Genomic DNA, 57,671 nt, shown 5'->3' with positions numbered 1-57,671 from the left:
AGTTTTAACGAGAGACCGATTGACTGTCCGTCTCGATCGACCTGCATCGGAACGACCGCCCCCTCGGGATCGACTTGATCAAGCACCCATTGGATGTCGGCGATCGAAAGCAACGGCTGACCTTGCAAGCGTTTGATTTGGTCGCCTGCTTTTAGTCCCGAAGCAGCCGCTACGGAATTCGGTTCAACCTCTTTGACGGTAGCCATCTCACTGGGATCCATGATCAAACCGAGCGACTTTGGATGTGGATACGGCCAAAGGATCTTTTCGGGGATCGGCTTCCCGGCGTTCCAGTAGTATTCGCGACGAGCGTCACCGATCTGGTGGCAATGGATGCAGCTCTTGACCACGTCGCCTTGATAATCAAGTGCGTCGGTGAAGCGATCACGTAGCGACGGATACTTTTCAGGCGATCCGAATTCGAGTGGCTTGCCACGTTTCGCCACTAAAACATCTTCGTAGCGATCCAGGTTTTTGTGGAGATCGAGCGCCCCCTGCAATGCCTTGGCGAGCCCAACCAACGACACGTCACCGTACCATTCGGTGCGATGCGATCGTGTTCCGAATCGGCCGTAGATCGTTTTGTCAGCGTTCAAGAAGAACAACGCCCACGACTGATCGGTGTCATACTGAAACGTATCCAAGTCCAAGCCGTTGGTTCCGACTTGGCGAACACAGACAAACTGTTCCAACAGGGGTCGGATGACGGGGTCGTTATCAACCAATTCGTCATCCAACTTCACACATTCCTCGCAAGGCAAGCAACGCAGTACAACCACGATGGGCTTTCCCGTTTGCCTTGCCTTTTCGATCGCTACCGGAATATCGTTGTACATCCAAAACCCTTCGGCTTCGACTCGCTGCTTGTCACTACGAACCGCTTGCTCGCGATCGTTGGCCAACGTTGTCGAGGGCACGGCAAGTCCTACGGCGATACCCAAAAGCCAAAACAGGTCTACCCAAACCCTATCGATTCCTTTTTTCATCAGATCGCCTCGGTGTATGCAGGTCGCTCGTTCTCTACCACCGCGTTAATTTATCAGGTTCGCCAATGCCGAACGCAAAATATCACGCCATAGACCGAGACATTCTTTCAGACAGATTGTCTATCTGGGGTTTCATTTTCTTTGCATCTGTCTCGACAAGCGGTTATCAATAAGGCTTGTCTTGGTTTGACATTTTTGGCGCACGTTTGCCACAGACAGCACACGTGAGCCTGATTCAGTGCCGTAAACATCCGCCAACTTCGCCACAGCGTTCCACGGCGTCCAAACTGGGCGACGAAGATCAACAACAGGTACATCGCGCATGGAACTTTCCGAAGACGAATTCCGCAACGAACTCAGCAACTTTCGCGACGAATTCGAAAAGCTGCGAAACGAAGTGGCCAAACGAATTGTCGGCCAAACCCCAATCGTCGATGGTGTGCTGATCTCGATGATTGCCGGTGGGCATGTGTTGCTCGAAGGCGTTCCGGGGCTTGGCAAAACGCTGCTAGTGCGGACGCTCAGTGATGTGTTGGAAGCGCCCTTCAGCCGAATTCAGTTCACTCCCGACTTGATGCCGGCCGACTTGATCGGGACAAATATCTTGATCGAAGGCAACGACGGTCAAAAGGAATTTCAATTCCAGCGCGGGCCGTTATTCGCCAACGTCGTACTGGCGGACGAGATCAACCGGGCGACACCGAAAACTCAATCGGCGTTACTCGAAGCGATGCAAGAACACAGCGTCACGGTTGCCGGGACGTCACACCAACTGGACGGCTTGTTCTTTGTCTTGGCGACACAGAACCCGCTGGAAATGGAAGGCACGTACCCGCTTCCCGAAGCACAACTGGACCGATTCTTGATGAAACTGATGGTACCGTTTCCGACGACCGAGGAAATGGAGACCATCATGGATCGCACCACCGCGGGCGCGATCGCACCTCCGGAAAAAGTGATTTCGGCCGAACGCATCGTCCGCATGGGACAATTGTCGCGATTGATTCCCATCGCCGATGACGTGCGGCGTTACGCGATTCTGTTGATCATGGCCACCCACCCTGAGCACGAAACGGCGACTTCGATGGTCCGCCAATTCGTCCGTTATGGCAGCAGCCCTCGGGGCGCGCAAGCGTTGATTTTGTGCGCAAAAATCAAAGCGGTACTCGACGGGCGCTTCCATGTCTGTCGCGACGATCTGAAATCCGTCGTCCACTCGGTGCTCCGCCACCGCGTGATGCTGAATTTTGAAGGCCAAGCGGAAGGAATCAAAATCGATACGATCTTGAACGACTTGGTCGAAAAGGTCGGTCACGAAGTCGCCGTTTAATGCCGTCACCCGTCTCATTCGATATGAACTGATGGCAAACGATACATCAACGCCAATCTTTGATTCCGAGTTCCTAAAACGACTTGAGTACCTGTCGCTGCTCAGCAAGCGGATGTTCCAAGGGCAATTACTTGCTCAGCGGCGCACGATGCAAACCGGCGGCGGGATCGAGTTTTCCGATCACCGTGAATACATCCACGGTGATGACCTTCGTTATTTGGACTGGAACGTTTACGCGCGCCACGGCGACTTGCTGTTGAAAAGGTTCCAAGAAGAAGAGGACCTGCACGTTTACGTTTTACTGGACGTTTCCCAAAGCATGGCGGTCGAAGACCCGGCAAACGATCGCCAATCCTCTTTGTCAAAATTCACACTCGGACGCCAAATTGCAGCCGCACTGTCGTACATCGCGTTAGCTGACTTGGATCGCGTTTCGATCTTTGCCTACGCCGATGGCATGAAGGTTTCGATGCCTTTGGTGCGTGGCAAAGATCGCATTCTGAGTGTGCTGCGTTTTCTGGAAAGCTTGAAATGCCAAAGCGAACGAACGGATCTGAAACGGACCGTTGGCGAGTTTGTTTCGCGTGCCCCGCGCACCGGCTTGGCAATCGTTGTGAGTGACCTATTCGATCAGGCGGGTTTTCGTGATGGCATCGACCGCTTGCGGTACGCCCAGTTTGAACCGCATGTAATTCAAATCCATACGCCACAAGAGGCCTCGCCGGCGCTGCTCGGTGACGTACAACTGGTCGATTGCGAAACGGGAATCGAAAAGAAAGTCACGGTGACCGAACGCAAGCTCAAGCAATACAAGAAGCTGTTCGACGCTTTCACGGCGGATATCGAACGCTATTGCCGAACCCAAGGTCTGGCACACACTCGCACGACGACGGACGTTCCGTTCGATGCGGTTTTGTTAAAAATGATGCGTGCAGCCGCGGTGGGGTAAACCATGTCACTTGCTTCACCTGACAAACTACTTTGGCTGCTGATCGCGCTGCCGATCATCGTGTTTTACATTTTGAAAACACGGCTGCGGCGGCGACAGGTCTCGACGCTGCTGTTTTGGGAACAGATATTCGAACAAAAGCGTCAACGATCACTTTGGCAAAACCTCCGCCACTGGGTGTCGCTGTTGCTGCAGCTCGCTTTTGTGGCGTTCGTCGGATTCGCTCTCGCCGATCCCTTGTGGAACTCACAAGACGACCGCGGTCAGGACTTGATCCTGGTGATCGACAATTCGGCAAGCATGGGCGCCGTCGATCCCGACACCGGCGAGACGCGGCTCTCTCAAGCATTGTCGCAAGCATCGGACGTCGCGTCGACGCTACGCAACGGTGATAACATTGCCTTGATTACCGCCGGCACCAGTGTTCGCGTCGTGGTCGGCATGTCTGATTTCGCCCCCACGGTAGTCGAAGCGATCGAAGCCGTCGCATTGACCGACGGCCCCACCAAAATCCATGAAGCGGTCGGTGCCGCACGACGGTTGGCGAGCGATCCGGAGCGACGTCGGATCGTGGTGTTTACCGATGGAGGAGTGCGCGGTCGCGATCAGCTATCCGAAAAGCCGGACCGAGACGAGGACACGAGTTCGATTGGCCGCGAGAACTTGATCGCCGAAGACGTGCGGCTAATCCCGATCGGGACCACCGCAGACAATGCAGCCATCACGACATTCCAAGTCCGACGCTCGACAGTTGATCCGATCGGATATTCGCTGCTCGTCGAAGTCGTGAACTTTTCTGAAGAGCCGCTCGAAACGCGATTGACGCTGAATCTGGATGAAGTGCTTGTCGATGTGATTCCACTGAAGCTTGAACCGGGCGAGCGATTCCGCAAACAAGTCGATTCCACCTCGCAATCCGGTGGCGTGCTGTCGGGAGTGCTAAAGGTTGACGATGCGTTGGTTGTCGACAACACAGCCCGCGCGATCCTTCCCGATCGACCAGAAATACCCGTCCACCTGGTCATCGGCGGCGAGAACGAATCGTTTTACTTGAACCGAATTCTCGAATCGATTCCTTTGGTTCGCATCGTAACCGACCCCGCCGAAGCAAGCTTGCACATCTTTGCCAATGCGATCCCGGACAGCCTTCCCGACGGACCGGTACTGTTTGTGGACATCCCCGCCGATGGCCCCGCAATCTCGGTCAACGGTTCGGACGATGCCAAGCAACCCGCTTGGCAAATCGGCCCGGCAATGGAGAACCCGATCATCGCCAAACAAGAGACCAGTTCACCGCTGCTTCGACACGTGCAAATGCAAAACGTGATCCTGGCAGGCGGACGTGACATCACGGTCAATGAAAATCTTGGTACGGCCAACGTCCTTTTGGAAACAGCGTCGGGTGACAAAGTCTGCGTCTCCATCGAACGCGAAAGTGGTCGAATATTGCTGCTCGCATCAGACCTCGATTCCAGTGACTTGCCATTGCGGATCGCGTTTCCGGTTTTGATGACCAACGCGATGAATTGGTTCATGCGAGAAACAGGTGAGATACGCCCTGCCCTTGCCACGGGGATCGCCAGTCAGGTGCCTTGGGATGTTGGCGACAGCGAGCAAACGATGCTGGGCACAATGATCGATCCGCAAGGCCATTCGTCTCCGATCACGGTCCAAGATGGGCTCGCCAAACTCGGGGCCCTTCCACATGTTGGTGTTTATCAACTGACAACAGACGACACCAACGCTCCCAATGACACAGCGATCGAGGCAGCGGCAAACACCGAAACGACCGGCGAACGCGTTGCGGTGAATTTAACCGACGAAGTCGAAAGCGATCTACGCATCCCTGAATTTTCAGACGCTTCGAGCGCACCGCTGCCTCCGGCGAGTCGTTCGCCATGGTTTTACTTGGTCCTTGCCGCGTGTGGCTTGGTCATCGCCGAATGGGCGTTGTTTCAGCGACGCGTGGTCGCATAGCAAAAGGATCAATGACGGTGAAATGGTCTGAACTCAGTTGGCTGTACCTTTTGATACCGGCGTTGCCTTGGTTGATCTGGTATCACTTTCGCTCCCTTAGCGACTTTCCGGCTTGGCAAAAACGTGTTTCGCTGGTGCTTCGAATCGCGGTCGTAATCTTGCTCGCCGCTGCTCTGGCCGGCCCCGTCATCATGCGTTCGACGGATCAACTGATGTTGGTCTTTGCGATCGACCGAAGTGAAAGCATCGATGAAGCGGCTCGTGAAAAAGCAAACCAATTCCTAACTGAAGCGATTCGCCTAAACGAACAGAATGATGCCGAGTTGCGGTTCTTGGAATTTTCCAAACGCCCCGCACCGCTGAAACAGACTTGGGAACCAACCGACAAGGACCAGCCTGCGAAAGACAACGAGCAAGCATCGGATAGTTCCCCGGCTGAGCCGGCTTCAGACATTGACAACGAAACGCAACGTGGAACCGATCTGGATGCCGCGATTCGCACGGCGATCGCATCAATGCCGCCGTCACGTGTGCGCCGCGTTGTCCTGTTGAGCGACGGGAACAGCACCGCAGGCGAAGACCCGATCGCGACGGCAGCCGACGGGCAGGTGCCGATCTGGACGGTACCGCTACCGAGTCGCAGCGAAGCCGAAGTGCAACTGACACGCGTCGAAGCACCCACACAAGTCCGCCAAGGCCAACCGTTTTATGTGGAGGTCATCGTCAGCAGCAACCGTGACGGCGAAGGCTTCATCGACCTCTACCGTGGCGATATCCAAATCGGCGAGGACAAACCCAAAACGGTAAAAATCAAAAAAGGCGAGAACCGCTTTCGATTTCGCCAAACCGTCTTGGGGAAACGCCAAGAAACCTTCGCGGCAAGGCTACGAGGTTTCGAAGACACGCTGCTGGACAACAATCAATCGTCCACTGTCGTGTATGCCGAAGGCCGGCCACGTGTCTTGTTAATCGATCCGGATATCGACCAAACCGATGCGCTGCGTTGGGCCTTGGATGAACAGTCGATCGACGTCGAAGTCCGACCGCCTCAAGGCGTACCAGCCGACTTGACCGAATTCCAAGGCTATGAATGCGTCATCCTTTCAAACGTTCCCGCGACCGCGATGACCATGCGGCAAATGGATCTGCTTCGCATCTACGTCAAAGAACTCGGCGGCGGATTAGTAATGCTCGGTGGCGATCAATCGTTCGGCCTTGGCGGTTACTACCGTACCCAGATTGAAGAGATCCTGCCGGTGCGAAGCAACTTTGAAAAGGAACGCGAAAAACCTTCACTGGCGATGATGCTGGTCATCGACAAGAGCGGCTCGATGGGCGGTCAAAAAATCGAACTCGCAAAAGATGCCGCACGGGCGGCTGTCGAATTGCTGGGGCCGCGAGATTCGATTGGTGTGATCGCATTTGACGGTTCGGCATACACGGTCTCGGAACTTCGCTCTACATCCGACAAGGGGCGAATCATCGACGCGATTAGCACGATCGAAGCGAGCGGCGGGACGAACATGTACCCCGGCATGGTGGATGCACTCGATGCCCTCCGTCCTGCGGCAGCGAAACTCAAACACGTGATTCTAATGACCGACGGGGTCTCCACCGCGGGCGACTTTCAAGGTGCCGCGACAGACATGGCGGCGAACCGGATCACGCTTTCGACCGTTGCACTTGGTCAGGGTTCCAGCGAAGCGCTACTCGAAGAACTGGCGCAGATTGGCGGCGGGCGCTACTACTTTTGTGACTCAGCTGATTCCGTTCCTCAGGTGTTTGCCAAAGAAACGGTCGAAGCGAGCAAATCGGCGATCAACGAATTGCCTTTCATTGCCCAAACGGTGCGGCCGACCAGCGTCCTCGAAGGAATCGACTTGGAACTTTCGCCGCTGCTGCTTGGTTATGTCGTGACGCGTCCAAAACCGACGGCCGAATTCATCCTGGCCAGTGAGTCCGGCGATCCACTGCTGGCATGGTGGCGTTACGGGCTGGGCATGTCGGTCGCATTTACTAGTGACGCCAAAAACCGCTGGGCCGGCGAATGGCTTTCCTGGCCCGACTTCGGCCCGTTTTGGGCACAGATCATTCGCCATGCAATGCGAAAGCAAGACAACCGAGGTGTTTTCGTTGACGTCCGCCGCGAGGGCGACCAAACACACATCGCACTCGATTCGGTCAACGATGACGGGGCCTTTATCGAAAACGCCACCACCGAATTGAACGTGATCGATCCCAACTTGGGACGCCAGAAAATCGCGATGCGGCAAACGGCGCCGGGACGATTCGAAGCAAGCGTTGAAACGGATCGACGTGGCGACTACCACCTGGACTTGGCACAAACCCAATCGAGTGGCAAGACAAGTCGCGTCTCGCGAGGCATTTCGGTCGGATACAGCGACGAGTTACGATTGCTGCCGACCGACATGACGATGCTACGACGGATCGCCTCGGTAAGCGATGGCCAGTTTGATCCGTCAGTCGAATCAGTGCTCGAACCCAACGACAATACCGCGACACAGCCGTTTTACTTGTGGCCCTGGCTATTGATGATCGCGCTTTGCGTCTTCGCGATTGACGTCGGATTTCGACGCATCGAATTGGGTCGGTAGACTCCGCGACGCTTACTCAAGCAAAGACTTTGCGTAGCCGGCAAAGTCACGCATGTCGGTCGGCAACGATTGCTTGCCACCAGGACCGATGATCAATGGACCGTCAATCGAATCGGGATGCACGCCGTGGCTGCCACGGACCAAGGTCGGCTCAAGCGGGATAACGTCCATCTTGTATCGCATCCCAAGCTTCTTTTGCATCAGCCGACCGGCGGCGCGAAGCTTGCTCGTCATGAAAAGCTCGCACGGGTCGTAGCCGGGCTTGCGATGGATGTCGACGGTTCTTGCAAAGTCTGGCGCGTACTCGTCCTGCAACCAATAGTAGTACGTGAACCACGCATCGCTTTTTGCCAACGCGATCAGCTCACCACTGCGTGGATGATCAAGTTCCAATTCGTCAGCATCGTAAACGCCACAAACGCCGTCTGTGTTTTCCAACAACTGCCGAACGGCGGGAATATCGTTGGGGTTCTGTACGTAAACGTGGGCCAATTGGTGGTCGGCAACGGCAAATGCCTTCGATTCCCCGGGCATCAAGATTTCGCCGAACGGCCCATTGCGAACACCCAGATACCCAGCTTGTCGCAAGACGCGATTGAGATGCACCGGCTTCTGAACAGGAACCAGGCCGTACTCGGAAACGACGACGACTTGGGCATCAATGTCATCGGCAGCTTGCTTGACGACTCGCACACACGCGTCAACTTCGGCAACACGCTGAGGATCGTGTTCTGTTTTTCGTTGGTAGTCGTAGTCGAGGTGCGGCAGATAAACGAGCGTGACCTGCGGCTTGTTTTGCCGCATCACCGTGGCAGACGCTTCGGCGATCCATCGACTGCAATCGATCCCGGCGGCTGGCCCCCAGAAACTAAAGAATGGAAACGCGCCGTGCTTTTTGACCAAGTCACAACCGGTATGGTCGAGCACATCGAAGACCTTGCTTCCGTCGCAACCGTAGTGTGGCTTTGGGGTGCAACTGTACTTTGCGGTCGACGATTGATTGAACCACCAAAACATCTTGGCCGTTTCGTAGTCGTCGTAGAACGTGGGGGCTTCGATTAGCGACCGCGCCTGCTGCCAGAACCTGATCTCCTGCGTTTCTCGAAAGTACCACCCATTGGCAACGATCCCATGGTCGCGTGGTGCCAAGCCGGTCAACATTGTGGCTTGGGAAGTACACGTCACCGCCGGCAGCGGGCTGGTCCAAGGTGCGAAGCGGTCGCCGCCGTCGGCAAGTGTTGACGGGTCAGGACGACCGGCCAACTCGTACAGCGTCTCGCCATGCGGAAGCAAGCGAGGCGTCAGTCCAACGACATTGATGATGCAGATTCTTTTCATGATCGCGATGTTTTACACGATTGCGACTGACCGGTCGGAAGACCGCAAGACAAAACGGTTTCGAAATTACCAACCGCCGTTCGACTCGCTAGCGGCGTGGAGTGCTGGGATTTCAAGACATTAGGCATTCATTCAATGATCCACTTGGATCACCGGCGCATTGAAACGCGAAAGTCACTATGTTATTTCCCCGGGCTATCACTACGACTCAAGTAACATCCCGGGAAATTCGATGAAGTTGTCTCGAATCATGCCCAATGGCATGACACTTTTTGGCTTGCTCCTGCTGACTATCATAGTCACTCAGCTGACCGGCACGGTCCAAGCTCAGACAGACCCTGAGACACCTCCCCCCCCTCAAGCGAGCGAAGCGGCACCGACCGGAATCGACCAAGCGATCGACACGGCCTTCAAGCCGATCGCTGACACCTGGGGTTCGATCGTGTTTTTCCAGCTGCCCATACCGGGCCTGGATATCGTCCCCTTTGTGGTCCTGCTGCTAGTTTTCGGGGCCGCTTTTTTCACGGTCGCGTTCGGCTTTGCCAATATTCGATTGCTCCCGCTAGCGATTCGCGTCGTCCGGGGACACTACGACGAACTGGAAAAACAAGGGGAACAGATCCCCACGCATGTCGAAGTCAACGAATTGGATGGCGACTTAGTTGACACGATCCGCGACGAGGCACACGGGGAAGTCTCGCACTTCCAAGCACTCGCGACTGCGGTCTCGGGAACGGTTGGGCTGGGAAATATTGCCGGTGTGGCGGTTGCCGTCGCGACGGGCGGTCCCGGGGCGACGTTCTGGATGATCGTCTGCGGACTACTCGGCATGTCAACAAAATTTGTCGAATGCACGCTGGGCGTACGTTACCGCGATGTCGAACCAGACGGCACGGTCCATGGCGGGCCAATGTACTACTTGCAAAAAGGCCTCAGCGACAGCGGTTGGTCTGGCGCCGGAAAAGTCATGGGGACCTTGTTCGCGATCTTCTGTGTCGGCGCATCGTTTGGCGGCGGAAATGCCTTCCAGGCCAACCAGGCGGCCCAGCAAATCAAAACCCTTTTCGGCATGGAAGACAGTGGCGCCTCGGGAACCATCATTGGAATTGTGATGGCGATCATGGTCGGCTTCGTGATCATCGGCGGCATCAAGCGGATTGCCAGCCTGACCGAAAAAATCGTTCCGCTGATGGCGGCAATTTACTGCCTGGCGGCGATCACCATCATCCTACTGAACATCACCAGCGTCCCCTGGGCGATCAAAGAAATCGTCACCGGGGCGTTCACGCCTGAAGCCGGCATTGGCGGCATCATGGGTGTCTTGATCCAAGGCTTCCAACGAGCGGCGTTCTCCAACGAAGCGGGCGCCGGTTCGGCCGCGATCGCGCACAGCGCGGTCAAGACAAAGTTCCCCGCATCGGAAGGCGTGGTTGCACTTCTGGAACCGTTCATTGACACAGTGGTCATCTGCACGATGACCGCATTGGTGATCGTGCTCTACAACGGTGGCACGCTGTTCACATGGGGTGATGTCGAATCGAAAGCGGTCCTGATTGACGGCGTGCGAGTGGGCGGTGTCGACCTTACCTCATTGGCTTTCGACAGCGTTCTACCCGGCTTCCAATACGTCCTGACGATCGCGATTTTCCTCTTCGCATTCTCGACGATGATCTCGTGGTCGTATTATGGAATCCAATCGTGGAAGTTCCTGTTCGGCAAAAGCAAAGCGGCCGACTTGTCGTACAAGCTGCTGTTCTGCACCGTGATCGTGATCGGCGCGGCTGTCTCGCTCGGATCAGTCATCGATTTCTCGGATGCGATGATCTTTGCGATGGTATTCCCCAACATGCTGGGGCTGTTCTTCCTGTTCCCGAAAGTACGCCAGGAACTGATCCGGTACCTGACGGCGTGCCGGGAATCGGACGCTGCCTAACTTGGAACGCGGATCGGGACCTGCGGGAGTAGCCACCACTGCTCCCCAAATTCTTTTGCCCGATCTCTATTCCCCCACTTGGTTGTCAGTGCCTGATGATGCTCCACCTTGCCGCGGACTGACGCGGCAAGGAAATGACCGGACAAACCGCTACCACCGGACCGATGACCAGGTTTTTGCGATCGTCGATTCAACATCGCCGGTTCGCTGCCGCTAGCGGCTATCGCCCAACTTGATTGAGCGTCTCGCTGTTCGTATCACGTCAACGCCGAGCACCAATTTCCGACCCAGCCAGATAGCCCCGGTCATTCCATTGAACCTCCATTTTCCGTCCACCATGGCAATGAAGCTTGCCGCATCGAGAACGGAAAAAAGGCTGCTTGCTGCGCGGACGGCGGTGTTGCGTAACCGGATGACGATGGGCAGCCAGAACGAAGCGCCCGCCTGTCTTTTCGCAGCGAATCCAAATCCGGAATCGTGGAAAAACTTCGATGGTTCGGAAGGAACCATGGCCCCAAAGCGTAGGGGCGAAGAAATTCGAAGAACCATGAAACTGAGAAGTGGTCAGGGCCGGGCTCGAACCGGCGACACCGGCCTTTTCAGGGCCGTGCTCTACCAACTGAGCTACCTGACCAGTTGGTTCATTCGAATTTGCGAGGATCGTAGGGTATGATGCCGTGCTTCGTCAATTGGTTCACGGCTCCTTTTTTTGATCCGAGCAAAGTAATTGATTTTGCGGGGTTGGATCGTGAGGCCCATGCGGTTTGTTTTGGATGATCATTTTCCCGGTTTTCACGATCTCGGGTCGCTCGATTGGCCCGATCCGATCAGACTACCGTAAGCTGTGCGAACCACGAACAGAGAAAGAATTTTGTATCGGAAATACTTTTCGTTGCGATGCCGATTGGAGGCCATTGAGTAAACGATGACGACGATTGTTGGAACACAACAAGAGGCGGGTGACGCCAGGGAACGTCTTCGCGACGAACGTCAGCACGAGCGCGCCAAGTTAAAGGTCAGCCGATTTGATTCGGTGACCTCGCTGTTCCTTGCGCTGATTCTTTTTCTCGGTGCATTTGTCTTGATGATGTTCATCGTTTGGCTGTTAAGCGGTGAGCCAAAAGTGAAAGCGATTGAACCAATCATCGAAAACCCTCCAGGGCGGGGCGAGAACCCCGAAGGTTTCGAGCGCGACTTCGAACCGCCAGGTGCTGAAGAAGTCGAAGACCTGATGGAACCGACGCTGGCCGACACGATCGAAGCGGTCACTGATGCGGTCAGTAGCGTCGCCGCTTCCTTAACAACGTCCAATACCAACGCGACCGCATCGACCCAGGGCACCGGAAAAGGCGACAGTCGCCCCCCCGGACCAGAAGGCGAAGGCGATGACATCATCGGACGTTGGGAACGCTGGGAGCTAACGTTTAATGCGAAAGGTAAAAAGGACTACGCCCGTCAGCTCGATTTCTACAACATCCAACTTGCCGCCTTCGGTGGCGGTGGTCCCAACGTCATCGACATGGCATCGAACCTTTCCAGCTCGCCGAAGAAGTCTGTCAACCAAGACCCCAAAAGCGAAGAACGGCTGTACTTCTCGTGGAAACTCTCCAACCCCCTGATGCAGTTCGACCGCCAACTGCTTGGCGAAGCCGGCATTGCTTATTCCGGCCGGAACGTGATCCGATTCATTCCAAGCGAATTGGAAAATGGATTGGCTCAAATGGAAAAGGAATACTGCGAACGCAAGGGCAAGAAGTTTCCACACGACATCGCCAAAACCGTGTTCGAAAGCAGTGCCGAAGGCAACGGGTTTGCCTTTAGCATCGTCAGTCAACGATACCGCGTTGGCCGCTAGCAGCCTTCGCATCGGCGCATGGCAATCGACGACATCCATCAAACCACCACACTACAACTCAACCTTCTCTCGTTTACCTCAGGAAGCCGACTTCAATGATCGCTGAGATCTCTTTGTTTAGCATCATCGCCAACGGGACGTACTTCGCACTCGCGGGCGTCGCACTTTGGGGCTTGTACTGCATCGTGGTCGTATGGAACCGCGTCGGTCAGAAACGATTCAAGACCGAAGAAGAACAGGACCAGTTCATGGACGACATCGAGCAACTGCTCAGCAAAGGCGACTTCGAAGGCGCGTTGGAATACTGCGACGGCGACACCCGTGCGGTCCCGCAGATGATCGAACTCGCCGTGAACCATCGCCAACTTGGCTACAAACGTGCCCGCCGGGCGATGATGGATCGCTTCCAACGTGATGTTCTTAGCGATTTGGAATACCGCCTCAGCTGGATCAGCACTGTGATCAAGAGCGCTCCCATGATCGGACTGTTCGGTACGGTTTTCGGGATGATGGGTGCGTTCCAAACGTTGGCAACCGCGACGTCGGTCGAACCCAGCAAGCTTGCCGGTGACATCCAGTTGGCACTGATCACGACCGCCAGCGGTTTGGCGATCGCGATCCCACTGATGCTGCTGGTTGCCAACTTGAATATCAAGATTGCCAAAATGGAAGACTTGGTCGGCTCCGGTTTGGCTCGCTTCTTCGAAGCATTCAAAACGGGTTTGGCTCGCACCGGAGGTCAGGTGTAAGCGATGGCTGATGACATGATCGACGACGACGGTGATGACGACTTCGCAATGCCACGGAAAAGCCGTGACAGCGAAGAAATGGACATCACACCGATGATCGACATCACGTTCCTGTTGCTGATTTTCTTTGTCGTGTGCAGCAAGATGGATCCGACGCAAATGGGCGATATTCCTGAAGCCCAGAACGGTGTCGCGATCAGCGCCAAGGACTCTGCCGTCGTCTTTATCGAAGCCGCCGGTAAAGACAAAGTGATCCTGAAACGGATCGATGGCAGCGAATTTAGTGCCGACGAAGAACTGCAAACCGCAGAGATCGTCGAATACGTCGGCAAGGAACTAAAAAGCACCATGGGACGCGAAAAGAACCACGTCATGATCATGGGTGATGGCGAGGTCAAAGTTGGCGAAGTGACCCGCGTGCAGAAGATCATCGGCGACGCATTCGAGGATATCACGTCAACTTACATTGCCGTCAAAGAGTTGTAACCGTTCGTCGTCAACCGCGCCCGCAATAGCCAGATTTGCTCGATACACGGCGTGCCTGTAATCACTCCGTCTGTCAGCACGCTGTCCGCCAACACTCGATCCGTCCTAAACCACTCTTCAACTTATGTCGATTCCTGTCACCTGCCCGCAGTGTGGAGCCATCAACAAGGTCAACGATTCGTTGGCCGGTCGACGCGTGCGCTGCCCCGAATGCGATACCGCAGTCCATGTGCCGGAACCCGAGGCCGCGATCGAGGTTGAGGCGATTGACGTCGACGTGATCGAAGCCGAACCCGTGGTCGCGGCAGCGCTCTCTGGTCAATCCGGCGTGCCCTCCACACCAACGCCGATCGCCTCCGTGCCGGTGACCGATGCGAACGTCGCCCTCGCCGACCTGGATGAAGACGACGACGAGGAAGTCCTTAAACGCAAACCGCGCGACGAAGAAGAACTCGACATGACGCCCATGGTCGATGTGACGTTCTTGTTGCTCATCTTCTTTATGGTGACGGCCGCCTTCAGTTTGCAAAAATCCATTCAAATGCCGCGTCAGCAAACCGACGCTCCCAGTACCACCGTTGTCGAACAAGAAGAAGAAGACCTGACGCCGATCGAATTGCAGGTCGACGAATACGGGTCATTCCTCGTCTTGGCCGCCGACTGGCAAGAAGAAACGCCCGGGAAACAGAACTTGATCAGCACGCTGAAGCGGGCCAACACCGGTGGCCCGATGCGGTTGGTGATCAAAGTCCACGAGATGTGCAAATTGCAATTCCTCGTCGACGCCATGGACGCCGGCACCATCGCCGGCTTCACCGAAACTCAAGTGACCCAGGTAGAAGAATTCGATTGACGCAGCCTTCGAATTTCTGCCCTAGCGTTTCACAACCAATCTTCGAACCGAACTTTTCGCTTTTCCTTTGACATACAACGATGCTTGCTAACGAACTGATCGACCAGCTGGAACGACGCGGTTTGCTCGATCAAGAAATCATTGACGCCCTACGCGAACAGTTAAAATCCGGTGGCGCAAACGTCACCCCGGAAGCGGTTGCGAAGTTGCTGGTCGACAACGGTCAGTTGACGCGATTTCAAGCCACTAAACTGATTGGCGAATTACGCAGCAGCGACTATCCCGATGAGTCCGCCATTGCCGCCGAAGTCGTCGAAGACGATCTGATCGAAGGCATGGACGCGATCGAGGTGGAGCCGATTGAAGTCGAAGCCGAGCCCGTCGAAGTCTTCGCCGAACCGATCGAAGCCGAAGCGGTTGCCGTCGATGCGTCCCCGGTTGGCACTCCCTCCGCCGCGAGCAGCGAAGATGTCCTCGGCGGCGACTTTCCACGTGAACGGTCCTCGTCCAGCCGCATCCGTCGCCCGGTGCCTGAGAAAAGCCAGTGGGACTCGTTCAAAATCTATGGTTTTCTTGGCATCATCGGTTTCCTGATCATCTCCGGCGGGGCACTGTTCTTTCTGCTACGACGTGGCGACGCTGACGACCGCATCAAGATCGCCAACGATCTGTACGACAATCAAAACTACACCGGCGCCCAAGACAGCTACCTCGACTTTTTGGACGCCTTCGGCGAAGCCAACGAATACAGTTCGTTAGCCCGCACCCGGATCGCGATGACGCAGCTGTACCGTGCCGAAGGGAACTCGGACCCGACCTACGCGACGCAAGTGGCAAAGGAGATTCTGCCGCCGATTGAACCCGAAGAAGGACTGAACGAAGAACGCGGAAACCTGGCCGCTTTGTTGGTCAAGATCGCTGAGAACATCGCGGGCGAAGCGGCCGACAAACAGGAGACCAGCGAAAAACGAGAACTACTTGAAGCACTCGATCGGCAGATGGAACTGACCGAAAATCCGAACTACATGACCGGCGTCTTGCGAACCACTTTGTCCGGGCGTTTGAAGGCAATCAGCGAAGAACGCGAGCGTGTTGTCCGCGACATCACTCGCAACGAACGACTGGACGCGGCGGTCGCCGAGATGACGGAGCTGCTGAGCCAAAAAAACACCAAGGCCGCCTACGACGTGCGATTCGACTTGCTACGTGCGTTCCCAGAACTCGCCGACAATGAACGACTCGTCAAGCTGATTCGAGAAGCGAGCGATATCCAACAAGGCTTGGTCGAATCCAGTTCCAAGCTTCCTGAATTGATCGCCCCAGAACCGGAATCGAAGATCAAACCGATCGTATTGACCGCGCGTTCGGGTGATCGTGCGATCGACCTTCGCGATGAAGTCCTGTTCTTCCGTGCTAAAGGCAGTGTCCTGGCATTCAACGGCGAAGACGGAAGCCTGCTGTGGCGACGCTATGTCGGTGACTCACTATCGCACAGCCCGACGCGGCTGGACGAAGGCGAGGCCGTCTTGCTGAGTGAATCGGCGGCGTTGGCAATCAACCGTTGTGACGGACGGTCAGGTAAAATCGACTGGCGATTGCAAATCGGCGAGGAATTCAATCAGCCGGTGGTTGAACGCGATGACGTCTTTATCGCCACCAAGAGCGGCCGACTGATTTCCGTCGACGCGACAACCGGCGATGCGAAGTGGGCCGAGTCGATTCCGCAGATCCTTGAAACCGGTCCCGGCATCGACGATCGCAATTCGGTGATGTATCTGCCCGGTGATCACAGCAACCTTTATGTACTACGCCGGAACAATGGCGAGAGTGTCGAAAGCTATTACCTCGGTCACGCCCAAGGCACGATTCTAGTGCCCCCGCAGCCGTTGCTCGGCCATCTCTTTGTGGTCGAGAACAAAGGCTCGGATTACTGCCTGGTACACGTACTCGGGGTCAACGAAAACGGAACCGGGATTCACCAAGCACAAACCCCTTTCCGATTGCGTGGCAACGTGATGGTCGCACCAATCGTCGTCGACCAACGCCGCATGGTGGTCCTGACCGACTTGGGTGAGATCGCTGTCCTTGATGTCGAACCAAGCATCGAAACCGACAAGGTCTCGGTCGTTGCCAAGCTGCCCGCTTCGTTCAGCCATCCGACTCTGACACAGATGGCTGTCGGACGGAGCCAAATGTGGACGACGGGTGACCGAATCGGACGCTATGAATTGCAAGTCAACCGCGGTCGCGTGATCTCGGACTGGACGAAAGACTCCGGTGACAAGTTCTTCGGACAGCCGTTGATCATCGGCGACGCGCTCGTCCATGCCCGACAGCTTCGTGGTACCTCCGGAGTCCGAGTGTCCGCTGTTGACCCCAAGACCGGTGACGAATTCTGGCGAAACGATATTGGCGCCCCAGTCGCAATGCTGCGGCGTGCCGAAACCGGCATTCATGCGATGACCACGCAAGCGGCATTGTTCGAACTGGATCGCTCGGCAATCGAAAGTGGTGCGACACGCAACCCGATCGAAAACGTCGGCGGTTCGGGCGTGATCATGCGATTCGAAAACCCATTGCCGATCGACGATCAACGCAGCGTATTGCTCAACAAGGCGACCAGTGACGGTGGCAAGCGGGTCATCGTTTATGACCCCACACGGCCGCAGGAGAAGATTCGCTTGGTCAGTCTGAATCTGTTATCCGGACACCCCAACGGATCAGGAATCGCTGTCGGCAAAGGCGTCTTCCTGACGCTCGATAACGGCCGTGGCGTTTACATGGACTATCTGACCGGATCACAAATCGGCAGCCCATTCCAACCCTTCAGCACACCGGGTGATCAAGTCAAATGGACCAACAGCATCGCCCTGAAAGACGACCCGACACAAATCGTTGTCGCCGATAGCCGCAAAGGCTTGTACCGCGTGCGTGTAGGCGACCGAATCACAAAGCTTACCGACATCCAATTGCCCAGCGAACCGCTGGGAACCATCGCCGGGATTAACGGCAGCGTGATTTTGGCGATCGCCGGCCCGGCATCGGATATGATCCAAGGCCGTGACATCAACTCGCTTCAAGAAAAGTTTCAACTATCACTCGAAGGACGCGTGATCTGGGGGCCAGTTGCTGCCGGTGATCAAGCCATCGTGATGACTGACGACCATACGTTGCACGGCATTTCCATCGAAGGCCAACCGACGTTCAGTGTCTCCGTCCCCAAAGGCATCCCTGTCGGCGAGCCTTTGATTCATGAAGGGCAAATGATATTGGCGGCCGACTCCGGGTGGGTCGTTTCCATCGATCAAGCATCTGGTCAGTTGCAAGGGATCACCGAATTACGGCAACCGTTCTCGGCAACGCCGTTGGCACTCGGCCAACGATTGCTTGTCCCCGGTGCCGAAGGTGTGGTTTATGTAATTGATATTCCCAACGGGGGAGTCAATTGATGAGTCGTTTCAAACTATCCGTTCGTATCACAGCGCTAACGCTGGCATTCGCCGGGTTCGCCATCGGGATGGGATTCACCAAGACGGCATCAGCACAATTGCTGACTTACGCCGAATCCGGTGCTCCTGAAGATCCCGGGCTTGGCCTGCTGCAAGAAAGTCCGCACGACATCATCTATTTCACCCCAGAAGCCGGCGGCGGTTGGGCGAAAACCCGATTGATGACCTTTCGTGAAATGCCTTCGGTGGCCGCCCAGAAAGGAACGCTGCGATTTCAAATCCTGGGGATCGAATCCGATGAGTTCATCGCCAAGTGGAAAGACATTGATCGCATCGATTTTTGGGAAACGCGACTTGAACGCGAAGTCGCCGAACGCATCGCGCGAGAAGACTTTGTTGGTGCTTATCCGTTTCTGTCGATTCTGATCCGTGATTACCCGCGACGACCAGGCTTGAAGGAACTCCGATGTGATTTTCTGTGGCGGAATGCGATTCAACGTGCCCGCGGTGATCAGCGTGCCGAATCGTTGGCAATGCTCGAAGAATTGCATCGCTATGACTCGCGGTTCAAACAGTCCAACGTCCTAAAAGCAATCAGTGGCATTACCAACGGATTGATGGACTCGATGGTCGAGGAAGGCGAACTCGATGGCGCTCAGCAGTTACTCGCACGGTTGAAAAGCGACTACGCCGACTACAGTTTGGACGCGATCACGAAATGGGACGACGAGTTCCTTAAGATGGCACTCGAAAAACGCACGGAAGCCATCGCCGCCGTGCGCGCCAAAGACTACCGCACCGCACGTCGACTCGCACGCGAGAGTCTGTACCTAAAACCAGACATCGAAAACGGAGTCGAACTGGTCAAGAAGATCGACGAGATCTATCCCTTGATCACCGTCGGCGTGCTCCAAGCGGCGCGTGTTTATGATCCGGTCCGTCTCGATAACTGGGCCGCCCGCCGTACTGGACGTCTGCTTTATCGCAACCTTTTCGAAATCCAAGGCGCCGCCCCTGAAGGCGGTGAGTATGACTTTCTATTTGGCGATACGGAAACGAATCCAGATCGCACGGAACTGGAACTGCAGCTCGAAACAGACAAACTGCCGTCGCCATTGAACCGCATCGAAGTCGATGTGCTGGCGGACCGTATTGCCCAGCGTGCCCTTCCCGATTCTGACACGTACTTTTCGCCTTGGGCGGCCTCCGTCGTTGGAATCGGTATCGATGGCCCGCAACGCGTCCGCTGTTTGCTGCGACGCCCCCACGTGTTGCCGACCTGTTTGTTGCAACTGAACGTCGATGCGAGCTGGTTTGGTGGTGAAGTCGGTGGCCCGACCGGCGACTACTTCGTCGAGTCGCTCGACGATAATGAAACGCGATTCATGTTGACCGACGAGGCGCGACGTGGAAGCAGCGATGAATCCAAACCTCGCGAAATCGTTGAGGTTCGTTGCCAATCCGGAAGTGACGCGGTTTCCAAATTGCTTTCTGGCGAAGTCGACGTATTGGACCAGTTGTTCCCGGCCGACGCGATCGCGCTAAAACAACGCCGCGAAATCAAAGTCGTCGAATATCCTTTGCCGACGATCCACATGCTGGTGCCGTGCTCGGACCACGCCTTTATTCAAGACAAAAACTTCCGACGCGCGTTGCTCTACGGGATCAACCGCGATGACATTTTGAACGGCGAGTTGCTCGAGAACAAACGCTTCGACGGTTGCCGTGTCCTCAGTGGACCGTTCCCCGCCGGGCTCAGCCAAGAAGACCCGTTGGGATATGCGTACGACGCCAGCATTCTGCCTCGTCCGTTTGAACCCAGCTTGGCGAAACTTCTTAAACAGTTGAGCATCAACCTGAAAGCTGCCGAGGCGGAACGCAAGAAAGAACCGCCGCCGACGCTGGAAAAGATTCGCTTGGCGTTCCCCGCCGACAACCTTTCACGTGTCGCCTGCGAAGCGATCAAGAGCCAATGGCAATTGATCGGTCTCGAAGTGGAACTCGTGCAACTGCCAATCGGCGAAACATATCCGGCACCGGACACCGCGGACTTGGTTTACACCTCTGCCGCGATCTGGGAGCCGATCATTGACGCGCGTCGATTGCTCGGCCCAAACGGTCTTGCCAAAAGCGAAGACCAACTCGTCGGACTGGGCCTACGACGCCTGGAAGAAGCACTCAACTGGAAAGACGTCCGTGATCGCTTGCTCGACTTGCACGCGATCTCTCATCACGAGCTTCCCGTGCTGCCGCTTTGGCAAATGGTCGAATCGTTTGCGTATCGCAGGTCGCTGACCGGTATGGGCAACCGAATCGTTTCTCTCTACCAAAACGCTGGCAATTGGAGGCTGGAACATTGATCGGTAACAATTTGATGGGCCGAAGCAAGTTCGTATGGCTGACACCAATTGCCGCGTTAGCGTTTGCACTTGTGATGCCAACGCTGGAAACGGTCGCACAAGACGACACCGAAGAAATCCTATCGGACGAAACGGGCGAAGGCGGCGAGGATGAATCCGGGTTCCTGAAGGAAGAACTGCCTTGGGATTACTCGCCCTATAAGGTCCTGATCTGGGTCGCTTCACGCGACACGCGGTACAACGCCGATTCGCTACGTGAACCGTTGCTCGAACACCTCGATCGCGATTTCTTTTCGATCTGGCAAACCGACGTTGCCGATGCGCCAACACCGGTCTCCACGGCCGCGTTTCGTTCGATGGACGAAATGACCTATGACTCGATCGCATCATCCGATCCTGTCATCGCCGTGAAGCGTGACCACAAAGACGCCGTACGGATTCAGTCCGTCGCCAGCTTGCGCAGCTACGTTTCGTCGATTCTGGCCACCGAAGGCCTAATGAACTTGGTCAAGAAACGAGCCGCTGAGGGTGGCGACATCACACTTGGCGGGACAGACTCGTTGCTGACACCGGTCGAAACCGATCCCGAGCGTCTGGTCGAACGCTGGGCGGATCCGAACACCGAAGCGATGCTGGTCAGTCGCGGCAGGGCGACGCTACTTGATAAGCCAAAAGCAAAAATGCTTTCTTTGCCGATCAACGACCTGATCACCAAAGCGGTTGACCAATACGACAAGATCTTCATCGTCCGAATCGCTGACGAAGAAGGCATCACGACCGTTTCGTCTGTCGAGATGGAAACCTTGATGCGTTCGTTTGGCCCCGTCGTGAGCGCACCTTACTTGACCTCGGTCGACCTGCCTGGCGTGATCGCCTACACCGTCACAGAAAGCTTTTCGCCGATGGTTCGTATCGATAACGCCGGCACCCAATCAGCCACAGCAATGATTCGCGCATCGCGTCTGATTACCAGCAGCGATTCGCCTGCGGATATTTCTGTTGGCGACGTCCTACAGCCAATGATTCGCAAGAACGACCGCAACGGAAAACCGATCGCTATCGGGCCGATCGAGTGGGCCTACTTGCTCGCCACAGAACGAGATGGTCCCAACGTCAAAATGGATTTTTATTCCGGCATGGCTGGCGGATTGTCAGGTCGCGCGAACAAACGCACGTTCAAAATGGCCCGATTACTGAAGCCACAATTGCCGAGCACAACCCTGCGTTTGCATGCCAAGGGAGATCCAGAGCAGCCACTGATCGGCTACGAACTCTACCAGCGAGAACTGCAGGGCAAATCAATGACTTTCGTCGGACGGACCGATTGGAACGGTCGACTGGTCATTCCCCACACCGATGATCCGCTGCGATTGCTGTATGTGAAAAACGGGGGTGCCGTCCTCGCACGTCTCCCGCTCGTCCCTGGCAACACGCCGCTGGAAACTGCTGACCTAACCGGTGATGACATTCGCTTGCAAGCGGAGGCTTACATCCGTGGCGTACAGAACGCGATCATCGACTTAGTTGCGATTCGAAAACTGTTCGCGGCGCGAATCCGGATGCGGCTTCGAAACGGAGAACTCGAAGAAGCCGAAAAGATGCTTACCGACCTTCGTGACCGTCCTACGAACGAAGAACTCGCCAACGACATGGGCCGGAAACAAGGTCAGTACTTGAAAGAGATTGGGAACCGAAATGCGAACCAGCGTCGCAAAGTTGACTTGATGTTCAAGGAAACGCGTGAAATGCTGGGCAAGCAAATCAACCCGACCATCATTCGTGAATTGGAATCGGATCTCACCGCCGCACGCAACAACGGCGGCAAGCTACCCCCGGCGCCCGAAACGGACGCCGCGGAGTAGAGACAAGTAGGAATCGATTGCTGTGCTTCCATTCTTGTTGCTCGCCGCTTTTATCTTGTGCATCGTTTACCCTTGGGTTCGCAGCCAAGAGAAACGCGAGAAAACGCGGCGGCGACAACGGCACCAACGCTTGATGAAAATTGGTGCCGAAACAAAGCCTTCGATAGACGAATTCGATTCGCCGATCGACGAGTCGAATTCGAGACCTGACCCAAATCAGTCACACTGATTGATCGCGTCGTCGCCCAAGCCTTCGGGGCCCAACGGGTCATTGGTCACCGCAATCTTGTCAATCTTTGCACCGTTCTCCCGATGCGCAAGCGTCAACGTGTGCTCACCTGGTCGTAATGCCGCATTGGCAAGTTGCACCCACTGCCAACCGACCGTTTGCAAGCCGTTCGCCGCAGCGTAGGTGGAACCATCAACGCTCACCCAAAACGAGTCATCGTCGGCACTGGGACAATCGACGCGTGCAAAGACGTAGTACTTGCTGCTTTGCGTTACCTTGAACGTTAGTTGAATTTGCCCGTCGCTATCGCGTTGAGGTGCCTGCAACTGATTGTCACCTGCCGCAACCACGATCGCTTTGCCGCCAGAAGCGTCTTTGTCGTCAAGAAGCTCCCAAGGTGTAGTAGCCACTAGGCACTCGACCTCAAACGATTGCGATTCGACTTGGGAAATATCGGGTTCAGGATACGTCGACTTTCCAGTTAACCAACCGTCATACCAGTGAACGTACTCGACGTTGGGAAATGGATGCTTGGTGAAATCGGTTTCCGTTTCCTCCATGCCAAGCAAAAATCGGTCCACGAAGGCTTCCACCTCAGGGCGTTGGCTATCGGGCAATCGGCAATGCGGATGACCACCGACAATCGAAAAACCGAAACGATCTCCGATCCCAAATGCCCGCCAGACTTCGTGGGCTGCTCGACAAGAGACATAACCCGACTCGTCTGCCAACCACTCGTAATCCGGATTGCCGAGCACCAGCAGCGCGCGTGGAGCGACCATCGCCATCAATTCGTGATGGTCGTAGGGCAACTTGGTCACACGCCGCGCGAATTGAAACATGTCCTCGCGGAACCATGCACGACTCGTCTTTCCGAGCGTTTCAACATTGCCCAGTGTTTCCGATACGCGCCAAGCCGCCGCCCCACCACCGCCAGATTCCTGTGCGATGGTCAACGCGATCCGTTCGTCCAATGCCCCAGCAAACAAAGCCATCTTTCCGGCAAACGAACACCCGGTAATGCCCAGGTGCTTCAAGTCGATCGGTAAATCATCTTTGACAAGTTCCAATCCGTCAATCAAACGACTGACACCCCAAGACCAGGCGCAATACGCGCCCATCGAGACCTGATCCGGATACAAACGATTAATCGGCTCTTTTCCACGAGTCTGCGTATGCGACATCACCTGACCGAAATTGAACGGGATCTGTGCGATGTCACGGTCTGCAAAAATATCCGTCGGCAGGCTTCCACTTCCCCTTCCGATCCCAATGACTGCGGGGAAAGGACCATCGCCGGACGGCAGCACAATTTTGGAAGTAAGCGTCAATGTCTGTTCATTGACGGTTACTTCGACCGTCAATACGCCGTCTTCGAAACGTGCCTTGATTTCCTCCGGACGTGACGGTTTTTCACCAATCCCGTAGTGTTCGATTTCTGCTTTAATCTCGCTACGTCGGCGACTCCAATCGGTGAATGCTGTCGATCGCTCGTTGGTACCAGACCATTGAAATGGGTCCGTCAGTGGTCGATGAACCGGCAAGTCGTTGAACGTTGGCAGTACCGGCTTGGAAAATTCATCACCTGTGTTTTCAACTTGATAGACCAATGGAATGTCTTGCGAGAATCCACTGCTGGCAGAGAGAACCACCGAGAACAGAAAAGCAACGGGCCATTTTTTCATTGCGACGCCTCAAAGAATAGAACGAAGACATCAATTCGTTTCGCCAATCAATTGACGATAACAAGTCTTCAAGCGGCGTTCACGATTGCTCGTTCGGATCGATCAACGATTCCAACATTTCCAATCGTTTCGCTGATTCAGCGGTCAGCTTTGGCAATTCCGACAGACGGCGAAGGTCGCGGTGCAGGTAGTCGACGAACTCGGGATCACGCTTGCGAATCAGAAGTGGCCCAAAGTGCAGTGCCACGTCTTGGTCGATCTGAGCATACGCCGGATCGACACATCCGCTTGCCGCATCGGCATCATGATACCTATCGAATCGCATCATCATGTACGGATGACGATCCATCACAAATGCCTCGTCGACCAATTGATATCCCGATCGAATTGCCCAACGGCGGACGGAGTCGGTGTGGTCATTCGCGGCAACGATCACACAACACGGAACTCGTTCGGGATAGGCCTCCAGCAAATTGGTCACCAGACGTCCGCCCATTCCACAAAGGCTGACGCTGTTCGCTTCGCCTTGGACAAGTCCTTCGAACCCGTCAGCCAATCGAACCTCGGCATTTAAACCAGCCAATGTCCTGCGACTGTTTTCGTACGGCGGGGGCGTTTTTTCAATCGCGATTCCGCGTTCGATGGATTCCGTTCGCAGCAACCAGCGCAGCAAGTACGCATGATCCGAACCGATATCGACATGCACACCGTACGGAATCAACTCTGCCACTGCGGCGAGCCGTCGCCCCAACGAGTTCACGAATCGCCGTCTTGCTGGAAACCTTTCCAACGCACAAATCCTTCGATGGCTTGATACTGGGCCAATCCCAGTCGGTCATAGATGTTTGCGGTCAAGGCGTTTCGGGCCTCCGCACGCTGCCAGAACTCTCTGGCATCGGAACCGGGAAACAACGCCCGGTCTTTTTGCGATTCGTGTTTGAATATCGCGTCGCGTTTTCGATCGACTTCTTGTGGGCTCAGTGGGACCGCCATTTCGATTTCATGGGGTGCCCATTCTTGCCACGCACCGCGGTACAACCAAATCACCGTGGACTGGAACCAATCGTCGTGACGGCAAACTTCGCAAGCGGCAAAGATAATATCGATACAAACACGGTGCGTTCCGTGTGGATCGCTTAAGTCGCCGGCGGCATAAATTTGATGTGGTTTAATCGAGCGCAGCAAGTCGACGGTGATTTGGATGTCTTCTCGACCGAACGGATTTTTCCGCACCTTGCCGGTTTCATAGAACGGCAAATTCAAGTAGTGCAATCGTTCGTCACGCACGCCACAAACACGAGCCCCGGCTGCGGCTTCGCCTCGGCGGATCAGGCCTTTCAATTGCTGAACTTCACTGATATCGATACTGCCAGACTGTTTGTTCTGCAGGGCGTCGATCATCTTGGACGTCAATTGCCGACAAGGCTCCGTCAAAATGTCGTACTGCTCACAAAAATCGACGACGAATTCGGCAAACCGCAGTGCGTCACCATCGAAGACCGCTAAGTTGCCTGACGTTTGGTAAGCAACATGGACTTCGTGACCTTGGTCAGCCATTCGCGTTAGTGTGCCGCCCATCGAGATCACGTCATCGTCTGGATGCGGCGAAAACAGAATCACCCGTTTCGGAAACACGGTATTGGGTTGATTGGGTTTTCCGGCGGGCCAACCGGTAATCGTGTTCTGTAGGTACCGAAACACACTCAAGTTGATTTCGTACGCCGATCCATACTCGGCGAGCAAACTTTGCAAGCCGTTGTTGTTGTAATCGGTGTCGGTCAACATGAGGACCGGCTTTTCGATCGATTGGGACAAGGCAATCACAGCTCGACGTACCAGCTTGTCATCCCAGTGGACTTCATCGACAAGCCACGGCGCTCGGAACTGTTCCAGGTTTGCTGCCGCGGCGCTATCGAGAAAGAACTCGACATCGTCATGCTGCTGCAAAAACGTTGCGGGGACTCGCGCCGCAACTTCACCCTCGACTGCGCGGGCGACGATCGACGCCTTGCCTTCGCCAAACGCAAGCAGAATGATCCGTCTGGCGTCTAGGATCGTCCCAACCCCCATCGTGATGGCGCGACGTGGAACGTTTTCGACACCAAAGAAATTACTGGCCGCGTCGATTCGCGTGATCGCGTCCAGCGTGATTGGCCTTGTTCGCGAATCGGTCCCGGAACCCGGCTCATTGAAACCGATGTGTCCGGTGCGTCCGATGCCAAGCAACAGCATGTCGATGCCGCCAAGCTTTTCGATACGTTTTTCAAACCGGACACAATATTCGGCCAGTTGCTCCTGCTCGGTCGTCCCGTCGGGGATGAAGGTGCGGTCTTTTGGAACGTCAACATGATCGAGCAAATGCTCGTTGATGAAACGCACATGGCTTTGCAGACTTTCGGCCGACATCGGCAAAAATTCGTCCAGCACGCACACCGCGACGTTTGCAAACGACAAGCCCTGCTCTTGATGCATACGGACCAGCGCCGAATACACGTTGACGACGGTCGATCCGGTCGCCAGTCCCAACACGCAGGTGCGTCCTTCGGCGGCGCGACTTCGTACCAAGGTTGCGATTTCGAGTGCGGCCGCTTCGCTCGCATCACGAGCTTCGGGAAAGACCCGATAGGGGATCGATGTCGGAGGCGTCACAAAATTGCCCGCGTGTTTCCGTTTACTAAATGTTTTCATAGAGAGACCAACGTCGCATGTCGGGCCGCCCCAAGCATGCCGGCATCATTCCCCAACGTGGCAAAATCGATCTCGATAGCCGAGCCGATCTGCTGGAGCGACAAACGAACAGTCTCGCTTCGAATGGTATTGAGAAAGTGACGTCCGGTGGAGGTGGCATTGCCGCCAAAGGTTACCGCACCGCCAAGCAACACGACGTCTGGATCTGCGACATGGGACAAGATCGCGATCGCACGTCCCAAGTAAACCGCCGTCTGTCCGACGACCCGCAGCGCGATCGTGTCGCCTTGTTCGGCAGCATCCGCGATCACTTCGGGTGTCAATTCATCCACGCTGTTCAATATCGAATCGTTTGCATCATCAACACCCGATTCAACCATCTCCACCGCCGTTTGTACGATGCCCGCCGCGCCGGCATACGCTTCCAAGTGACCGGGCTTGCCGCAGCCACACACACGAGCGTCGTCGCCATAATTGATCGTGACGTGGCCGATCTCGCCGCCGCATCCGTGCACACCGTTGATCGGTCTGCCGGCAACGATCACTCCACCACCGACACCGGTGCCCAGCGTCAGAAACGTCAAGCTGTCGGCACGATGGTCACCGTAAAACGATTCACCAAGCGCCGCCGCGTTGGCATCATTGATCACCGCGACGGGCCGTTCGAACACGCGTCGCAGCTCCCGATAGAAGCCAATGCCATGCCAGGAACGCAAGTTGGCCGTTTCCATCAGCGTCGCTGTCGCTTCGTCGATTACCCCTGCCATCGCCAATCCAACGGCGTGCAGATGGTCAAAGGACAAACCCAGTTGGTCCAGGCTCTGTTCGGCGAATCCTCGGGCGGCGACAAACGCATCCGCCGGCTGGTCGTAATCGCTGGTGCGGATCGATCCACGTGCGAGCACCTGGTCACCACGCAACAAACCCAGCTTGACGCTCGTGCCACCCAAATCGATCCCCATCACAACCGGATCGGTATCACAGCACGGCTTCTCGATGATGGAACTCGGTTGAATACTCACGTCGCCTGCATTCAGAAAAGGTAATGTAAGCCTCCCAGTTTATTCAATGAACCGTCGCGGGTTCAAAGGCCAAGCCACTGGATGTCGCACCTTTGCAGGAAAACTTTGACACCCCCTGCCCAATCCGAGACGATAGAGTGACCAGTGATTCGTCAATCGCTGCCGACGTCGACATTCCCCAAGCTCGAAACAGGCTATTCGGACCACGGCAATGCTGCTCGAACAAACCCAACTGATCCAAAAAATTCCTATCTGTGGCGGACTCAAACCGGAGACCCTGCGTTTCCTGCTCGAGCAGTCCACTGAAGTCGACTTCGCACAAGGCGAAATTCTGTTTTACGAAGGCGACCCTGGAGACAGCCTGTATGTGATTCGGTCCGGCAGCGTCGTCGTCGAACGTGACTGGAACGGACAAGCAATCGTGCTCGCCCGTGTCGAAACGGGGGGATGTGTGGGCGAGATGTCACTGATCGACTTTCAAAAACGATTCGCGTCCGTTCGTGCGGAAACAGCTTGCAGCACCGTGCGTGTGCCCTACATCGCGTTGTCAAAACTTTGCAAAGTCGACACCGAACAATACGCGATGGTGATGATGAACCTCGGCCGCGAAGTCAGTCGCCGGTTGCGAATCGCCGGCGAACGCCTGTTCCGATACCAACAAGAATTGGGGCAACAGTGGTTCGATGACGAACTACGCTATGACGCCTGACGTGACTCAAGTATTTCGTGTTCGCGATACGGCGAACCGAGGGCAACTGGCATTTATCGAATGATTCGACAGCGTTACGATTGATCCAGCCCGATCGATCACTCGCTTACCCACCTGAGTTCTCATGACGTCCGTGGCCCATGGAGGTCCTTTCGATCCATCCACCGAACTTGCGATCCGCCATCTCACGGATTTGATTCGCTTTCCTTCGGTCAGCTCCGCGAGCAATGTGGACGCGAATGCGCATGTCGCCGCTCTTCTGAAAAGTCTGGGCTTTGCGGTCACCACCTCGCAGTACCAAGACCCCAATGGTGTGACGAAATCGAACTTGGTCGCCGTTCGCCAACCAAGCTCACAATACTCGCCGCAAGATAGCTCGCCAATCGGACTCGCTTACCTTTGTCACACCGACGTCGTTCCGGCACAGTCTTGGAAAGGCCCCACGCCAGCGTCACCGAAGCCAGCGTCACCGAACGCCGATCCTTTTAAAGCAGTTCGAACCGAAGACCGAATCTATGGTCGCGGCGCCTGCGACATGAAAGGCTCACTGGCTGCAATGCTGGCAGCGATTGAACGTGTCCCGCAATCCAAACAGACGGCGCCGCTGTGGGTGGTTTGCACCGCCGACGAAGAAGTCGGCTTCGAAGGCGCCAAACAGCTCGCGCAGCACTGCCCCGCGTTTCAGTCGCTGGTCGCACATGACCCGGTCGCGATCATTGGTGAACCGACCGAGTTGCAAGTTGTCCACGCACACAAAGGCATCGGCGGGATCAAGCTGCACGCAAAAGGCAAAGCCGGGCACAGCGCGACCGCTCTCGGCGTCAACGCGAACGAAGCGATGGTGCCGGTGCTGCAAACGATCTTCGAAATCTGCCAGCGCACCCGAACCGACGAATCGCTTCTTGACGATCGATTTACGCCACCAACCTTGTCTTGGAATTTTGGTGTCAGCGACCACGCTCGCGCGATCAACATTACTCCCGACCGGAGCGATGCCTGGATCAGCTTTCGTACCATGCCCGAGATCGATGGCAAAGCCTTGGTTGCCGAAGTCGCCGAGGTCGCTAAGGCCAACGCCGTTGAAGTTCGAATGATCGATGGCTGTGGTCCGATGTGGACCTCGCCCGACAACCCGCATATCAAATCGATGGAACTGCTTTCACAAAGCCAAGCGAAAACGGTCAGCTACGCGACCGACGGCGGAGTCTGGAATGAACTGAGCCATCGGATGATTATCGGGCCCGGCAGCATTTCGCAAGCTCACACGGTCGACGAATGGATCTCGATCGATCAACTGCAACAGGGCATCGATCTGTACCAGCGCGCGATCGAACACTGGACCTGTGGTTAAACACTGGACATCGGGTCGATCACTATGACGACTGACTTCGCAAGTGCCATCGGATCGAACGCAAAACACCCCGCGATTGAATCCAGATACCGAACCAATCAGTCGCCAAGCTCAATTGCCGCGTCTGCAACCAAGCTGGGTATTCCTCCGCGAACAGGATACAAATACTCAGCATTCTCGCTGACCAATCCCCCCTGCAGGCTTTCGCCAACAAGCTGATCGGAGCGATCGCGTAAGTCCCCCGCTGAAATTTTTTCGTTCAACGCGGTCAGTAGAGAATCGTCCGCCGGATGCAGATTTTGCCCGGTGATCGGGCATCGCACCCACTTCAAAAGCTTTTCGTCGATCATCAATTTTGCAGACCCTGCCGGGTATTGTTCGAGTTGGGTAACAGTTAATCCGATTTTGGGAAGGAAGCAAATCCTGTTCTTGTCTTAAACGAAGGATTGACGCTGGGAAGGAATCCGGCGGGGAGTGAAATCGAGCATGAACGTTCAAAAAACGGAATTGTTGCGTGGGTTGGCAGTTGGATGTGTTGTCGCCGCTAGCATTGCTGGCATCGGCACATCAGCCCATGGACAAATTGTTGCCACCCAAATGAAAGAGGATCCCAACACGGGAGACATCTATCGGGAAACGACCCGCCAGGTCGTCCGTCCGGTCGTGGACGAGCGAATTGAAACCCAAACGTACTATCGGCCGCAAACCGTCAAAGAGACGCGTCCCGAGTATCGGACCAGTTATTCACCGGTCACGCAGATCCACTGGATGCCTTATCTAGAAGGTCGCTGGAACCCCTTCCGCCAACCGACGGTTGCTTACCGCCAGGTCCCTGTGACACATTGGCAAGCCCGCAACGAAGTCGTCGATCGCACCACGTACAGCACCCAATATGTCGCCGAAAAACGCGACGTCCCACACCGCATCACTCGCTACGAAACCAACTACGAAAAAGACCTGCAACTGGTCGCTCGCGGCAATGACCGCCCGCAAGTTGGTTCCGACGTCGCATCGCGTTTGGTGCCCATGAACAATAATGCCAGCAGTCTTGCCAGCGTGCCGGTCAATCGTGCTTCGGTGAGCAACACGCCAGCAGCAATGGTCGCCAGCAACACCGTCGGACGAGCCACCAGCGCGCCGCCGATGCGAAACACCACACAAAGTGGAATGCGGACGAACGTCTTGATGCCGTCAGATCCCTACGCCGCACCAGGCGCGAGCACACCATCCACGATCGCGACCGTCCCTGCGTTCTCGCTGTACCGCTAGCAGCAAACAGCCATCGCCGCTACTGCGTTGAAGACGAATCATCCTGAACCGCCGAAGTCGCTTCGGCGGTTCTTTGTTTTCGGACTTCGATGAAGCTCTGAATAAAGGCGTATAACGCCCAAGCGGTTGAAAGCATCATCACGACGACACGTACGATCGCCAACGTGTCGCCACGCCCGATCGCGCCTTTCAGCGGCATGATCAACCCCAACAGGATCAACAACGTTGCCAGGACCGCTACGTGGGCAACGGTTTTATTCTTGCTTCGTACGCCAGGATTACAAGCAAGCAAGATTCCGCCGAAGACAACCGGAATAAACGCAGTTGGCGACGGTGTCTCCGAGCCGAAGTAGGCCCAAAGCCCAAACGTGATCAACACGATCGCGTTTAGCAAACTCACATGACCGATATTCATGAATCGTTTTGTCCTTAAAGTGGTTCTGGTTGAACATGTCCTGGGACGACCAGCACCGGGTGTGGGCTGCGGCGAATACGATCGTGCGCAAACCCCTGCCCGTAACGGTCGTCGACCTCCAGTGGCAGCACGATCAACAGCTTGTCTTGGTTTTGCAACGGATTCGGCGGTGACAATTCACCCGCCAACGGTCGCAGGTGATAACTCCGCCCCAATTCGGTTGCCGTCTTTGCCATCGCTTGGTGAATCGATTGATGGGTTTTGGCAAGTGCCTCGGTAAAGGCTTCTGTATCCAAAGTCGTCCCATCGGACAACGCCTCGACGATCGAACGAATGTTTTCAAACTGTTCTTTCTCGACGACCAAATTCAAATCGACGGTCGACGATTCGGCGGACAACCCGAATGCCCATGCGGCGGATCGAAAGATCACGTCGCACTCGCTGCCTACCACGACGGCAACATGCGATGCGCAGTTGGCAAGCGATTGATCGCTGCGGCGTGTCACCAACATCGCCGCCGAACAACGCGACAATAGCACGTCGATCACCGTGCCTGCGCTGTCCGTTCCGACCTTGTCAAAGTCACGCCCAAATGGACAGGGGACGATGACCAAGTCGACCTCGTGCGCCGACAAGGCGGCCAGGATTTTGTCGTACGACTCCTCACCCTGCGCCGAAATCGAACGCGATCCCGTGAGATGCTCCACCGCCTGTGATGCGAGATCCGCGTCGATCGAGACTCGAGCGTCCAGGATCAATGTCTCGGTATTGAACTGCTCTCGCAGGTAAACCGCTGACTCGATGCCAGTTTTATCTTGAGGCGAACCGTCCAACACCAACAACACGCGCGACGGCCGAATGGGTGTGATCGCGGCAGCTTCGCCGACTTTCGATTTTTCGAACATCCGCATGGCCGCGTCGACTTCGCGTCCGATGTCGTCTTGTTGCGAATCAGTCATAGAACCGTCAGATGGATTAGTAGCGTCTTGCGATAAAGGCGGCGCTCGCACTTGCCGCCGGCACGCTACAAATGTACCAGGGATGCCGGAAGGCAGTAATCCGTGTCAACGGTCCCGCGTCATTGCGTCAGACTTCGAGACGCATCGGCGTAGTCGAGCACCGTGACACGTACCGGCATCGGCAGCTTGGCGAGTTCCTTGTCCATGTGTGGATCCGCGTCACCATCGACAACACGGCGGTACCACTTTGCGGATCCCTCTCGATGGCTTTTGCGATCCGCCATCGGAACGAATGTTTGACGAATCCAATCGGCGAGCGTCGCCGCTCCCACGTCCGATCGTGACATCTCGGCCAACTTGTGATCCAAGTCGGCCAACCGCATCGCGAGCGCCGCCGCTTTCATATCACTTTCTTGGTGAACCGCGACGACGAATTGCTGCGAAGTAAGATCTTCGAGTTTGTCCTCGCGGAACAGGGACTTGCTGGTCGTCTTGGCAACTACGCTGACATCGACCAATCCGCCCCGCCATCCGTTCGGCACGGCAAACGAAACCTGAAAGACCTTTTCGCCTTCGAGCACTTGCTGCGATGTCCAACGCAGCTTGAAATAAACGCCACGTCCACGGTCGGTCGTTCCCGATGCGACCACCGCTTGCATCGGGGCATGTTTGCTGTACTGCGACGAATTGGAATCCTTGTCGCTCGAATCCGCGCCCAAATGTCCGGCACCGAACGGATGGTAAGCGCTATCGACATTCAGTCCAACGTTGTCCGAGGTCTCGCGTTTCTGTGTCACCGCGATCGGACCGGCATAGTCGGTTTCGAGTTCAGTTTTGGGCAAGAACCCCACAACGGGATATTGATCGCGCATCGAACATCGAATCAACAAGTGATCGATCGGCGGCACCAAAGCCCCGCGGCTCGAATCGTTGACGATCAACGAAGAAAGGGGAAATGCGATCGTGACTTCACGGTGCGACGGACTGACCCCGGTATCGATTGCGGGGACGACCGCGGGCATATCAAATCGCACGCTCGGTCCGTTGCCCAAAACCGTTTGGCACTGCACCCCTTGGCACTGCGAAACACAAAGCACAACAAACAGCGAAACGCTTCTCGCGAATTGAATATCCATTTTGCGGGACTCCTGAAATCGTCATCGACGTCATCCGGAGTCATTCCGTTTTTGGATCGCGATCAGTTCCCTTGATCGTTTGTTGTCGAACAGTTTTTTTGCGTATGGGTTCGTGCGAGCGTCGTTTTCCGTCGCCCGCACCAAGATCATTGCGGTGGCCCAACCCAATGACAAGTCGCGTCTTCACCGCCGATAACCGGTGAAATCACCGCAAGCTGTTTCCGTCCACGTCGTGAAACACACGGACTGTCGAGGTGCGATGCGCTGACACCGATCACTTGATCGCGTCAGCGTGAAACAATCGACGTCTAGCTATGCATTCGCGCCAGCGAACTGCCCTTGGCAATGATCGCCGTTTCGTCACTGGACAGTTGGTCCAGACGCGTCATCACGGATTGACGATCCGCAAAGTGCTCGGCAAGTTTGACGTAGGTCGTGTGATGGCGAGCTTCTGATTCGAATAGCCCTGCATAAAACTCGGCCAACTCTTCGTCGCGAGGACGCACGTGTTCGGCCAACAATCGAAACCGTTCACAACTGCGGGCTTCGATCAAAGACGCGATCAGCAATCGATCCACCGCGCGATGCGGTTCCTGTGGACGACACAATGCATTCAGTTCGCGACCGTAGTGCCCCGTTTGCAGACGCCGAAATGGGATCTCACGCTTTTCCAGGACGTCCAAGACCATGAAATAGTGTTCGAGCTCCTCTTCGACGATCCTGGCCATCTCTTCGCACAATTGGCGATTTTCGGTGTAGGAATTCATCAAGCTCATCGCGGTCGACGCCGCTTTGCGCTCACAGTGCGCGTGGTCGATAAGGACTTCGTCCAAGTGCTCGTCGACTTGAGACAGCCACCGGGTGGTCGATTCAGATTGTAGGTGCAACATCAGAGAACTCGTCTAGCGAGAGCGGCAACAGATCACCGCCAGAAAGATCAATCGGCGAACAAGGCTTTGGCAAAGCTATCGGCATCGAACTTGGCAATGTCGTCAATCCCTTCGCCAAGTCCGACAAACTTCACCGGCAAGGAGAACTGACGGCGGATCGGCAGAATCACACCGCCGCGAGCCGAGCCATCGAGCTTGGCCAGCACGATTCCTGTGCATCCGGCCGCTTCGCTGAAGCCTTTCGCTTGGCTCAGTGCGTTCTGGCCCGCGGTTGCGTCGAGGACCAACAACACCTCGTCGGGCTCGCGACCAAGCTTCTTTTCGACAACGCGACGGATCTTTTGCAATTCTTGCATCAGGTTGGACTGCGTTTGCAAACGTCCCGCGGTATCGATGATCGCAACATCGGCGCCAATTTCGATCGCTTTGTCGACGGTTTGAAAGGCAATGCTCGCCGGATCAACGCCCTGCTTACCCGTCACGATGTCACAGCCGATCCGCTCGGACCAAATGGTCAGCTGCTGAACCGCAGCGGCGCGAAAGGTATCTCCGGCACCAAGAACGACCTTTTTACCGCTGGTGGCCAGGAAGTTAGCCACTTTCCCGATGGACGTTGTTTTGCCACTTCCATTGACCCCGACGACCAAGACAACGCTGGGCTTTTCACCGATTTTTAATGGAGCCTCGTCCTGACGCAGCATCTCGCGGGTCTGCTCGGTGATCGACTCGACCACGTCGGCCAGCTGGACCTTGCGGCCACGGAATTTCTTGGCGATTTCGTCGCGTAATTCCTCGGCGGGTCCGGCGCCCATATCGGTGCGAATCAGTTTCGCAAACAGTTCCCCCAAGAATTCGTCGTCGACCAATCGGCCTTCGTCTTTAAACAGATCCCGGATGTCGGTGTTCAGTGCTCGACGAGTCTTTTCGAGCCCGCTGCGGAACCGTCCCATCAATCCGCCCTCGGGACTCCCCAATCGACTATCCGCCGCACCCGACGTTTCGGCGGTGGGCTGAGATGCGGTGGATTCTTCGGACTGTTTTTTTGAACGCCAAAATGCCATGGGAGAGATCTACTATGAAACTCGGGGGCCGAATGGAGGTGCCTCAAGTTTGGCTAAAAACCCGCGATTGCGATACCGGTGAGAACTTTGCTGTCCAATTTCGGTCACGCCAAGTACCTCGCAGATGCCATAGCGGCGTAAGCCGCCGCAATCGGAAAAGTCTAGCTGATCAGTCCCGTTTACGTAGGCAGATCACGCGGACCGCGGAAGTTTTCAGCCTTCACAATTCATTCGTTTTAAGACCAAAAGAGTCCCCCGGCTTCCCGATAAGGCTGGTGACGACAGAGGCGACGCGTCAGAAGGTCAAGTCGCAGCTCCAACAGCGAATTCTTTTTGAGCATCCACGGATTGGCAATTTTGCGAAACCGCGGGGGACGAAAGGACACACGAATGTTCGGAGAGGTGCTGGCCCGACCAAATGAGGGTCGCAACGGCCCGCGTACCTTGGTCGCGGGCGTTACTCGTTGTTGCCCTGCCCTTTTATCACACCCAGAAAATGGAATTCGGGAGAATTTAAAGCGATGAAGCTTAGCAAAATTGCCATGCTGGCTGCGATTGCCTGCGCGTCTTACACGAGCAGCATGACCGCCAGCGCAAACGACTCGATTGAATTGGTTTCTCACTGTGCGGCCGCGTGCGACTGCGGCGAGCCAGTTTGCGGTTGCGAAGCCGTCGATGCTGGTTGCGACCCTTGTGGAGACGCTTGCGACGGCGGATGCGATTCGGCATGCGGTTGCGGAACCGGTTCGCTGTTGCCAGGACTGCTTAGCGACTGCTGCCTTGGTGACCAATGGTCGCTGTTCGGCGAGCACTGCGGTTGGACCGCTGGTGGTTGGGTCCAAATGGGCTACCACGACAAAGCTCTGCCTTTGTTCAACAGCCGCGCCGACAACGTTCAACTGCACCAAGCGTGGTTGTACGCCGAGAAAGCAATCGATACCTCGTGCGGTTTCGACATCGGTGGACGTATCGATTACGTCTACGGTACCGATGGACCCGATACCCAATCTTTCGGTATCGACAACGATCACTGGGACAACGGTTGGGATCACGGCAATGACTACGGTCACGCCATTCCTCAGCTGTACATGGAAGCCGGCTACGGCGACTTGTCCGTTAAAATGGGTCACTTCTACACCATCATCGGATGGGAAGTCGTTACCGCCCCGGACAACTTCTTCTACAGCCACGCGTACACCATGTACAACAGCGAGCCGTTTACTCACACCGGTGCTTTGGCTACCTACAACGTGAGTGACTCGGTCACCGCTTACGGTGGCTATGTCTTCGGTTGGGACAGCGGTTTCGAAGACAACGGCGACGCCTTCTTGGGCGGATTGTCGGTTGCTCTGAGCGACGACCTGACCGTTACCTACGCTACTGTTGCTGGACGTTTCGCGGACGACCGCATCACGACCGAGCAAGGCTACATGCACTCGATCGTTGCTGACGTTGCTTTGAGCGACAACCTGCAATACATCTTCCAAACCGACTTGCTCGATACGGAAGACAACGCCGGTACGCTGAACCGCAAATCGTTCGATATCAACCAGTACCTGATCTACACCCTGAGCGATTGCTTGGCCGTCGGCGGTCGCTTCGAGTGGTACAACGTTGAAGGAAACCTCCTCAACGGTACCGCTGCTGGTGTCGATTCGGACATCTACGCTCTGACCATGGGCGTCAACTATCGCCCACACGCCAACGTCCTCGTCCGCCCCGAAATCCGCTTCGATTGGGATGACGACTTGGTTGCCGGCCTAGAAGATGGCGACGATCAAACCACCTTCGGTGTTGACACGATCTTCATGTTCTAAGCGACTTCCTCGCTTAGCAGCCTGATCATCATCTCCAGCGGCCGCCCTTCGGATTCGAAGGGCGGCCGTTTTTTTTTTTGCTTGCATCTGATCAGGCAAGTTCTTTCGCGAATGCAAACACGACGCGACCGGTACGAATTAACACCGCGTGTTAAAACAGCGAAACCTGGGCAAATGCGAAAATCAAAATCATCAGATTTTTTGGCGCAATCATCCCGATACATCTCGTGGAAGATGATCAAGCGGCTCTCGATCGACGTCCCGCACCAGGCGGACGAAGCGGTCGTCGGTGTGCCGCGAAAGCACTCCGATGACACCCGATCGAAGTTCAAGATCCCGTAACGAAAGGATTCGTTCCGGAGCGGACTCAAAGGAAGACCCATGAAACGAAAATTGTTATTCACCACTCTCGCGATGTTGTGCTTCGGCTCAACCGCTATGGCCGGTGGCCCCGCTGCCGGAAACTACCAAGCTGTTTACCAAGCCGCGCCCGGCGCGATGGGCCAAGTCGCCCAGGTCAGCTGTGACGAAGTGACGTGCGGATGTGAAACGCCTTGTGATTGTGAAGCACCTAGCTGCGGAATCGAAACGGCCGATTGTGGCTGTGCGGAACCCGCTTGCGGATGCGAATCCATCGGTTTCGATGCTACCTGTGACGGCAGCTGCGGCGGTGGTTGCGACAGCGGATGTGGCTGTGGCGCAGGACTGTTCGGTGGCAAGCTCGGAAATTGCGAACTAGGCGATCCCTTCAGCCTGTTCGGTGAAGCCTGCGGAATCTCAGCCGGCGGCTGGGTTCAAATGGGCTACCACAACAACGCCCTGCCGTTGTTCAACAGCCGACCCGATAATTTCCAACTGCACCAAGGTTGGCTGTGGGCCGAAAAGGCCATCGACACCTCCTGCGGTTTCGACATCGGCGGACGCATCGATTACATCTATGGTACCGATGCTCCCGACACCCAATCGTTCGGCATCGACAACGATCACTGGGACAACGGCTGGGACAATGGTAACGACTACGGTCATGCCATCCCACAACTTTACCTCGAAGCTGGCTACGGCGATCTGTCCGTGAAAGTCGGTCACTTCTACACCATCATCGGATGGGAAGTCGTTACCGCCCCGGACAACTTCTTCTATAGCCACGCCTACACCATGTACAACAGCGAGCCGTTTACCCACACGGGTGCTCTGGCAACGCTGAACGTCAGCGACGATGTCACCGTCTACGGCGGATACGTCTTCGGTTGGGATAGCGGTTTCGAAGACAACGGCGACGCGTTCTTGGGCGGCATCTCGGTTTCGCTTAGCGACGACGTCTCGGTCACTTACGCTACCGTTGCCGGCCGTTTCGCAGACGACCGCACCACCAGCGAACAAGGCTACATGCACTCGATCGTTGCCGACGTTGCTCTGAGCGACAACCTGCAGTACATCTTCCAAACCGACTACTTGGACACGGAAGACTACCAAGGCAACGGTGTTCGTAACACGTTCGACATCAACCAGTACCTCATCTACACCATCAGCGACTGCTTGGCCGCTGGCGGGCGTTTCGAGTGGTACAACCAAGAAGGTGTCTTCAGCAACTACGGAACCGAGACCGACATCTACGCTCTGACGTTCGGTTTGAATATCAAACCACACGCCAACGTCATCGTTCGTCCCGAAATCCGCTTCGATTGGGACGACGACATGGTTGCCGGCCTGGACAAAGGCGACGACCAAACCACCTTCGGCATCGACTCGATCTTCATGTTCTAGTCGAACCCGACCAAGCGATTCCCGCAACGAAAACGCACCGATCAGAAATGGTCGGTGCGTTTTTTGTTGTGGCTGATGAGAACCATCGCAGCAATCACTGCGGCCGCAAAACAGTATCCAATGAGCCGCATGAAGCGAGCCACGGTCCCGTCACGCCACCACCAAATCACCGACGACGAAACGATTGCAAATTGGTTCGCACCGAAAGCATCCAATTAGCCGCATGGCGCTAGCCACGGTTCCGTCACACCACCTCAAATCACCGACGATGAAACGATTGCAAATCGCAAAATGAACATTGCAAATTGCAAAGTGTCTTGCACCCAGAAGCATCCAATCAAGAAACCGCTCGCTAGCGCGAAAGCGGCTGATGGGAGACGCCCAACCCAATCGATCGCGGCAATCAAACAGTATCCAATTAGCCGCATGGCGCTAGCCACGGTTCCGTCACACCACCCCAAATCACCGACGATGAAACGATTGCAAACTACAAATCGCTTCGCACCGAAACAGCATCCAATTAGCCGCATGGCGCTAGCCACGGTTCCGGCACACCACCTCAAATCACCGACGATGAAACGATTGCAAATCGCAAAATGAACATTGCAAATTGCTAATTGGCTTGCACCGAAAGCATCCAATCAAGAAACCGCTCTCTAGCGCGAAGGCGGCTGATGGGAGACGCCCAACCCAAACGATTGCGACAAGCACTGCGGCCGTAATAAAGAAAACGCCGATGGCGGGGGGGCCATCGGCGCTATCGTTAATGGAAGTGGGGACCGCTAGAAGGATCCGACGTGGGCTGACCTAATCGGATCAAGCACTCTTCGTAGTAGGCATCTGAAACAAGTTGTACTTGCCCGCGACCACGTCTTCATCGATCGTGTACACCTTGCCGCGTTCTTGATCGGGCAAATCGTACATGATGTCCAACATCACTTCCTCCAGGATCCCACGCAACCCTCGGGCACCGACGCCTTTATCGAGGGCACGGCGGGCAACCTGGTGCAATGCTCCTTCGGTGAAATGGAGTTCACAGTTTTCCATTTCGAAGAGTGCCTGGAACTGCTTCGTCAAAGCGTTCTTGGGCTCCCGGAGCACTCGAACGAGTCCTTCTTCATCCAGCTCTTGCAGGTAGCTAATCACTGGCAAACGGCCGACGAGTTCCGGAATCAACCCGAACTGCATCACGTCTTCCACTTGGATTTCGGCGACCAACTCCGCAGGTGTCTGCTCGTTGACTTTTCCGGCACCTTCGCCGAAGCCCAAGGTCTTGTGACCGAGCCGTTGGCGAATGATGTCTTCGATACCGACAAACGTTCCGCCGACGATGAACAGAATGTTGCTGGTATCTAGCTGGATGTACTGTTGCTCGGGGTGCTTCCGTCCGCCTTGAGGTGGAACGTTGGCGACGGTGCCTTCGAGCATTTTCAGCAAGCTCTGCTGAACGCCTTCGCCGGACACGTCACGTGTGATCGAGACGTTGCCGCCGGTCTTTCCGATCTTATCGACTTCGTCGATGTACAGAATACCGCGCTGTGCCGCTTCGACATCAAAGTCAGCCGCATGCAGAAGCTTCAGCAACAAGTTTTCGACGTCTTCACCGACATAGCCGGCTTCGGTCAACGTGGTGGCATCACCGATCGCGAAGGGGACATCCAGCATGCGGGCGAGTGATCGTGCAAGCAACGTTTTGCCGCTTCCGGTCGGTCCGCAAAGCAGGATGTTGCTCTTCTCGATCTCGACTTCGCTGTTGCCTTCCCAACCGCTGGTCAGACGTTTGTAATGGTTATGAACGGCGACAGCCAAAACGCGTTTGGCAGACGACTGGCCGATCACGTATTCATCGAGATGCTCGACGATTTTGCGTGGCGAGGGAATCTCTTTGAAGAGTTTCTTGCTCGGTCCACGACGGCGCTCCTCTTGCTCAAGAATGGATTGGCAAAGGTCGATACATTCGGCACAGATGTAAACGTCGCCAGGTCCTTCGACCAGCGGGCCGACATCACGATAGCTCTTTCGACAAAACGAACAGTAAGCGTTCTTTTTGTTCGACGAACTACCGCGAGTGCTGTTGTTGTTATCCTTGACGGGCATAAACGACTCCTATTGCGTTCGTGCAGCCTCATCTAATTTGACTACGTAGGGAGTTGCCAGGCGATTGCCATTCGCACCGGCGCTACGCATCCCGTCAAATCATACGAGACGTTACAGAACTGCTTTCGAACGGTTCGGCCCAATGTCCAGGCAACCTCATCGTTGTCCGAAACCGGTCAAGACCGGAGGGAGGGGACAACAAGGAGTCATCCATAACGGATGCCTGAACCCTGGTTGGTAAACGAGTTGGGTAAATGGTTTCCGAAGCCGATAGCCCAGTTGAAATTGGGAGGGCCAACTGCGGAAAAGGTGTTCGCGTCCCGGCGATGGATCAATCAATCCACAAAGCGGATCGATGGAAGGTCCAGTTCATTTGGTCAGGCAGATCAACCCGACGGTTTCGACTCGGAATCCGATTCGACACCCTCGGCCAATTCGCCGTCTCCGGATTGAGTCCGAGACGCTGCCTGTATTGTTCGGAATTCTTCTTCACTGATGTCACCTTTCAAACGCATTTCTTGCAAGTTTAAAGGCTCGTCAGCACTCGGCTCCCAGTCTCCACTGGTGTAGTCGCGCAACCTTGCCACGAGGAAAAATGCGGCCACAGACAGGACGGTCATAATCAGCAATGCAAGACCAGCCTTCAATGCTGGATCACTCAACAATCCCATTACTACCGCTCATCTCTAACACGCTCTCAGGACACCCGAATTGGCTCATCCGCGAACACTGCATGATATGAGTGTCCAGGATGGCGGGTCCAGCAGTTTTGCCCGTGTGAAACACTTTTTTCGGGTTTCACGCAATTTCAGTCAACAGCGATTTGAAAGCTTTCTAGTCGGGAGGTCGCCGATTTCGACAATTATCTGCCGACTAACTGCCGCCGTTTTCGCGAACCACCGAAATAGCTTGCTCTGCCAACGCCAATCCGGTCCGGCCATGTCCGTATGCCCGAAAGATCACCGGCCCCGTAAATCCACTTTGGGTCATCACCTCCCAAACCCGGCCCATATCGATATCGCCCTGCCCAAACGATTGGTCACCGCCACGCTCCAAATCAGGCTCGCATAGATAGACGCAGCTCAGACGGTGCTGCATCCTCGCCAGCCGCGCCCCGATCGGAAACTCGCCGCCAACGACCATTTCCCCGACATCCGCAGCCAGCCGAAGTGGCGTATCATTGCCAACCCATTGCCCAAATCGCTCAAAGTGGGCCACCGTCGGAATCGCATGCTCGGTCACCGGTCGCAGCGCCAAGCACGTCCCCACTGCTGCGGCGCGTTCGGCCAGCGGAGTCGTCGCGGCGGCTAGTCGCTCGAGCGTCCCCTCGCTTTGCCCACACCCCCGGCCGGTGGAAAACGTGATCGCGAGCGGGCTCATCTCTGCCGTCGCTTCGATCCACCGCTGGACTTTGGTCATCGCCGCCTGTTGCTCCGCGGCCACATCGCATGCCAGCGAGAACCCCTCCGGCCGCCGCGGCCGATCCAAAAATGGCGAGTCTAAATCAATCACCACTCGCAATTCATGCTCTTTGCTGATCGCGGCGATCTCTGCCGTTCGGCTTTCAAACCATGGCAACCCCAGATCCCAGACCCCACGTCGCGGTGCGATCGCAATCGCACCGAACCCCATCTCGGCCAGGATCGGTATCAGATCCATGACATCATGGAAATCCAAACTGCTGCAATGGAACCCGGGGATCATCGTTTCTTTGGTCATGCGTTCCTGTGGTCATACCGATGCCGTCAAACAAAACGCTCCGCCGGCAACCATCTTAACCGCTAATCGCATGAAACCCGAGTCGTTTCACTCGTCGGACTAAGTCACCTGCAACTTTGCCGACAGAAAGATCGCCGGCGCCACCAACGCAAACACGGCGAGTCCCCACTCCTGCCCCGCACCCAAGAATGCGAACGCGGCTGAGAAAGGAATGATCGTCAACAGAGCGGCTCGGATCGTCATGCCGATCGCCTTCGGACTAGAACGGACTTGCAACCGGGCCGCGCGAATCACCACCGGAACCGCAATCAGCACCATCATGATTGCGAATTGCCCCGAGGGACGAACCGCCAAACCGAGCTGCTGCTCTTTGGTCGCCAACCCCGGCGCAAACGCCAACATCAAGATCCCAATCAGGATCAATGCTAACCCCGTTCGACGGTTCGTCGGGTCACCGCCCATTGCCTCATCGCGGGCCAGCGTTGTGATCCCCATCACGTACACCCCAAAGCCAAGTGCCGCCGACCAAACAAATCGCGGGATCTCGGGGGCACCATTGACGACCGGCAATACCACCGAAGCCCCCAACAGAAAACTGAGGAAGCGACAGGCGCCCATCGCGGCGGGCGCGTACGGCGTCGGCTTTAGCGGACCGTCATAAGTAACGATCATGCACGCAAGCGCCACCGAAACCGCGGCAGGCAACCACGTTCTTGCGACCGCATCACCAACATCGACATAACCGCTGGCAGCCCCCACGATCACACCGATGATCAACAAAACCCAACCCGCGCGGCGGGCGGCAAACAGTGAAACGGCACCGCTCGGAATCGGTCGCTGTGGACGCTCACGGCGGTCTTTCTCGACGTCGAAAACATCGTTCAACACCATCCCCGCCCAATACAAACAAACGCCTGCCAACAAAACCATCGCAAAACGCGCCGGGGAAACCAAGCGCCCGCGACCAATAAGTACGCGCCGCTGACATCGGCCAAAATCGTAAATACGGTCGGCAAACGGACCAATTGCATCCAACCGAACAACGTCGGCGATTGCGACGACGGACTAGCAGCAGACTCAGCCATGGGGATCCCAGAACGTATCAATCAGGCAAGGAAATAATCAAATCAAACCACTCGGCGGCAGCACATTGTCGCACAGTTAAGAACACACGACACAGTGGCTCAGTCAATACAACGGGCCTCAATAAAACAAGGCACGGGGGCACCGAGAATCTCTGATTCCCGTGTCGCCCGTGCCTTATCTGTTGAATGCGTGCCTTGTCGTTCGACCGCGTACGCAGGGTGCCCCTGCCTATTCGCCGACCGCCGAATTATTCTTCGACCGGCGCTTCGTCGCTGCCGCCTTCAAGCTTGCTTTGTAGTTCATCGAGCAGCAATTGCAAACGACGCTTTTGCGCGCTTGAAGCGCCTTCGGCCAACTCCAACGCCTTCTTCTGTGCGTCAACTGCCGATTTGTAGTCTTCTTCCATCGCAAAGTAGCGAGCCATCACTTCAAAACAGGCCGCCTTTTGTTCGGCAACTTCGGCGGTCTCCGATTCGGCCTTCAGTGCCGAAGTGATATCGCCAACCAACGGTCCCAGGTCGCCACCGTTTTGGCCGATGCCGTACAACTGCATCGCGAAGTTCAACAGTGCAGGCGGATTCCCCTTCAGCTCTTTCAGCTGACCGCGGTAGTGATCGAAGTCTTCTTCGACCGCGGTGCCAGTCAACAAGCGGAACTGGTGACGGATGTTGATCCAATTGGATTTGAATTCTTCGTTTGGCGCCGAGGCGATTTGCTCTTCAAGGATCTTGCCTGCCTCTTCGATTTTGCCACGTCCGGCCAACATCGCGAACTGCTGCAATGTCTCTTCAAACTGCTTCTGCTGCTCACGCTCCAACTTGAACGCGTCGCGATCCCACGAATCGTTGATCACTTTGGCCAACGGTTCGTCCATCTCCATCGGGTGACCGATCCATTCGACGATCCCCGACTTGCCAACGATGAACGCGGCGGGGATCCCGTTTTGCCCAGCGGCTTGCATGTAGTCTTTGTGTGACGAACCGTCTGGATCACTGGTCAACGTGTACGGCGAGGTCACGACGGCGAACGTTTCCTCTTTCCCCGGATAGGGCTCTTTCAATTTGGCCGAAACGGTCTCTTCGTCTTCGTCGCTGATGCTGACGATTTGCACATTGTCACCGCGATACTTCTGCTGCAATTCGGCGAGGTGCGGCATGCTGGCCACGCATGGCGGACACCAAGTCGCCCAAAACTCGACAACATAGACGTTGCCTTTTTTAAAGTCCGTTACTTTGGCATCGCCTTCTTCGTAGTAGTGGGCGATGTCTAGCGAAGGGGCTTTTGAACCGACATCAAGATCGGCTTCCGCCTGTGCGGGACGCGTCGTCATCGCGGCCGTCGCGGCGCAGCAGATGAGAGCTAAGGCATAACGTTTCATCGAGTTCACTCAGTAGGAGTCAGGTTGGACGGTTTGTGGAATTGGCATTCTAATGCAGGATCCGACTCGAATTGGAGCCGGCTTTATCGCGAATTCTCCACTACGGAGACGACAATGCCCGCGTTCGGGTGCCCTGCAAGAAAGATGCCTAAATGTCGGCCATTCCCGCCGTAATTTGCTTTCAAGCCAAACTTCGCGACACCGCACCGAGACGATCACGCCGAAACGACTTTCCGCGGAACTTTGCCCGATCGACGGGGTTCACACGGCTACCCGAAGCCCCACCGTCGCGCAGCGCTGAAACGCTCGGTCCCATGCGAACGCCCCTACACATCCAACACAAACGGCCGGCGTCCGACTGGCCATGGAGTGAATTCGATGAGTGATATTGCCAGTCGTCGTCCTAACCGAAATTCGGCACGACGTCGTTTCACTTCCCTTTTGGCCGCCCCACTGATGGGCGCACTCCTGACCGGCTCGCTGCTCGGAGCAACCGCTTCGATCGCATCAGCATCCGATTGGACTCGATTTCTCGGCCCCCACGGCAGTTCGGTCGCCCAAGACGCAAAAGGCCTCGTCGAGCAGTGGGGCGATGACGAAAACATTCTCTGGAAAGCGGACCTTCCCGGCCGAGGCGTCTCCAGCCCCATCATTGTCGCGGACAAAGTCTTCGTCACCAGCTATTCGGGTTACGGCACCGGCGGTGAGAACGAAAAGATGGACGACCTCAAGCGGCACCTGACGTGCTTCGATGCTAATTCGGGCAGCCAACTCTGGACGAAAACAATCGACGCCGTGTTGCCGGAAGATCCGTACAGCCCGCCAGGTGTCACTTCGCACGGCTACGCCAGCCACACCCCGGTCAGTGACGGTAAAAACGTTTTTGTTTTTCTGGGAAAGTCCGGTGTCATCGCCTATGACCTCGACGGCAACGAAAAGTGGCGTCGCAGCGTCGGTACCGGCAGTGGTCCACAAAAATGGGGCTCTGCGGCCAGCCCGATCCTTTACCAATCCGGTGACAAATCACTGCTGATCGTTACCGCATCAGAAGAAAGTGAATCGCTGGTCGCTTTCGATACAGAAACCGGCAACGAAGCCTGGAAGTCAGAAGCGGCCAGCCTTGCGGGTTCCTGGAGCACGCCAAACTTGGCCAAGTCCGACGAAGGAACCGACTTGGTCTTGATGGTCCCCGGGGAAGTCTGGGGCATGAACCCTGAAACCGGAAAACTCCGCTGGTACTCCCGCGGAACCACTGACAACACAACCTCCGCCAGCCCTATCGTTGTCGGCGATATCGTCTATGCGATCGGCGGACGCGGTGGCGAATCCGTCGCCGTCCGCACCGGCGGAAGCGGCGACGTCAACGAAACGCATATCGTTTGGGACGCGAACATTCCCGGCCGCTTTTCATCGCCGATTGCCTACGACGGTCACATTTTTGTCTACAGCGACGGCGTGATCTCGGCGTATGACGCCGAATCCGGTGACCGCGTTGGACAACGGCGTTTGCCGAGCAGCAGCGGTTCCGGTGGCGAATCGGGTGGCCGTGGTGGGCGCCGCGGGGGCTTCGGAAACATCGACTACGCCACGCCAGTCATCGCCGACGGAAAACTTTACATCCCGACCAATCAGGGCGAGTGCCATATTGTGTCCGCCACACCAGAACTGGATGTGATCGCCACAAACCGCTTGACCGACTCCACCGGCTTTGCCGCGTCTCCTGCGATTAGCGACGGAAAATTGTACTTGCGCAGCGGTGGCGCTCTGTACTGCATCGGCAAACAGTAATTCGCGACTGTCACTTGCTGGAACGTCACTTGCTGGAACGCACTCGACCGAGGTGTCCAACAGAGAACACCCAATCGATGTTTCCTCTTGCCAGCAAAAACTTTCCTACTATCGGCGTGCATCACGCCGATAGCGTCACCTAAGCCAAGCGTCCTGGTGACAGTGGACAAATGACGCATTTGCAGGGTCGATTACGCGAAGTTGCAATTATCGTTGACAACAGACGGCGATAGAATGGTCGGATCGCCGAATCGATTTCACGTAATCGCAAATATGCCGCTGCTTTCCCGCCTCTACGCCCGCACCGTTTTCGCTCCCACACTCTGCTGGAACTACCTCCTTGCCAGGGTGCTGCACGTCCGCCGCTGGTGGGACCGCATCGACGAGCACGTCATTGTTGGTGCGTACCCGTTCGGCAAAGACGTTGCCGGATTGCGTGGCGAAGGTGTCCGCGCGGTCGTCAATACCTGCGAAGAATACGCCGGTCCGACGATCGAATACCACAAACATGGCATCGAACAACTTCATATCCCGACGACAGACTTCACCCACCCAAGGTTAGGTGATATCGAAGCGGCTGTTGAATTCATCCAAAAGTACAAGCTGCAAAACGACACCGTGTACATCCACTGCAAAGCCGGTCGTGCTCGCAGTGCAACCGTGGCAGTCTGCTGGCTGATGAAGTATCGCCAAATGACGCCCGACCAAGCTCAACAGCATTTGCTTGCCGCCCGCCCGCACAGCAATCCTCATATCGCTTCACGCCCCGTCGTCAAACAGTACGAAGCGTTGCTGCGTGACGAAGCCAACACACCAGCGTTGTTTCCATCGATCGAAGAAGAGCCACTAACAACCAGTGGCGAAGATCAAAACGCGGGATAAGCAAGCGCCGGGAAATACAAATCCCAGCGATCCATCCCATCTAGCCTCCGGTGCGACAACACAGCATCCACCGGCTCGGTCAAATCGACCATTGAATTTTGCGTGTTGATCACGAAGCAGCGACGATTTGAATCCCCGTCGCGTTGGCTCCATTCTGGATGTGAATCAAGACGCTTAACATCCTGTTGATTTTCGAGTGTCGCCTTTCGCTCCGCCAAAGTAGCGTTCACTGCCACTGCTCCCCATTAGCCGCATGGCGCTAGCCACGGTTCCGTTGCACTCATCAAAAACGTTGCCGATGGTCAGGATTGCAAATTGCAAAATGAACATTGCAAATCGCAAATTCAATCATGCGTGTTGTTCACAAACCAGCGACGAATCAAACCCCCGTTGCGTTGGCTCCATTCTGGATGCGAATCAAGACACTTAGCATCCTGCTGACTTTCGAGTGTCGCCTTTCGCTCCGCGAAAGTAGCGTTCTCTACCACTGCTCCCCATTAGCCGCATGGCGCTAGCCACGGTTCCGTTGCACTCATCCCAAACGTTGCCGATGGCCAGGATTGCAAATTGCAAAATGAACATTGCAAATCGACCATTGAATCTTGCGTGTTGATCACGAAGCAGCGCGAGGCACGGGATTGGTAAAATCACGTTGTAGCTGTCGCGGAAACCTAATCAATGCAGACTTGCTACTGCTGCTCACCAAGCATCTCGATGCGTGTTGGCAACTTGATGGCCCTGCTGAGATCGAGTTCAAAACTCTCTTGATAGGGCCGTGCGGCATCAATCGCAATACCTATCTCTCCGTGGAAAACAACACGAAACTCGCCATTCGTGTAGCGTAGAACCATCAAATCGTCGGCACGATTCGCAGTCTTCCCGTTGATCGAAACGACCCCTGATACTTGGGCAGTCGTCTTTACACTGATTCGGCGACCGTCCTTGCCAATCACATCGAACCCGGCTTGATTTACTTGAGATGCCAAAGTCCCATCAACCATTCGAGCACAATAAAACTCTCCCAACCTACCCAACAAATGCCGAGTCTCCGTTGGCTGGCAACCGAATTCGCCGACCTCCAACGCCAAGATCTCCATGTATTTTTCGTACAGCAACTCGATCTGGCTTTGGCTTAACGCCAAAACTCCTGGCAACGTAGTTTCTGACACGTCAGTTGAATTCGCTTCCGAGCAACCCTGGTTTTGATCGTACAACGTGAGCGTTCCATTCACCCGCTCTCCAACAACGACATCTTCGACAGCGCATCGCGGTCGCCAATAGACCAAGCAAGTATGAGGGACGTCCGGCCCAAGGTATCGGTATTCGCCTTGCCCAACCCGAACAAACAACGGCGAGTCGTTGGCCCCCTTATTCCATCGGTTGTAGCAAAAATCCGAAGGGATAACGCTTCCTGGATTCGTTCCAAAACGCTGGCTGATTTCGTCCTTAATCTCTTTCGAAGTCAGCAATCGGACGACGCCATCAAACGCACTCACGAACTGGTTGTAACTATTCATCCAATCAAAAACCGTCACATCAAGGAGCAAGAACAACGTCTTCTAATCAGACCAAGTCCCTTGGAACATCGAAAGCGACGTGTCTTCAAAATGCGTTTGATCCACGACATTCTTAACCCAACCCAAACCATTCCAACTCTCTGGATTCAATTCTTTCGTGGCATTGCCAATTGGTTGAGCAGCTTCTGCATCGAATCGATACCAACCCGCGAAGTAGTTGGCTGGACCTTCGGCACATACAAGAAACCGCTCGCTAGCGCGAATGCGGCTGATAAGACACAGGCCGCGCAACAATGCAGCCACCTCTCCCATTAGCCGCATGGCGCTAGCCACGGTTCCGTTGCACTCATCCAAAACGTTGCCGTTGGATTGGATTGCAAATTGCAAAATGAACATTGCAAATCGCAAATTCAATCATACGTGTTGGCCACGGATCATCGTAGTAGCGACGCCGGCCCCTCCGGGGCGATTGCATGGTGAGTTTTTTAAAACTCGGGGCTCCCGCCCCGCGCTAACCAAGCCGGCCCCTCCGGGGCGTGCGCGGTATGACTCAACACTCGCCCCAATGGAACCATGCCCGAACATGGTGCGTGATTGCACTTCGACTAGGGGCAGGCTTGACTCCGGAGGAGTCCGCGTCGGTAGCTCGGGGTGGCAACCCCGAGATCGCAACGAGAACCACAGACTCGCCCCGGAGGGGCCGGCGGACTTTCAAACGCCGGATGGTGCCATCCAGTAAATGCTTGACTCGATCCGCTCGCCCGGTAGATTGATCGCACCCCCATACAGGAGAGTGCGATGCCTCGGCCTCAGCGATGTGAACAGTTCACCTCAGGTGATGTCTGTATAGTCCATATCCAGCAGCGGTGTGTTCGCCGCGCTTGGCTCGCCGGCGTCGACCCCGTTTCCGGGAAGGACTATTCCTTTCGCAAAGAATGGATCCGCCGCCGTCTCGAAGCGCTCGCCTCGGTATTTGCCGTTGATGTGCTCAGCTATGCGGTCATGAGCAATCATATGCATCAGATCCTCCGCAACCGGCCGGATGTCTGTGCTCAGTGGACCGACGAAGAAGTCGCGATCCGCTGGCTGCGTGTCTTCCCCGGCAAACGACTGGAAGAACACCTCGCCGAACCGAACGAAAACGATGTCAAAAGGCTGGTGCGGGACCGCAAGCGGATCGAGCAGATCCGCGATCACCTATCGGATCTCTCGTGGTTCATGCGTGCCTTGTCAGAACCGATCGCACGGATGGCGAACAAGCAAGATGACTGCACGGGGCGGTTCTGGGAAGGACGCTTTAAAGCGCAGCGGATTGTAGATGAGGCTGGCTTATTGGCCTGTGCCATGTATGTTGATCTCAATCCGGTCCGTGCGGCGATGGCAGAGAGTCCCGACCAATGTCCCCACACAAGTGCTTACGATCGGGCGAAATCAAAACGCGGCGAGCTGATCCCATCGGCCGCGTTTGACCTCAAGCCAGTGAGCACCGAAGAGGCGGGGCGGGAGATCCGCGAAACACCAGTCGATGAACTGCGCGAAAAGCGAAAGCAAAGCCGTAAGAATCCGACAGGGAAACGCATCCGGCGCGACGCTTGGCTCAGCCCCCTAAGACTGAAACCCGACAAGCTTTCTGATGACGCCGAAGTCCATACCGAAGGCGTACGCAGCAGTGACCGGGGATTCTTGAATGTGGATTGGGAGGCGTACTGGGAACTGCTTCGCTGGACGGCGAAGCAGAGTGTCGACGGGATGTCGGCGAAGGTCCCGAAATCATTGGCCAAGATTCTGGGCCAACTCGGGATCGATGTTTCGATGTGGCGCGACTTGGTTTGGCACTGGCCCAAGTTCTTCGGCAAGGCCTCGTGCATCGGCAGCCCAGAATCCATGCAAGAGCACGCAAAGCAAACAGGCCGGCAGTATCATCGCGGCCAAGCAATCGCGGCGGCCTGCTTCGACTAGCTTGTCGCAGATCAAATTAGCCATCGCCAACGCACCAGCCACCGAATGAAAGTGAGAGCCTTCGGTACCACGCTGCGCCGACTCTGGGTCAGAACTCAGTTGCTCGATCCTGAACGAGCCAGCTAATCGCGGCAGAGGCCCAGCGACCGTTTGTTGCACTTCGAGAGTCGTGGTTCCAATTCAGCTTGCTTAGCTGGATGATGGATGGCACCATTCATTCTCCCGATGATTGTCTCACCCACCAAGTATGTCATGTCATCGCTCGACGCGCAACTCCACCCAAAACCCCTGGCCGTCCTATTATGACTGCGCAAATTCCGTGCCGAACAGTATTGGTCCTGACACCTTTTCCTTGACCTGTTCTCTTTGGGGCTACAAATTACCGCCTCAACCACTACGATTCTTGCGGCACCTCCAACAACCGTGTAAGCCTGATCTCAACGGAACCGTAACCCATGACCCGATCTACGGGGAGCTTCGCAGTTTCTTCACTTTGAGGCACCGTTCGTACTGATTTCGTATTCAGCGTATTGTCGTCGTAGTCAGTAATAGTAACCATAGTCGCATCATCAGCTGGGCTAGAAAACGCGGGCATCGGCCATTCATCTGGATTCCAAGGTTCGACTGATCCGGTTAGCCTCCATTCTCCATTCTTGAGGCCAATATCTCCAAATTGGCCAAGCAAGATAGCGTCTTCTGGCTTCAGATCGCCCGCGTGAACACATTCGGACTCGGATTGCGTGCGAGGCCCGAAGAAGTATCCGAACACCAGTCCTCGGTGATCGCATCTTGCGACGATACCTTTTGCGTACCCGCCATCTCGTAGCGGCACACAGAATATTGAGCCGACCTCATAGTCATGTTGTTGCTTAGCCATCATCAAGTCGTCGTCCTGCTTCAAGATACTCTTCGAGTCTCGGATTCTTGGGGCTGATGCCACGAATTTTGTTTAATCCGCCATTCTCAAGCAAAGCCTCTGGATGAGCATCGTGAATGATTTGCTCCCTGCCTCGCTGTTCAGCGTACACGTCCGTTCGTCGATCGACTTCAAAGTCGTGGTCCTTAGTGTCAGGATGGTTTGCATGAGCGCGCCTCCGTGCATCCAAATCCTTTGAACGCCCCGTCCGTTGCACATTCCCGTCCACATCCTTTAGTTTGTACGTTCCACCCCTTGGGGCATTACTTGGGACGATACCCGACACCTTGCCTGCGGGCAACTCTGGTAGCGAAACGTTACTTCCTCCGGGGAGTTTCGCCAAGCCGTCGCCAACACCGGTTTTCGGCGGGGCCATCCTTTTGATAATCGCCCCCCCCTTTCGAAGTTTATTGGGATTGGGCCCTGGCAAGACTTCCAATGCGACGTTTCCCGCGATTTCACCTACGCCTTGGCCTTCAAGCGTTCCGGTGATTACTGAGTCAACTCCCCCTGCGATTCCAGTCGGCTCGACTAGCGCGATATGGCCAATGATTGGCCGGAGTGGATTGTTGACAATATTCTGGCCAGCTATCTCGAGGACCTCTTGCCCCTGAAGACCAAGCATTCCACCAATTCCGTATTCAATCCAATCGCCGTCCCATCCCCAGAGGCCAGTCGGGTCTGTCACTGAAGTAGCTTGATTCCCAACGTAGCGATAAAGATTTTCATCCCCTGCTGCGAATCCGATTGGATCCTGACTAAGCCAACGCCCCGTATCCGATGCATAGTAGCGAGCACGGTGATAGTTCAACCCAGTCGGCTTGTCACGTTCACGACCTGTGAAACCGTAGAGAAAATCGATCGCAGATGACGTTTCGCTTACAACATTTCCGAAGCTGTCGTAAACCAAATGGTTGGCGACAGCCCCCGTCGAATCGATAACGTCCCGCACACTACCAAGTTGATCCGTCAGTGCCCAAAGGACATCCCCTGTGGATGCATCTTCTATCGCAAAAACCTGATCGACTGCTGGCCCATGCAGAACCCGCTGAGTGATTTCTCCAGTTCCATCACTGGTGACGAGTACATCAGCTCCACGGTAAACATATCGAACGACCTCCGATGCAAGTGGCCCAACGCCGTCTGCATCCAAGCTCACGCTCACTCGGCGATCGTAGACGTCGTAAGAATGCTCAACTACCTGCGTCACCCCCCCAAAATTGTCTTTATTCGTTACGGAAAGCAATCGGTTGCGATGATCCCAAGCGTAAACCACAGTTTTGTCATCAGCGGGAGCCGAACTAATCCGCGTCCTCTCCGTGAGGTTTCCTTCGTCGTCATAAGTGTAGGCCCATGTGGCGTCAGAAAGCAGGCGATTGCCGGTTCCGATTGAAGTACCGCTTGACCGGTTCCCATTCAAATCAAAGCCATATGCCTCATCAGCGATGTAAGAATGATCGGCACCCACCAACTGCGCATTGGCGTCATAAGAAAACTCGGTTGTACCAGATAAGCCAGCAAGCGAAGAAAAACTCATTTCCGTGATGCGACTTCCAGCATCGTAGACTAAGTCGTAACTTGCGATCGAAGTTGCGCCGTCTTCGTGTTCGATCGAAGATATCCTACCCAGAGAATCAAAAAGCACTCCAGAATTAGCGACTGAAGTGGCTGGCGTCGCGTTCACTGAAGAGTAGCGGTCAATCGAACTCACTCGGCTCCCGCTGTCATACCCAAGATCGACTCGCTTGCCAGCAACAACTGCGCCCCCCAATTTACCAGCTTGAGTGATTGCGCTTATACGATTGAGACCGTCGTATGAATACGACTCAACCAAATCGTCCACCCACCCGCCCCCGGCATTCGACTGGAGCTCAATTGCTTCAAGAACGCCGCTAGAGGCGTTATATTCGCTTGAGAGCAGGAACTCCCCATTGCCACTCCCAAAATCCGTCAGTACGGAAGTAACGCGACCGAGTACGTCATACACATAGGAATACTCGGCAAAAGAATCCCCAGATGAGAGCGGGTTACTCATTGCATCATAGGAAAACGCCATCGTGTGGGAAATCGCCACACCATCTTTCCACGACTCTTCCACCACTCGCCCGAGGTTGTCATACGTAAATATGCGTTCAAGCCCATTGCGATCGACTGCAGATACAAGGTGCCCTGCCTCATCATAGGCGTACGACCTTGAATTCAATCGTGGATCAGTCTCGGTAATTAACCGCCCAAGGTTGTCGAGTTGCCAAGATGTTGTCTCGCCAAGAGCGTCCGTTAAGCTCGTCTGCTGCCCCTTGGCATCATACGCAAAAGTTGTCGTGGGTCGCATGAGCGGCCCTGCGCCGTCAGGGTCAGGCATGGACCTGGAAGTCAGAAGCCCCAGATTATCGTACGACATCTCCGTCGTATTCCCGAGAGGATCGGTAGTCGAGATTACTCGTGACCCTAAATCGTACGCCATCACGGTAACTGGTGATGCAAGCGGGCCAACCCCATCAGGATCCGGTTGTGTTGTCTGCGTTAACCGCCCCAGTTTGTCATATAGGTAAGACGTAACTGCACCCGAGGAACTTGTTTCCGCAATCAAATTCCCAAGTAAATCGTAGGACCAAGTCAAAACCGGCGAAGTAAGTGGACCGCCTCCGTCAGGATCCGAAAACGTAGTCGCTGTACGACGATGCAATTCATCATAGGCATGCGTCTGGGTGGTGCCATCAAATGCGGCAAAACTAACCAGATTTCCAACTGCGTCATACGTAGCACTGCTGACCTGAGGGGAAAGCGGCCCAGCTCCGTCCAAATCAGGCAAGGTCGTGAGTTTAATTCGGCCGAATTCATCGTAGGAGTAGCTCGTTGTGCTACCAAGCGGATCAGTTTGCGATACAACCTGCCCCATGTCATCGTACTCCGTCGTGTACACGGGCGCCGCCAGCGGCCCCCCACCGTCCGGGTCCGGAAACGTTGTCGACACGACGCGACTCATTGTGTCGTAAGTGTACGACGTCACATTCCCTAGCGGATCAGTATCTGACGTTGGGCGTCCTAGGAAATCATAGGCGGTTGAATAGACAGACGACACGAGCGATCCAGCGCCATCTGGGTCTGGCAGCGTCCTGCTTAAAACTCGGCTCGCGGCGTCGTACGCGATTGACGTAACGTTCCCAAGCGCATCCGTTTCTGTCACTTGCCGATTAAGCAAGTCATAAGTGTACGAAATGACCGGCGCAGTACGCACACCGCCCCCATCCGGATCGGGCAATGTGACCGACAAAAGGTTACCGCGCTCATCGTATTCATGAGTGGTGACATTCCCTAAAGGATCTGTCGAAGTTGCAATTCGATTCAAAGCGTCGTAGGTAAACGCAATTGATGAACTAGCAAGCGGCCCAGCACCGTCGGGATCTGGGTATACCGTGGCTGTCAAACGCCCTAAATCATCATAGGAATAGGACGTGACACTCCCCAGTGGATCGGTAACGGATGAGGACAGAAAATCACTTCCGTACCCTGTTGACACTGTTGATGCGAGTGGAGTCCCAAAAGCATCAGTCACCGAAATGACTTGCCCAAAACTTGGAACGCCAGAAGTCGTGCCATAAGTGTATTTAGTCACAGTGCCTAGCGGATCTGTAAGACTTGCGATCATGCCGCCAGGAACTTGGCCCGACGCTGTCGGAGCCGCTGTGTAGCTCATGCTCGAAAATATGTCGTCCGTCTCTCCATTGTAAACGTCATCAGGGAGGCCAATGACGCTCTGAATTGTGATCACATTTCCACGGGCATCGAGCATATAGCGGGTTTGGTTCCCAAGCGGATCCGTCACCTCTAATGGCACATTCCAAGTGCTATCGAATACCGCCTCCGTCTCGCTTAAATCAGGGAAAATGGTTTTCGTTAAATTAAAATTCGAGTCGTATTCATAACTTGTCACGGGCGAAGATTGGGGACCGGCACCATCCGGATCTGGCAACGTCATCTTCGTCGCGAAGCCGCCCACTCCGCGCTCCCACGTGGTTGTATTCCCTAATTCATTCGTCAAAGCTAACAGACCACCATTGGGGCCATACTTGGACACCACAGTATTTGAAAAAGCATTGGTGACTGTGCCGCTAGGGTCAGCAATCGGCAAGTCAGCTGGCGACACCACAGTACCTTCGCCCGATGCGACTGCACCTTGGACTACTTGCGGCGCAAACACAGTTACGACACACCCGGGTGACGTTATGCTACTGAGACGACCAAAGGTGTCATACGAATACTCTGTTGCATCGCCCAATGCATCCTGGTGCTTCTTCAGCAATCCTGAAACTGACCAATATTCGAAATCGGTTTCGGCTGCTGAAATCGCACCAATGCCATCAGGATCAGGTGACTGAATGGTCTGAAGTTCACCACCAGCACCGTGCGTCAGCGTCGTCACACGCCCAGCCCAATCGGTGATTGTATTGATTTGACTGCCGCCTCCATAGCCAAAATCAACTTCACGGCCATCTTGAAAAGTAACTTTTGTCAAATTACCAATTGAATCATAGCTAAAACCGGTTTCATTGCCATTCGGATCGATGCGAGTAAGCAGATTCCCGCTTGAA

The 57,671-nt window shown here is 55.4% G+C and carries 44 protein-coding genes and 1 tRNA gene (2 of these 45 cut by a window edge); 22 read left to right on the top strand and 23 right to left on the bottom strand.

From position 1 onward, the window contains the following. On the bottom strand, positions 1-986 hold the 5' portion of the coding sequence (locus CGZ80_RS09570; protein WP_094413718.1) for a Trx7/PDZ domain-containing (seleno)protein. It extends 331 nt beyond the left edge of the window; only the first 986 of its 1,317 coding nucleotides appear in the window; it begins with the start codon at positions 984-986; its stop codon lies off the left edge, out of view. A 322-nt stretch (positions 987-1,308) separates the two neighbouring features. On the opposite strand from CGZ80_RS09570, the gene CGZ80_RS09565 reads away from it, so the two are divergent. From CGZ80_RS09565 to CGZ80_RS09550, 4 genes are read left to right on the top strand one after another with little or no spacing between them, the layout of a single operon-like run. After that, positions 1,309-2,316, top strand: a complete 1,008-nt coding sequence (locus CGZ80_RS09565; RefSeq protein ID WP_094413716.1) for an AAA family ATPase — start codon at positions 1,309-1,311, stop codon at positions 2,314-2,316. A 31-nt stretch (positions 2,317-2,347) separates the two neighbouring features. Beyond that, the gene (locus CGZ80_RS09560) at positions 2,348-3,265 is read left to right on the top strand and encodes a DUF58 domain-containing protein (protein WP_094413714.1); all 918 of its coding nucleotides are present in this window, start codon (positions 2,348-2,350) and stop codon (positions 3,263-3,265) included. A 3-nt stretch (positions 3,266-3,268) separates the two neighbouring features. Next, entirely contained in the window at positions 3,269-5,242 is a 1,974-nt protein-coding gene (locus CGZ80_RS09555; protein ID WP_094413712.1) for a vWA domain-containing protein, read from the top strand. Positions 5,243-5,253: 11 nt separating this feature from the next. Then, on the top strand, positions 5,254-7,857 hold the full coding sequence (locus CGZ80_RS09550) for a VWA domain-containing protein (protein WP_094413711.1): 2,604 nt from the start codon (positions 5,254-5,256) through the stop codon (positions 7,855-7,857). 12 nt (positions 7,858-7,869) lie between these two features. Here the strand turns inward: CGZ80_RS09550 and CGZ80_RS09545 are convergent, their stop codons facing one another. Beyond that, positions 7,870-9,195, bottom strand: coding sequence for an alkaline phosphatase family protein (locus tag CGZ80_RS09545; RefSeq protein ID WP_094413709.1), 1,326 nt, complete (start codon positions 9,193-9,195; stop codon positions 7,870-7,872). A 232-nt stretch (positions 9,196-9,427) separates the two neighbouring features. On the opposite strand from CGZ80_RS09545, the gene CGZ80_RS09540 reads away from it, so the two are divergent. Next, entirely contained in the window at positions 9,428-11,128 is a 1,701-nt protein-coding gene (locus tag CGZ80_RS09540) for an alanine/glycine:cation symporter family protein (RefSeq protein WP_198953663.1), read from the top strand. 213 nt (positions 11,129-11,341) lie between these two features. On the opposite strand, the gene CGZ80_RS09535 is transcribed toward CGZ80_RS09540, so the two are convergent. Beyond that, complete coding sequence (locus CGZ80_RS09535) at positions 11,342-11,677, bottom strand: hypothetical protein (protein ID WP_233148332.1); 336 nt, start codon at positions 11,675-11,677, stop codon at positions 11,342-11,344. A gap of 12 nt (positions 11,678-11,689) precedes the next feature. Continuing rightward, positions 11,690-11,762: transfer RNA gene (locus tag CGZ80_RS09530), tRNA-Phe, on the bottom strand. Between the two features lie 291 nt (positions 11,763-12,053). Between CGZ80_RS09530 and CGZ80_RS09525 the strand changes: the two genes are divergently transcribed. The 7 genes from CGZ80_RS09525 (at position 12,054) to CGZ80_RS09495 (ending at position 22,742) form a co-directional block, all read left to right on the top strand. Continuing rightward, positions 12,054-12,983: a hypothetical protein gene (locus tag CGZ80_RS09525; protein ID WP_094413705.1), complete on the top strand. Its 930-nt coding sequence runs from the start codon at positions 12,054-12,056 to the stop codon at positions 12,981-12,983. Positions 12,984-13,078: 95 nt separating this feature from the next. Further along, entirely contained in the window at positions 13,079-13,732 is a 654-nt protein-coding gene (locus tag CGZ80_RS09520; protein WP_094413703.1) for a MotA/TolQ/ExbB proton channel family protein, read from the top strand. Between the two features lie 3 nt (positions 13,733-13,735). Then, positions 13,736-14,218, top strand: a complete 483-nt coding sequence (locus CGZ80_RS09515) for an ExbD/TolR family protein (protein ID WP_094413701.1) — start codon at positions 13,736-13,738, stop codon at positions 14,216-14,218. A 124-nt stretch (positions 14,219-14,342) separates the two neighbouring features. Then, positions 14,343-15,071, top strand: a complete 729-nt coding sequence (locus tag CGZ80_RS09510) for a biopolymer transporter ExbD (protein WP_094413699.1) — start codon at positions 14,343-14,345, stop codon at positions 15,069-15,071. 80 nt (positions 15,072-15,151) lie between these two features. Next, positions 15,152-18,520 carry a PQQ-binding-like beta-propeller repeat protein gene (locus CGZ80_RS09505; RefSeq protein ID WP_094413697.1) on the top strand — a complete coding sequence of 1,123 codons (3,369 nt, stop codon included), beginning with the start codon at positions 15,152-15,154 and terminating at the stop codon, positions 18,518-18,520. Beyond that, entirely contained in the window at positions 18,520-20,880 is a 2,361-nt protein-coding gene (locus CGZ80_RS09500; RefSeq protein WP_094413696.1) for an ABC transporter substrate-binding protein, read from the top strand. The genes CGZ80_RS09505 and CGZ80_RS09500 overlap by 1 nt, the downstream gene beginning before the upstream one ends. A 14-nt stretch (positions 20,881-20,894) precedes the next feature. Then, positions 20,895-22,742 carry a hypothetical protein gene (locus tag CGZ80_RS09495; RefSeq protein ID WP_143543828.1) on the top strand — a complete coding sequence of 616 codons (1,848 nt, stop codon included), beginning with the start codon at positions 20,895-20,897 and terminating at the stop codon, positions 22,740-22,742. A gap of 216 nt (positions 22,743-22,958) precedes the next feature. Here the strand turns inward: CGZ80_RS09495 and CGZ80_RS09485 are convergent, their stop codons facing one another. From CGZ80_RS09485 to CGZ80_RS09470, 4 genes are all read right to left on the bottom strand, one after another. Beyond that, positions 22,959-24,656 carry a hypothetical protein gene (locus CGZ80_RS09485; RefSeq protein ID WP_198953662.1) on the bottom strand — a complete coding sequence of 566 codons (1,698 nt, stop codon included), beginning with the start codon at positions 24,654-24,656 and terminating at the stop codon, positions 22,959-22,961. Positions 24,657-24,735: 79 nt separating this feature from the next. Continuing rightward, positions 24,736-25,416 (bottom strand): tRNA (adenine(22)-N(1))-methyltransferase, encoded by a 681-nt coding sequence (locus CGZ80_RS09480; protein WP_158222633.1) that lies wholly within the window; start codon positions 25,414-25,416, stop codon positions 24,736-24,738. Beyond that, a complete protein-coding gene (locus CGZ80_RS09475; RefSeq protein ID WP_094413688.1) occupies positions 25,413-27,344 on the bottom strand; it encodes a glucosamine-6-phosphate deaminase in 1,932 nt (643 codons plus the stop codon). Before CGZ80_RS09475 ends, CGZ80_RS09480 begins: the two co-directional genes overlap by 4 nt. Next, entirely contained in the window at positions 27,341-28,366 is a 1,026-nt protein-coding gene (locus CGZ80_RS09470) for an ROK family protein (RefSeq protein ID WP_103296429.1), read from the bottom strand. Before CGZ80_RS09470 ends, CGZ80_RS09475 begins: the two co-directional genes overlap by 4 nt. 211 nt (positions 28,367-28,577) lie before the next feature. Here CGZ80_RS09470 and CGZ80_RS09465 point away from each other — a divergent pair, with 211 nt between their 5' ends. Further along, positions 28,578-29,075 carry a Crp/Fnr family transcriptional regulator gene (locus tag CGZ80_RS09465; RefSeq protein WP_094413685.1) on the top strand — a complete coding sequence of 166 codons (498 nt, stop codon included), beginning with the start codon at positions 28,578-28,580 and terminating at the stop codon, positions 29,073-29,075. Positions 29,076-29,199: 124 nt separating this feature from the next. Further along, entirely contained in the window at positions 29,200-30,426 is a 1,227-nt protein-coding gene (locus CGZ80_RS09460) for a M20 family metallopeptidase (RefSeq protein ID WP_094413683.1), read from the top strand. 98 nt (positions 30,427-30,524) lie between these two features. Here the strand turns inward: CGZ80_RS09460 and CGZ80_RS09455 are convergent, their stop codons facing one another. After that, complete coding sequence (locus tag CGZ80_RS09455; protein WP_094413682.1) at positions 30,525-30,776, bottom strand: hypothetical protein; 252 nt, start codon at positions 30,774-30,776, stop codon at positions 30,525-30,527. Between the two features lie 136 nt (positions 30,777-30,912). On the opposite strand from CGZ80_RS09455, the gene CGZ80_RS09450 reads away from it, so the two are divergent. Then, complete coding sequence (locus CGZ80_RS09450) at positions 30,913-31,695, top strand: hypothetical protein (RefSeq protein ID WP_094413680.1); 783 nt, start codon at positions 30,913-30,915, stop codon at positions 31,693-31,695. 19 nt (positions 31,696-31,714) lie between these two features. On the opposite strand, the gene CGZ80_RS09445 is transcribed toward CGZ80_RS09450, so the two are convergent. The 5 genes from CGZ80_RS09445 to ftsY form a co-directional block, all read right to left on the bottom strand. Beyond that, on the bottom strand, positions 31,715-32,110 hold the full coding sequence (locus tag CGZ80_RS09445) for a hypothetical protein (protein ID WP_094413678.1): 396 nt from the start codon (positions 32,108-32,110) through the stop codon (positions 31,715-31,717). A 14-nt stretch (positions 32,111-32,124) separates the two neighbouring features. Then, positions 32,125-33,069: a hypothetical protein gene (locus CGZ80_RS09440; protein ID WP_094413676.1), complete on the bottom strand. Its 945-nt coding sequence runs from the start codon at positions 33,067-33,069 to the stop codon at positions 32,125-32,127. A gap of 119 nt (positions 33,070-33,188) precedes the next feature. Then, positions 33,189-34,205 carry a hypothetical protein gene (locus tag CGZ80_RS09435; RefSeq protein ID WP_094413674.1) on the bottom strand — a complete coding sequence of 339 codons (1,017 nt, stop codon included), beginning with the start codon at positions 34,203-34,205 and terminating at the stop codon, positions 33,189-33,191. Positions 34,206-34,513: 308 nt separating this feature from the next. Beyond that, complete coding sequence (locus CGZ80_RS09430; protein ID WP_094413672.1) at positions 34,514-35,095, bottom strand: tRNA-(ms[2]io[6]A)-hydroxylase; 582 nt, start codon at positions 35,093-35,095, stop codon at positions 34,514-34,516. A 47-nt stretch (positions 35,096-35,142) separates the two neighbouring features. Continuing rightward, complete coding sequence (gene ftsY / locus CGZ80_RS09425) at positions 35,143-36,045, bottom strand: signal recognition particle-docking protein FtsY (RefSeq protein ID WP_409994539.1); 903 nt, start codon at positions 36,043-36,045, stop codon at positions 35,143-35,145. Between the two features lie 632 nt (positions 36,046-36,677). Between ftsY and CGZ80_RS09420 the strand changes: the two genes are divergently transcribed. From CGZ80_RS09420 to CGZ80_RS27910, 4 genes are all read left to right on the top strand, one after another. Continuing rightward, complete coding sequence (locus CGZ80_RS09420; RefSeq protein WP_094413668.1) at positions 36,678-37,973, top strand: porin; 1,296 nt, start codon at positions 36,678-36,680, stop codon at positions 37,971-37,973. Between the two features lie 174 nt (positions 37,974-38,147). Then, positions 38,148-38,315 carry a hypothetical protein gene (locus CGZ80_RS27915; protein ID WP_158222632.1) on the top strand — a complete coding sequence of 56 codons (168 nt, stop codon included), beginning with the start codon at positions 38,148-38,150 and terminating at the stop codon, positions 38,313-38,315. Positions 38,316-38,354: 39 nt separating this feature from the next. Further along, complete coding sequence (locus tag CGZ80_RS09410) at positions 38,355-39,737, top strand: porin (protein WP_233148331.1); 1,383 nt, start codon at positions 38,355-38,357, stop codon at positions 39,735-39,737. Positions 39,738-39,812: 75 nt separating this feature from the next. Beyond that, positions 39,813-39,956 carry a hypothetical protein gene (locus tag CGZ80_RS27910; protein WP_158222631.1) on the top strand — a complete coding sequence of 48 codons (144 nt, stop codon included), beginning with the start codon at positions 39,813-39,815 and terminating at the stop codon, positions 39,954-39,956. 597 nt (positions 39,957-40,553) lie between these two features. On the opposite strand, the gene clpX is transcribed toward CGZ80_RS27910, so the two are convergent. From clpX to CGZ80_RS09385, 5 genes are all read right to left on the bottom strand, one after another. After that, positions 40,554-41,834, bottom strand: a complete 1,281-nt coding sequence (gene clpX / locus CGZ80_RS09405; protein WP_094413664.1) for an ATP-dependent Clp protease ATP-binding subunit ClpX — start codon at positions 41,832-41,834, stop codon at positions 40,554-40,556. A gap of 386 nt (positions 41,835-42,220) precedes the next feature. Beyond that, positions 42,221-42,505 (bottom strand): hypothetical protein, encoded by a 285-nt coding sequence (locus CGZ80_RS09400; RefSeq protein ID WP_094413662.1) that lies wholly within the window; start codon positions 42,503-42,505, stop codon positions 42,221-42,223. A 202-nt stretch (positions 42,506-42,707) separates the two neighbouring features. After that, entirely contained in the window at positions 42,708-43,553 is an 846-nt protein-coding gene (locus tag CGZ80_RS09395) for a sugar phosphate isomerase/epimerase family protein (RefSeq protein ID WP_094413660.1), read from the bottom strand. A gap of 99 nt (positions 43,554-43,652) precedes the next feature. Further along, entirely contained in the window at positions 43,653-44,507 is an 855-nt protein-coding gene (locus CGZ80_RS09390; RefSeq protein ID WP_255407703.1) for a UbiA family prenyltransferase, read from the bottom strand. 379 nt (positions 44,508-44,886) lie between these two features. After that, a complete protein-coding gene (locus tag CGZ80_RS09385; protein WP_143543827.1) occupies positions 44,887-46,017 on the bottom strand; it encodes a TlpA disulfide reductase family protein in 1,131 nt (376 codons plus the stop codon). A 378-nt stretch (positions 46,018-46,395) separates the two neighbouring features. Between CGZ80_RS09385 and CGZ80_RS09380 the strand changes: the two genes are divergently transcribed. Together CGZ80_RS09380 and CGZ80_RS09375 are read left to right on the top strand one after the other, a co-directional pair. Then, positions 46,396-47,805: a PQQ-binding-like beta-propeller repeat protein gene (locus CGZ80_RS09380; protein ID WP_233148330.1), complete on the top strand. Its 1,410-nt coding sequence runs from the start codon at positions 46,396-46,398 to the stop codon at positions 47,803-47,805. Positions 47,806-48,078: 273 nt separating this feature from the next. Continuing rightward, positions 48,079-48,687, top strand: a complete 609-nt coding sequence (locus CGZ80_RS09375) for a phosphatidylglycerophosphatase and protein-tyrosine phosphatase 1 family protein (RefSeq protein WP_094413652.1) — start codon at positions 48,079-48,081, stop codon at positions 48,685-48,687. A gap of 689 nt (positions 48,688-49,376) precedes the next feature. Here the strand turns inward: CGZ80_RS09375 and CGZ80_RS09370 are convergent. Continuing rightward, positions 49,377-50,204 (bottom strand): DUF6998 domain-containing protein, encoded by an 828-nt coding sequence (locus CGZ80_RS09370; RefSeq protein WP_094413650.1) that lies wholly within the window; start codon positions 50,202-50,204, stop codon positions 49,377-49,379. A gap of 42 nt (positions 50,205-50,246) precedes the next feature. Next, a complete protein-coding gene (locus CGZ80_RS09365) occupies positions 50,247-50,600 on the bottom strand; it encodes a hypothetical protein (RefSeq protein WP_094413648.1) in 354 nt (117 codons plus the stop codon). Positions 50,601-51,002: 402 nt separating this feature from the next. Between CGZ80_RS09365 and CGZ80_RS09360 the strand changes: the two genes are divergently transcribed. After that, complete coding sequence (locus CGZ80_RS09360; protein WP_094413646.1) at positions 51,003-52,163, top strand: hypothetical protein; 1,161 nt, start codon at positions 51,003-51,005, stop codon at positions 52,161-52,163. Positions 52,164-52,557: 394 nt separating this feature from the next. On the opposite strand, the gene CGZ80_RS09355 is transcribed toward CGZ80_RS09360, so the two are convergent. Then, positions 52,558-53,064: an immunity 26/phosphotriesterase HocA family protein gene (locus CGZ80_RS09355; protein ID WP_094413644.1), complete on the bottom strand. Its 507-nt coding sequence runs from the start codon at positions 53,062-53,064 to the stop codon at positions 52,558-52,560. Then, positions 53,033-57,671, bottom strand: the 3' portion of a protein-coding gene (locus CGZ80_RS09350) for an RHS repeat-associated core domain-containing protein (protein ID WP_094413642.1). Its footprint extends 1,163 nt past the window's final position; 4,639 of the gene's 5,802 nt are visible here — the last part of the coding sequence; its start codon lies beyond the right edge, outside the window; the stop codon is at positions 53,033-53,035. The genes CGZ80_RS09355 and CGZ80_RS09350 overlap by 32 nt, the downstream gene beginning before the upstream one ends.

Source organism: Rhodopirellula sp. MGV (assembly GCF_002251265.1).
GTDB lineage: Bacteria > Planctomycetota > Planctomycetia > Pirellulales > Pirellulaceae > Stieleria > Stieleria baltica_A.
Note: the sequence above shows the minus strand (reverse complement) of the source record. Positions and strands in the feature narration are given on the sequence as shown.

Coding starts and splice junctions, on each gene's coding strand:
- CGZ80_RS09380 (WP_233148330.1), top strand. CDS start 46,396: ATGAGTGATATTGCCAGTCGTCGTCCTAACCGAAATTCGGCACGACGT.
- CGZ80_RS09410 (WP_233148331.1), top strand. CDS start 38,355: ATGAAACGAAAATTGTTATTCACCACTCTCGCGATGTTGTGCTTCGGC.
- CGZ80_RS09435 (WP_094413674.1), bottom strand. CDS start 34,205: ATGGATATTCAATTCGCGAGAAGCGTTTCGCTGTTTGTTGTGCTTTGT.
- CGZ80_RS09375 (WP_094413652.1), top strand. CDS start 48,079: ATGCCGCTGCTTTCCCGCCTCTACGCCCGCACCGTTTTCGCTCCCACA.
- CGZ80_RS09525 (WP_094413705.1), top strand. CDS start 12,054: ATGACGACGATTGTTGGAACACAACAAGAGGCGGGTGACGCCAGGGAA.
- CGZ80_RS09535 (WP_233148332.1), bottom strand. CDS start 11,677: ATGGTTCTTCGAATTTCTTCGCCCCTACGCTTTGGGGCCATGGTTCCT.
- CGZ80_RS09430 (WP_094413672.1), bottom strand. CDS start 35,095: ATGTTGCACCTACAATCTGAATCGACCACCCGGTGGCTGTCTCAAGTC.
- CGZ80_RS09510 (WP_094413699.1), top strand. CDS start 14,343: ATGTCGATTCCTGTCACCTGCCCGCAGTGTGGAGCCATCAACAAGGTC.
- CGZ80_RS09360 (WP_094413646.1), top strand. CDS start 51,003: ATGCCTCGGCCTCAGCGATGTGAACAGTTCACCTCAGGTGATGTCTGT.
- CGZ80_RS27915 (WP_158222632.1), top strand. CDS start 38,148: ATGCGAAAATCAAAATCATCAGATTTTTTGGCGCAATCATCCCGATAC.
- CGZ80_RS09485 (WP_198953662.1), bottom strand. CDS start 24,656: ATGAAAAAATGGCCCGTTGCTTTTCTGTTCTCGGTGGTTCTCTCTGCC.
- CGZ80_RS09365 (WP_094413648.1), bottom strand. CDS start 50,600: ATGTTCATTTTGCAATTTGCAATCCAATCCAACGGCAACGTTTTGGAT.
- CGZ80_RS09420 (WP_094413668.1), top strand. CDS start 36,678: ATGAAGCTTAGCAAAATTGCCATGCTGGCTGCGATTGCCTGCGCGTCT.
- CGZ80_RS09450 (WP_094413680.1), top strand. CDS start 30,913: ATGAACGTTCAAAAAACGGAATTGTTGCGTGGGTTGGCAGTTGGATGT.
- CGZ80_RS09505 (WP_094413697.1), top strand. CDS start 15,152: ATGCTTGCTAACGAACTGATCGACCAGCTGGAACGACGCGGTTTGCTC.
- CGZ80_RS09495 (WP_143543828.1), top strand. CDS start 20,895: ATGGGCCGAAGCAAGTTCGTATGGCTGACACCAATTGCCGCGTTAGCG.
- CGZ80_RS09555 (WP_094413712.1), top strand. CDS start 3,269: ATGTCACTTGCTTCACCTGACAAACTACTTTGGCTGCTGATCGCGCTG.
- CGZ80_RS09565 (WP_094413716.1), top strand. CDS start 1,309: ATGGAACTTTCCGAAGACGAATTCCGCAACGAACTCAGCAACTTTCGC.
- CGZ80_RS09455 (WP_094413682.1), bottom strand. CDS start 30,776: ATGATCGACGAAAAGCTTTTGAAGTGGGTGCGATGCCCGATCACCGGG.
- CGZ80_RS09460 (WP_094413683.1), top strand. CDS start 29,200: ATGACGTCCGTGGCCCATGGAGGTCCTTTCGATCCATCCACCGAACTT.
- CGZ80_RS09500 (WP_094413696.1), top strand. CDS start 18,520: ATGAGTCGTTTCAAACTATCCGTTCGTATCACAGCGCTAACGCTGGCA.
- clpX (WP_094413664.1), bottom strand. CDS start 41,834: ATGCCCGTCAAGGATAACAACAACAGCACTCGCGGTAGTTCGTCGAAC.
- CGZ80_RS09515 (WP_094413701.1), top strand. CDS start 13,736: ATGGCTGATGACATGATCGACGACGACGGTGATGACGACTTCGCAATG.
- CGZ80_RS09445 (WP_094413678.1), bottom strand. CDS start 32,110: ATGAATATCGGTCATGTGAGTTTGCTAAACGCGATCGTGTTGATCACG.
- CGZ80_RS09475 (WP_094413688.1), bottom strand. CDS start 27,344: ATGAAAACATTTAGTAAACGGAAACACGCGGGCAATTTTGTGACGCCT.
- CGZ80_RS09400 (WP_094413662.1), bottom strand. CDS start 42,505: ATGGGATTGTTGAGTGATCCAGCATTGAAGGCTGGTCTTGCATTGCTG.
- CGZ80_RS09395 (WP_094413660.1), bottom strand. CDS start 43,553: ATGACCAAAGAAACGATGATCCCCGGGTTCCATTGCAGCAGTTTGGAT.
- CGZ80_RS27910 (WP_158222631.1), top strand. CDS start 39,813: ATGAGAACCATCGCAGCAATCACTGCGGCCGCAAAACAGTATCCAATG.
- CGZ80_RS09385 (WP_143543827.1), bottom strand. CDS start 46,017: ATGAAACGTTATGCCTTAGCTCTCATCTGCTGCGCCGCGACGGCCGCG.
- CGZ80_RS09465 (WP_094413685.1), top strand. CDS start 28,578: ATGCTGCTCGAACAAACCCAACTGATCCAAAAAATTCCTATCTGTGGC.
- CGZ80_RS09545 (WP_094413709.1), bottom strand. CDS start 9,195: ATGAAAAGAATCTGCATCATCAATGTCGTTGGACTGACGCCTCGCTTG.
- CGZ80_RS09560 (WP_094413714.1), top strand. CDS start 2,348: ATGGCAAACGATACATCAACGCCAATCTTTGATTCCGAGTTCCTAAAA.
- CGZ80_RS09540 (WP_198953663.1), top strand. CDS start 9,428: ATGAAGTTGTCTCGAATCATGCCCAATGGCATGACACTTTTTGGCTTG.
- CGZ80_RS09550 (WP_094413711.1), top strand. CDS start 5,254: ATGACGGTGAAATGGTCTGAACTCAGTTGGCTGTACCTTTTGATACCG.
- CGZ80_RS09370 (WP_094413650.1), bottom strand. CDS start 50,204: ATGAATAGTTACAACCAGTTCGTGAGTGCGTTTGATGGCGTCGTCCGA.
- CGZ80_RS09520 (WP_094413703.1), top strand. CDS start 13,079: ATGATCGCTGAGATCTCTTTGTTTAGCATCATCGCCAACGGGACGTAC.
- CGZ80_RS09440 (WP_094413676.1), bottom strand. CDS start 33,069: ATGACTGATTCGCAACAAGACGACATCGGACGCGAAGTCGACGCGGCC.
- ftsY (WP_409994539.1), bottom strand. CDS start 36,045: ATGGGACGGTTCCGCAGCGGGCTCGAAAAGACTCGTCGAGCACTGAAC.